This window comes from Streptomyces sp. NPDC001985, from assembly GCF_040296845.1.
GTDB lineage: Bacteria > Actinomycetota > Actinomycetes > Streptomycetales > Streptomycetaceae > Streptomyces.
Genome location: NZ_JBEOYB010000023.1, coordinates 57,672 through 102,725 on the forward strand (window position 1 = coordinate 57,672; position 45,054 = coordinate 102,725).

Annotated in this window: 35 protein-coding genes and 1 pseudogene (1 of these 36 cut by a window edge); 12 read left to right on the forward strand and 24 right to left on the reverse strand. The window is 74.9% G+C overall.

Going from position 1 to position 45,054, the window contains the following annotated elements:
* The 3 genes in view from ABT122_RS13015 to ABT122_RS13025 are tightly spaced (at most 54 nt apart) and all read left to right on the forward strand, a layout consistent with a single transcriptional unit that may run on beyond the window.
* Positions 1-2,309, forward strand: partial view of a TOMM precursor leader peptide-binding protein gene (locus ABT122_RS13015; protein WP_351549772.1) — the 3' portion only. 67 nt of this gene lie to the left of the window's left edge; the window shows 2,309 of its 2,376 coding nt (coding positions 68-2,376); its start codon lies off the left edge, out of view; it ends in the stop codon at positions 2,307-2,309.
* A 54-nt stretch (positions 2,310-2,363) separates the two neighbouring features.
* Entirely contained in the window at positions 2,364-4,043 is a 1,680-nt protein-coding gene (locus ABT122_RS13020) for a SagB/ThcOx family dehydrogenase (protein ID WP_351549774.1), read from the forward strand.
* 30 nt (positions 4,044-4,073) lie between these two features.
* The gene (locus ABT122_RS13025; protein WP_351549777.1) at positions 4,074-5,330 is read left to right on the forward strand and encodes a sensor histidine kinase; all 1,257 of its coding nucleotides are present in this window, start codon (positions 4,074-4,076) and stop codon (positions 5,328-5,330) included.
* Positions 5,331-5,380: 50 nt separating this feature from the next.
* On the opposite strand, the gene ABT122_RS13030 is transcribed toward ABT122_RS13025, so the two are convergent.
* From ABT122_RS13030 to ABT122_RS13055, 6 genes are all read right to left on the reverse strand, one after another.
* Positions 5,381-5,989, reverse strand: a complete 609-nt coding sequence (locus ABT122_RS13030; RefSeq protein ID WP_351549779.1) for a response regulator transcription factor — start codon at positions 5,987-5,989, stop codon at positions 5,381-5,383.
* Between the two features lie 103 nt (positions 5,990-6,092).
* Complete coding sequence (locus ABT122_RS13035) at positions 6,093-7,145, reverse strand: ScbA/BarX family gamma-butyrolactone biosynthesis protein (RefSeq protein ID WP_351549782.1); 1,053 nt, start codon at positions 7,143-7,145, stop codon at positions 6,093-6,095.
* 30 nt (positions 7,146-7,175) lie between these two features.
* Positions 7,176-8,834: an FAD-dependent monooxygenase gene (locus ABT122_RS13040; protein WP_351549785.1), complete on the reverse strand. Its 1,659-nt coding sequence runs from the start codon at positions 8,832-8,834 to the stop codon at positions 7,176-7,178.
* Entirely contained in the window at positions 8,831-9,496 is a 666-nt protein-coding gene (locus ABT122_RS13045; RefSeq protein ID WP_351549788.1) for an HAD family hydrolase, read from the reverse strand. The genes ABT122_RS13040 and ABT122_RS13045 overlap by 4 nt, the downstream gene beginning before the upstream one ends.
* A 298-nt stretch (positions 9,497-9,794) precedes the next feature.
* A complete protein-coding gene (locus tag ABT122_RS13050; RefSeq protein ID WP_351549790.1) occupies positions 9,795-12,125 on the reverse strand; it encodes an MMPL family transporter in 2,331 nt (776 codons plus the stop codon).
* Positions 12,126-12,260: 135 nt separating this feature from the next.
* Entirely contained in the window at positions 12,261-13,313 is a 1,053-nt protein-coding gene (locus ABT122_RS13055) for an SMP-30/gluconolactonase/LRE family protein (RefSeq protein WP_351549791.1), read from the reverse strand.
* 413 nt (positions 13,314-13,726) lie between these two features.
* Here ABT122_RS13055 and ABT122_RS13060 point away from each other — a divergent pair, with 413 nt between their 5' ends.
* Both ABT122_RS13060 and ABT122_RS13065 read left to right on the forward strand, forming a co-directional pair.
* The gene (locus ABT122_RS13060; protein ID WP_351549794.1) at positions 13,727-14,773 is read left to right on the forward strand and encodes an AfsA-related hotdog domain-containing protein; all 1,047 of its coding nucleotides are present in this window, start codon (positions 13,727-13,729) and stop codon (positions 14,771-14,773) included.
* Positions 14,774-14,890: 117 nt separating this feature from the next.
* A complete protein-coding gene (locus tag ABT122_RS13065) occupies positions 14,891-17,578 on the forward strand; it encodes an AfsR/SARP family transcriptional regulator (RefSeq protein WP_351549797.1) in 2,688 nt (895 codons plus the stop codon).
* Between the two features lie 21 nt (positions 17,579-17,599).
* Here the strand turns inward: ABT122_RS13065 and ABT122_RS13070 are convergent, their stop codons facing one another.
* On the reverse strand, positions 17,600-20,404 hold the full coding sequence (locus tag ABT122_RS13070; protein WP_351549800.1) for an AfsR/SARP family transcriptional regulator: 2,805 nt from the start codon (positions 20,402-20,404) through the stop codon (positions 17,600-17,602).
* Between the two features lie 141 nt (positions 20,405-20,545).
* Between ABT122_RS13070 and ABT122_RS13075 the strand changes: the two genes are divergently transcribed.
* Positions 20,546-20,851 (forward strand): alpha-amylase inhibitor, encoded by a 306-nt coding sequence (locus ABT122_RS13075; RefSeq protein ID WP_351549803.1) that lies wholly within the window; start codon positions 20,546-20,548, stop codon positions 20,849-20,851.
* A gap of 216 nt (positions 20,852-21,067) precedes the next feature.
* On the opposite strand, the gene ABT122_RS13080 is transcribed toward ABT122_RS13075, so the two are convergent.
* The 14 genes from ABT122_RS13080 to ABT122_RS13145 all read right to left on the reverse strand — a co-directional run bounded on the left by ABT122_RS13080 (position 21,068) and on the right by ABT122_RS13145 (position 38,099).
* On the reverse strand, positions 21,068-21,274 hold the full coding sequence (locus tag ABT122_RS13080) for a hypothetical protein (protein ID WP_351549806.1): 207 nt from the start codon (positions 21,272-21,274) through the stop codon (positions 21,068-21,070).
* A gap of 48 nt (positions 21,275-21,322) precedes the next feature.
* Positions 21,323-22,402 (reverse strand): alpha/beta fold hydrolase, encoded by a 1,080-nt coding sequence (locus ABT122_RS13085; RefSeq protein WP_351549809.1) that lies wholly within the window; start codon positions 22,400-22,402, stop codon positions 21,323-21,325.
* Between the two features lie 248 nt (positions 22,403-22,650).
* Positions 22,651-23,523, reverse strand: coding sequence for a 4'-phosphopantetheinyl transferase superfamily protein (locus ABT122_RS13090; RefSeq protein WP_351549812.1), 873 nt, complete (start codon positions 23,521-23,523; stop codon positions 22,651-22,653).
* The gene (locus ABT122_RS13095; RefSeq protein ID WP_351549815.1) at positions 23,504-24,370 is read right to left on the reverse strand and encodes a 2-oxo acid dehydrogenase subunit E2; all 867 of its coding nucleotides are present in this window, start codon (positions 24,368-24,370) and stop codon (positions 23,504-23,506) included. Before ABT122_RS13095 ends, ABT122_RS13090 begins: the two co-directional genes overlap by 20 nt.
* A complete protein-coding gene (locus tag ABT122_RS13100; protein ID WP_351549817.1) occupies positions 24,367-24,594 on the reverse strand; it encodes an acyl carrier protein in 228 nt (75 codons plus the stop codon). Before ABT122_RS13100 ends, ABT122_RS13095 begins: the two co-directional genes overlap by 4 nt.
* Positions 24,595-24,733: 139 nt before the next feature.
* Positions 24,734-25,771 (reverse strand): 3-oxoacyl-ACP synthase III family protein, encoded by a 1,038-nt coding sequence (locus tag ABT122_RS13105; RefSeq protein ID WP_351549820.1) that lies wholly within the window; start codon positions 25,769-25,771, stop codon positions 24,734-24,736.
* 67 nt (positions 25,772-25,838) lie between these two features.
* Positions 25,839-28,898 (reverse strand): type I polyketide synthase, encoded by a 3,060-nt coding sequence (locus ABT122_RS13110; protein WP_351549823.1) that lies wholly within the window; start codon positions 28,896-28,898, stop codon positions 25,839-25,841.
* Positions 28,895-29,215 carry an acyl carrier protein gene (locus tag ABT122_RS13115; RefSeq protein ID WP_351549826.1) on the reverse strand — a complete coding sequence of 107 codons (321 nt, stop codon included), beginning with the start codon at positions 29,213-29,215 and terminating at the stop codon, positions 28,895-28,897. The genes ABT122_RS13110 and ABT122_RS13115 overlap by 4 nt, the downstream gene beginning before the upstream one ends.
* A 36-nt stretch (positions 29,216-29,251) precedes the next feature.
* Positions 29,252-31,042 (reverse strand): acyl-CoA dehydrogenase family protein, encoded by a 1,791-nt coding sequence (locus ABT122_RS13120; protein WP_351549829.1) that lies wholly within the window; start codon positions 31,040-31,042, stop codon positions 29,252-29,254.
* Positions 31,032-32,987: an acyl-CoA dehydrogenase family protein gene (locus ABT122_RS13125; RefSeq protein WP_351549832.1), complete on the reverse strand. Its 1,956-nt coding sequence runs from the start codon at positions 32,985-32,987 to the stop codon at positions 31,032-31,034. The genes ABT122_RS13120 and ABT122_RS13125 overlap by 11 nt, the downstream gene beginning before the upstream one ends.
* 3 nt (positions 32,988-32,990) lie before the next feature.
* Positions 32,991-34,943 carry a fatty acyl-AMP ligase gene (locus tag ABT122_RS13130; RefSeq protein WP_351549835.1) on the reverse strand — a complete coding sequence of 651 codons (1,953 nt, stop codon included), beginning with the start codon at positions 34,941-34,943 and terminating at the stop codon, positions 32,991-32,993.
* A gap of 205 nt (positions 34,944-35,148) precedes the next feature.
* A complete protein-coding gene (locus ABT122_RS13135; RefSeq protein ID WP_351549838.1) occupies positions 35,149-35,502 on the reverse strand; it encodes a DUF6059 family protein in 354 nt (117 codons plus the stop codon).
* A 22-nt stretch (positions 35,503-35,524) separates the two neighbouring features.
* Positions 35,525-37,477, reverse strand: a complete 1,953-nt coding sequence (locus ABT122_RS13140) for an HAD-IIIC family phosphatase (protein WP_351549841.1) — start codon at positions 37,475-37,477, stop codon at positions 35,525-35,527.
* A gap of 112 nt (positions 37,478-37,589) precedes the next feature.
* Positions 37,590-38,099 carry a MarR family winged helix-turn-helix transcriptional regulator gene (locus ABT122_RS13145; RefSeq protein WP_351549844.1) on the reverse strand — a complete coding sequence of 170 codons (510 nt, stop codon included), beginning with the start codon at positions 38,097-38,099 and terminating at the stop codon, positions 37,590-37,592.
* Between the two features lie 150 nt (positions 38,100-38,249).
* Between ABT122_RS13145 and ABT122_RS13150 the strand changes: the two genes are divergently transcribed.
* Complete coding sequence (locus tag ABT122_RS13150; RefSeq protein ID WP_351549847.1) at positions 38,250-40,070, forward strand: ABC transporter ATP-binding protein; 1,821 nt, start codon at positions 38,250-38,252, stop codon at positions 40,068-40,070.
* 31 nt (positions 40,071-40,101) lie between these two features.
* Here ABT122_RS13150 and ABT122_RS13155 read toward each other — a convergent pair whose 3' ends face one another.
* Complete coding sequence (locus tag ABT122_RS13155) at positions 40,102-41,172, reverse strand: NAD(P)-binding domain-containing protein (protein ID WP_351549850.1); 1,071 nt, start codon at positions 41,170-41,172, stop codon at positions 40,102-40,104.
* A 200-nt stretch (positions 41,173-41,372) separates the two neighbouring features.
* On the opposite strand from ABT122_RS13155, the gene ABT122_RS13160 reads away from it, so the two are divergent.
* Positions 41,373-41,795, forward strand: a complete 423-nt coding sequence (locus tag ABT122_RS13160; RefSeq protein WP_351549853.1) for a YjbQ family protein — start codon at positions 41,373-41,375, stop codon at positions 41,793-41,795.
* 525 nt (positions 41,796-42,320) lie between these two features.
* Here the strand turns inward: ABT122_RS13160 and ABT122_RS13165 are convergent.
* Positions 42,321-43,232 (reverse strand): NAD(P)-dependent oxidoreductase, encoded by a 912-nt coding sequence (locus tag ABT122_RS13165; RefSeq protein ID WP_351549856.1) that lies wholly within the window; start codon positions 43,230-43,232, stop codon positions 42,321-42,323.
* Positions 43,233-43,280: 48 nt separating this feature from the next.
* Here ABT122_RS13165 and ABT122_RS13170 point away from each other — a divergent pair, with 48 nt between their 5' ends.
* Positions 43,281-43,631, forward strand: coding sequence for a winged helix-turn-helix transcriptional regulator (locus tag ABT122_RS13170; protein WP_351549859.1), 351 nt, complete (start codon positions 43,281-43,283; stop codon positions 43,629-43,631).
* A 342-nt stretch (positions 43,632-43,973) separates the two neighbouring features.
* Positions 43,974-44,198: a hypothetical protein gene (locus ABT122_RS13175; RefSeq protein ID WP_351549871.1), complete on the forward strand. Its 225-nt coding sequence runs from the start codon at positions 43,974-43,976 to the stop codon at positions 44,196-44,198.
* Here the strand turns inward: ABT122_RS13175 and ABT122_RS13180 are convergent.
* Positions 44,087-44,398: pseudogene (locus ABT122_RS13180) on the reverse strand (DUF4158 domain-containing protein); the annotation flags it as partial. The gene ABT122_RS13175 and the pseudogene ABT122_RS13180 sit on opposite strands and share 112 nt — an antisense overlap.
* Between ABT122_RS13180 and ABT122_RS13185 the strand changes: the two are divergent.
* Positions 44,379-44,612: a serine hydrolase gene (locus tag ABT122_RS13185; protein ID WP_351549868.1), complete on the forward strand. Its 234-nt coding sequence runs from the start codon at positions 44,379-44,381 to the stop codon at positions 44,610-44,612. The pseudogene ABT122_RS13180 and the gene ABT122_RS13185 overlap by 20 nt on opposite strands.
* Entirely contained in the window at positions 44,576-44,770 is a 195-nt protein-coding gene (locus ABT122_RS13190; protein WP_351549862.1) for a serine hydrolase, read from the forward strand. The genes ABT122_RS13185 and ABT122_RS13190 overlap by 37 nt, the downstream gene beginning before the upstream one ends.
* The last annotated feature ends 284 nt before the right edge of the window (positions 44,771-45,054 follow it).

A 45,054-nucleotide genomic window follows, 5' to 3' on the forward strand; every position in this document is an offset into this window, starting at 1 on the left:
TCCGCAGCCATCTGCGAGCCGAGGTCGTCGCCGGTGACGCCGCCTATCTGCTCTCCGACCGGGGAGTCACCGCGCTCCAGGGCGACCGGATAGAGGCCCTCGTACCCCTGCTCGACGGCACCCGCGACCTGGCGTCCGTCCTGCGGGAGGCGGCCCGCACCATCCCCGCCGAACAGGCCGGGCGGCTCATCGGACGGCTCGCCCAGGCCGGGCTCGTGGGGTACGCGGCAACCGGCCAGGACACGGCGGCCGACGCGGTGCGGGGCCCCGCGCGCGCCTACTGGGAACTGGCCGGGCTCGACGGCACCGACACCCTCCAGCGGCTCGCCGCCGCCCGCGTCCAGGTGCTGACGGCCGGCTCCGCCGCCCCCGACCGCGTACTGGAGGCCTGCGCCGCCGCCGGCCTCGCGGCGACCGCCCGGACCACCGGCAGGGCCGCCGGAGCGGCGGGCTCCGCGCATCTGTCCATCGTCGTCTGCGACGACTACCTCAACCCCGACCTGCGCGAACTCGACGCCCTGCACCAGGTCACCGGCCGCCCCTGGCTGCTGGCGCGACCCGGCGGCTCCACCACCTGGATCGGCCCCGTCTTCACCCCCGCGTCCGGCGCCTGCTGGTCCTGCCTGGCCCACCGGCTGCGCGGCCACCGGCTCACCGAGGCCCCCGTCCGGCGCGCGCTCGGACTGACGGGGCCGGTGCCCCGCCCCGCCGCCCGCGTCCCCGCCTCCAGCAGCGCCGCCGCCGAACTGACCGTCCTGGAGGCCGCGAAGTGGCTGGCGGGCTACCGCTACCCGGGCCAGTCCCGCGTACTCACCCTGGAGACCCTCTCCCTGACCGCCCGCCACCACGAACTGCGCCGCCGCCCCCAGTGCCCCGACTGCGGCGACCCCGGCCTGGTCGCCGAACGGACCCGGCGCCCGGTGGTCCTCGTCTCCCGGCCGAAGGCGCCCCACTCCGGCGGCGGCCACCGCTCCCGCACCGTGCAGGAGGTCCACGACCGCTACCGCCACCTGGTCGGCCCGGTCACCGGGGTCGTCGACGCCATCCGCCGCGACCCCCGGGCCCCCGCCGCCCTCCACTGCTGGCTCGCCGGCCGCAACCCCGCCGTCGGCGGCAACGACCTCGCCCAGTTGCGCGCCGGGCTCCGCCAGGTCAGCGGAGGCAAGGGCACCACCCCGCTGGAGGCCGAGACGAGCGCCCTGTGCGAAGCCCTGGAGCGGTACAGCGGCACCCTCCAGGGCGACGAACCACGGGTACGGGACAGTCTGCGCGGCCTCGGCGACACGGCCCTCTCCCCGGACGCCTGCCAGCTCTTCGCCCCCCGGCAGTTCCGCGAGCGCGACCGGTGGAACGCGCTGCACAGCTCCTGCCAGTACGTGCCCGAGCCCTTCGACGACCGCGCCCCGGTGGACTGGACCCCCGTCTGGTCGCTCACCGAACAGCGCGGCCGGCTGCTGCCCACCGGAATGCTGTACTTCGCCGGGCCGCCGGACGAGACGGTCCCACCGGTCGCCGGGCGCCGCTCCCTGCGCGCCGACTCCAACGGCAACGCCGCCGGCAGCAGTCTGGAGGACGCGATCCTCCAGGGCTTCTTCGAACTGGTCGAGCGGGACGCGGTGGCCCTGTGGTGGTACAACCGCACCCGCCAGCCCGCCGCACGGCTCGACGGCGCGGGCGGCGGCTTCGGCGACGGCTGGACCGAGGAGCTGATCGGTGTCTACCGGGACCTGCACCGCGAGGTGTGGGCCCTGGACCTCACCTCCGACCTCGGGGTCCCGGTCTTCGCCGCGCTCTCCCGGCGCACCGACAAACCCTCCGAGGACATCATGTTCGGCTTCGGCGCCCACTTCGACCCCGTCGTCGCGATGCGCCGGGCCCTCACCGAGATGAACCAGCTCCTGCCCGCCGTCGTCGACGCCCGCGCCGACGGCACCGGCTACGGCTCAGGAGCCCCCGAACCGCTCGGCTGGTGGTGGGGCGCGACCGTGCGGAACCAGCCCTATCTGCTGCCCGATCCCACCCTGCGGGCCGCCGGACCCGCGGACTTCGGCTACCGGTACCGCGCCGATCTGCGCGAGGACACCGAGGCGGCCGTCGCGCTGCTGCGCGAGCGCGGCATGGAACTGCTCGTCCTCGACCAGACCAGGCCCGATCTGGACATCCCGGTGGTGAAGGTGGTCGTCCCCGGTCTGCGCCACTTCTGGGCCCGCTACGGACCCGGGCGGCTCTTCGACGTACCGGTGCGCCTGGGCCGGCTGGCCGCGCCCACCCCGTACGACGCTCTCAACCCCATCCCCCTGTTCGTCTGAGTCCCCGTGGGCCGCCACCCACGGGTACTTCCCGTGTCCCGTTCAGGAGTTCCCATGCCAGTGGAGAGGTCGTACGACGCCCTTCCGACCGTACGCCGCGGACGGCGCAGCCTCTCGCTGTGGGCGCTCAGAGAAGACGTACTGGTGGAGACGGGCTGCGCGAGCGGCTCCGTCGTGCTCTCCGGACGGTGGGGAGAGGTACGGCTGCGCCACGCGCGGCCGTCGGTCCGCGAGGCGCTGCGCCGGATGAGCCTCGGGCCCATCTCGCTGGCGAATGTCGTCGCGGACACCGTCCCCCCGTCCGGTGAGGACGGCCCGGAGACGCCGGGGCGGCCCATCGCGGGCTCGCTCGCCGAGATCCTGATGGTCCTTCAGCGGCTCCAGCACCTGGTGGTGCGGTCACTGAGCCTGGACAGCCCCGACCATCTGCTGCTCTCCGTGGTCCCGATCTCCCCGTCGGCGCGCTTCGGCCCCCTGGCGGTCGGGGCGAGCCATCCGATCCGCCTCTCCCAGTTCGCGTTTCTGCGCAGTGAGGGCCAGGGGTTCGTGCTGGAGTCGCCGAACTCGCTGCACCGGGTGGTGGTGCACCGGCCGGAGGCGGCCTGGGTGATCGGCATGCTCGGCCGGCCGGTCACCGGCTCCGAGGTGGCCGCCGCCGTGCCGCTGCCCGTCGACGCCACCATGGAGATCATCGCCCATCTGCTGGCCACCGGCATGGCGGTGCCCGCCGAACCGTCCGCACCCCCCGATGCGGGCGCCGGGTCCGCCGGGTCCGAACGGGCCGGCGGTGGCGGGCCCGGCGATCCCGCCCCGGTCGTCCCGGGCTTCGCCGAGGACCGCGATCCCGCCCTGGCCTCGTGGTCCGCGGTCGATCTGCTCTTCCACACCCGCTCCACCCTGGGCCGCCACGATGCCGACTTCGGCGCCACCTATCCGCTCGCGGACCGGATGGCGCCGGCGCCGGCCGTCAAACCCCTGCCGGAGGGTCCGCGCATCCCGCTCGCGCGGCCCTCGCTGTCGGACGTGGCCGCCGGGGACCCCCCGCTGACGACCGTGGTCGAGGAGCGCCGCAGTGTCCGCGCCTACGGCTCCGGCCGGCTCGACGCGGCGGCGCTGGGCGAGTTCCTCTACCGGGCGCTGCGGGTCCGCTCGACGCACGAGTACCCGCGCGGCAGCCAGGAGGGCCCCTTCACCGACCGGCCCTATCCCAGCGGTGGCCGCGCCTGCGAGCTGGAGTTCTACCTCGCGGTCCGGGACTGCGCGGGGGTGCCGCCGGGCATGCACTACTACGCCCCGCTGGAGCACTGCCTGGTCCAGGTCGGCACCCCGGACCGGGGATCGGGCATGTCCGAACTGTTCGACGAGGCCCGGATCACCGCCGGGCTGACGGACCCCCCGGCCGTGGTCATCACCATCACCTCGCGCATCCACCGGCTCACCTGGAAGTACAGCGGGCTGGCGTACGCGCTGACGCTCAAGCACGTCGGCGCGGTGACCCAGAACCTCTATCTGATCGGCACCGCGATGGGACTCGCGCCCTGCGCGCTGGGCAGCGGGGACATCGAACTGGCCGCCCGTGCCACCGGCCAGGACTGGCGGATCGAGCCGAGCGTCGGCGGCTTTGTCCTCGGTACACTCCCGGATGGAGAGGAACGTTCCGTCTCTCCGGCTCATGAACTTCAGAGGTCTCATCCACATTCGGGCACCGGGGCTCACCGTCTCTCCCTAGACTGATCTCCCTTGGTGCCGCCGGCGGGGGATTCCATGAAGGAAGGCACGACGCACTCGGGCAGATTCCGGATTCTCCGCATACGGGAGGCCGAACACGGAACCGGCGGCAGGCCCGCGCTGTCGGCCGCGCTGCGCACCCTGGGGACGGACGCGCCCCCGCCCCAGCTCGCCATGACCATCCTGCTGCTGGTCGAGTGCGGGTTTCTCGTCGTGGGCTTTCTCAACATCGTGGAGGCGCACCCGCAGACGCTGACCCTCATCGCGTCCGCGCTCGGCTTCGCCGCCATCTTCCTTCTTCAATTGGTCCACTCCACCTATCGGTTACGGGGTCTGCGCGCCCGCTGGGGCCGGTGGACCCTCGCCCTCCAGGCGCTGCTGACCTATCTGCCCCTCTTCGCCCTCGGGTTCGGCTGGGGCGGGATGGCGGGCTTCCTCGGCGCCTCCGTGCTGCTGGTGCTCCGGCCCCCGGTGGCCTGGCCGCTCTTCGCCCTGGTGGGCCTGGTGGGGTGGATGACCGGACCGCTGCTCGGCTCGTCGGGGTTCGTCGGGGCGGCGTACTTCGGTGTGGCCACCATCCTCACCGGGCTGACCGTCTTCGGGCTCACCCGCCTCGCCGAGCTGGTGGTCGAGGTCCAGGAGGCCCAGCACGCCCTGGCCCGGCTCGCCGTGAGCCAGGAGCGGCTGCGGTTCGCCCGGGATCTGCACGATCTGCTGGGCTACAGCCTCTCGGCGATCACTCTCAAGAGCGAGCTGGCCCGCCGGCTGGTGCACTGCGAGGCGGACCGCGCGCTGGAGGAGCTGGAGAACATTCTGGAGATATCCCGGCAGGCGCTCTCCGACGTCCGCACGGTCGCCCGGGGTTACCGCGACATGTCGCTGGCCACCGAGGCGGTCTCGGCCCAGGCGGTGCTGGAGGCCGGGGGCATCCAGGCCACCGTGGAGATCCGGGGGAAGCTGCCCGAGGGGGAGACGAACACCATCATGGCCACCGTGCTCCGGGAGGCGGTCACCAATCTGCTGCGGCACAGCAAGGCGGAGCACTGCCGGATCGAGAGCTGGACCACCAGGGCCGGGGAGCTGGTGCTGGTCATCGCCAACGACGGGGTGGACACCGGCCGGGAGCGGGCGGCCGGACCCGAGGGGCCGGCCGAGCCCCGGACACAGGACGGCAGCGGGCTCCAGAACCTGCGGTTCCGGCTCGCGGCGGTCGGCGGCCGGCTCAGCTCCGGAATCGACGGGCAGGGGTGGTTCGTGCTGACGGCACAGGCCCCGCTGCGGCTGGCCGGCTGACCGGCTGGTCGGTCAGTGCCGGGACGGTGTGCGGGCCGGCGGTTCCGGCGTCACATCAGCCAGCCGCTCTCCCGCGCCACCCGGATCGCGTCCACCCGGTTGCGGGCGTTGAGCTTGGTGACGATCGTCGTCAGATAGTTGCGCACGGTGCCCACCGAGAGGAACAGCCGTACCGCGATCTCCGCCGCTTCCGCCCCGTCGGCCGCCATCCGGAGCACCTCGACCTCGCGCGGGGTCAGGGGGTTCTCGCCGTTGTCGAAGGCGGCCAGGGCCAGTTGGGGATCGATCACCCGGTTGCCGGCCGACACCTCCCGCACCGCGTGGGCCAGCCGGGCCGGCGGCGCCTCCTTGAGCAGGAAGCCGCCGACCCGGGCGGCGAGTGCCTTGCGGAGTGTCCCGGGCCGGCCGAGGCTGGTGAGGATGAGCGTCCGGCACCAGGGGGCCTGTTCGGCGAGGAGCGCCGCGGCGCTCAGTCCGTCCAGGCCGGGCAGATCGACATCGATGATCGCGATATCGGGCCGGAACTCCAGGACCGTGCTGACGATGGTGTCGCCCCGCTCGACCTCCGCGACCACCCGTAAGTCGTCCTCCAGGGCCAGCAGTGCCACAAGCGCCCCGCGAACCATGTGCATGTCCTCGGCGAGCAGGATGCGAATCAATGCGGTCCCCCGTCGGGCTCGGTCGATCGGCCGACACCTTTTGGGCGGAAATGCTACTGGATGGAACGTTTGTTCGGGGATTCTGTGAAGGTTCTTCTCACGCTCAACTCCATTGTGCCACCTCCAGCCTGAGCGCCGTGGTCGTCCTTCCCTCCTGGAGCGCCTCGACCGCGACCGGAACGGTGAAGGTGCGCAGGCGCTCGTCCCAGCGGAACCCCTCCACCGTCGCCCGGAGCCGGGTGATCCGGTCCAGCTCCGTGTAGTCGGAGAAGCTGGTGGTGATGGAGGCCACCGCCAGGGTGCGCGGGTCCAGGCCCTGGAGCCGGGAGACCGACGCGACGGCCAACTGACGGGCCGCCTCCATCTGGAGATGCCCCGGCACATGGTCCAGCGGATGGTCGAACACATGCGGATGGGTGGTGTCCACCACCAACTGCGCCGAAAAGCGGCCCGATTCGGTCTCCGCCACCGGATCGGTGATGAAGACATTCCGGGTGTCCCGCCGCCCCACGGCGGACGGTTCGGCCGCCGTGAACCGGGGCAGCAGGAACCCCGGGTGGTCGGGCACCTGCCGCCGGCCGCGCAGCACCCGGTAGGCGGCCCTGGAGAGGATCAGCAGCCCGCCCTCGCCGATGAGCGCGGGCCGTCCGTCGACCACGATCTCCCCGGTGAAGCCGAACCCCTGGAGCCGCCCCGCCCTGTTCCGCTTCGGCCGGGCGTCCAGCGCGATCGTCAGATCGGCCGGCCTCGGCCCGATCCGCAGGGCCTCGAACCCGGTGGTGTGCAGATGGAGGTCCCGGAAGATGAAGGCCGAACCCAGCGGCACCTCCAGATGGCGGTGGGCGGCCAGCACCCCGGCCTGCCGCACCACTTCGACCAGCAGGGTGAAGTCGTAGAGCGGCGAGTCCTCGCCGATCAGATGGCCCCGGGGAAGCTGCGCGGCGACGGCGAACCGGTCCTCTCCGGTCCGGACCGAGTCGGTGACGAAGACCTCCGCCACCGAGGTCCGGTGGACCAGGGCCCGCGGCACGGTCGCCTCATAGCTCAGCGCGGCCTTCCCGCTCTGTTCCCCCGGCCGCTCCTTCGGGGGCGCCGTGGTGGCCGGGACCTTCCGGGGTGCCGGTGCCGGCGTCGGCACGGGCGGGGATACGGACATGGTGAGGGTTCCCTTCGAGACAGGAGAGGGTCAGGGACGGACGGCCGGCGCGGGCGACAGCAGCGCCGGCCCCGAGGGCAGCCGGCCGAGCAGCGTGTCCAGACCGTCCGGGCCGCACCGGGCCCCGACGACACCGTCGGGACGGATGTACGCGAACCAGGGGCCGTCGCCGCCGCCCAGCGCCCCGCTCCGGTCGCGGACGATGTCGTATCCGGCGTCGAAGGCCGTCCCGGGCTCGGTGACCGAGCCCGCGGGCTGTGCCCACACCACCCGTACGGCGTCGTCCGCCCCGCGTCCGCGCAGCTCCGAGCAGATCCGCGCGGCCCGCTCGCCGGCCGCCGCGCCGCCGAAGGCGAGCAGGGTGTGCCGCCCCTCGGAGAGCCGCGCGTGGAGCGAGAGCGCGGTCCCGCCGTGCACCGGCATCAGCGCGGCATCGGGCGCCCGGCGCCCCGCCCGCAGCGCGCGCGGCGCCGCCCCCGCGCCCTCGGTGTCGCCCACGGCCGGGCTCCCGGAGTGGTCCAGATCCAGCTGGGCGAGGAGCGGCAGCACCCTGGACTCCAGCAGACCGCCGGCGGAGAGCGCCCGCACGGCGGTGTCCCGCAGCAGCCGGGCCAGGGGGTTGCGCAGCAGCCACAGCCGGGTCTGCCGGTCCCCGCCGCGGACCGCGCGCACCGAGGGCGGGCGGCGCTCCGCCTCATAGCTGTCGAGCAGCGCCGGATCGGCGCCGCGCACCGCGGCGGCGAGCTTCCAGCCGAGGTCGTACCCGTCCTGGACACCGGTGTTGAGTCCCTGGCCGCCCGCCGTGGTGTGCGTGTGCGCCGCGTCGCCCGCCAGCAGCACGGGACCCGAGCGGAACCTCGGGGCGACCCTGGCGTGCACCCGGAAGCGGCTGGACCACCCGATGCCGTGCAGCCGCAGCCCGCCGGGACCGCGCTCGTCGAGCAGCCGCTGGAGGAGTCCGGCCGGCGGCGGGCCGGTCCGCCCGTCCGGCTCGGTGTCGAAGAAGACCCGGTGGCCGCCCGGCCGCGGCACGATCACCAGCACCCCGCCGGGCGCGATGTGGTGCTCCACCTCCGCCCCGGGCGCGGCGCCCAGAAGGACGCCGTCCGCGATCAGAAACGTACGGCCGAAGGTGTGGCCCGCGAAGGGGATGCCGACCCGGTCGCGCAGCAGGCTGCGGGCGCCGTCCGCGGCGACGAGCCAGGGCACCGTCACGCTCTCCGTGCCGGCCGCCGACCGCAGCACCACGACCGCCCGCGCGCCGGGGTCCCGGGAACCGCCCCGGGGAACCGTCACCGAGACGGCCTCGGTCTCCCACTCCACGGCGCCGCCCAGCTCCTCCAGCCGTTGGCGCAGCGCCCGTTCGGTGACGGGCTGCGGCACGCTCAGCGGCCCCGGGAAGGCGGTGCCCGTCAGCCCGCCGAAGCGGACCGCGCCGATCCGGCGGCCCTTCGACCAGTACGAGGCACCGTCCAGCGGCAGCGCGTCCGCCGCGATCCGCCCGGCCGCCCCGACCCGCTCCAGGCACTCCAGCGCCCCGCTCCAGAGCACCAGCCCCCTGGGCGCGCCGCCGGGCCCCGGGCGGCGGTCCACCACCCGGCAGGGCACCCCGAGGCCCCACAGGGCACAGGCGGCGGTCAGCCCGGTGGGTCCGGCGCCGACGACGAGCACGGGCGCGGGCACGGTCATCGCCCCCCACCCCCCACCGGTGCGGCGCGACGCCCCAACTCGGCCGTGATCGCGCCGATGGCGGCCCCGGTACCGGTGAACAGGACCGCGCGCATACCCGCCCGCGCCGCCGCCGCGCAGTTCTCCCCGGTGTCGTCGACGAACAGACACCGGGCCGCTTCCACCCCGAGCCGCTCCAGCAGGATGCCGTAGATCGCCGGGTCCGGCTTGCGCACACCCTCGCGGTGCGAGTCCACCACCACGTCGAACAACTCGTCCACCGGCAGCCCGGCCCGCCACAGCGGCTCCCACTCACGGACGTTGTTGGTGAGCAGCGCCAGCCGGTACCCGTCGCGGCGCAGCCCGCGCAGAAACGCCAGGAACGGCTCGTTGGCGGCGCGCCCCCGGAACCACAGCTCGCCGAAGCCCGCCCCGCCGTCCAGGACCCGGCCCGCGCCCTCCGGCAGTTCGGCCAGGACCCGGCCGGTCATCTCCCGCTCACCGATCGCGCCGGTCTCCAGCGCGGCCATGGGGCTCTCCCCGTACCGCGCGGTCGCCGCCGCGAACGCCCGGGCGAGGTCGTCGACCCCGATCCCGGCCAGCTCGGCGAAGGCCGCGAAGGTCTCGGCGAGCGGGTTGGTCAGCACCCCTCCGTAGTCGACGACGACCGTGTCGACGGTCATGGTGTCTCCTTCCCGTCCCGGGGCCGCTCGTGTGGGCGCCGCGCGCGGCGCCGTCTGCTGCATGGCTGTCAACGGACCTCTCCCCCTCGGTCGGGCTCGCGCCGGCCTGCTCCGGCGTCCGCCGTGACGCGCTGCCACGGACGCTAGGGACGCCCCCTTGCGCACCGCCAAAGCACCAGGCCGGACCCGGTGCGCGGAGGGCGGGGAACGGCGGCGGCGCGGGCGGTGAGCGGGGGCGGCGAAGGGTGCGGGCGGGCCGCGCCGGCCCGCCCGCACCCTTTCCTCCGCGCCCCGGCGCTCAGCCGGTGCCCGTCCCCGCCGTCACCCGCGCCCGGCCCCCGGCTCCGTCCGGGTCCGGGCACGGGGCCGCGTCCGGGCCGGCGGGTTCCGGCACGGGCCGCGCCGGGCCGCCCTCCCCGACGCCGAACCGGGCGTGCAGCCGGCGCAGCGGCCCCGGCGCCCACCACGTCGCCCGGCCGGTCAGCGACAGCACCGCGGGCACCAGCAGCGTGCGGATCACCATGGCGTCCATGAGGATGGCCAGCGCCACCCCGAGGCCCAGCATCTTGGTGTTGGTGATCCGGGAGCTGCCGATGGCGACCATCACGACCGCGAGGACGAGCGCGGCGGCGGTGATCACCCCGCCCGTCCCGCGGATTCCCGCGACCACGGCGGCCCGGTGATCACCCAGCCGCTCCCGCTCCTCCTTGATCCGGGAGAGCAGGAACACCCCGTAGTCCATGGAGAGACCGAAGGCCAGGCAGAACATCAGCACCGGCAGCGCGGTCTCGATGCTCCCCGTCGGGGTGAAGCCCAGCGGCCCGGAGAGATTCCCGTCCTGGAAGACCCACACCACCGCGCCCAGCATCGCCGTCAGGCTGAGCGTGTTGAGCAGCACGGCCTGCACCGGCATCAGCACACTGCCGGTGAGCAGGAAGACCAGCACCAGCGTGGCGAGCACCATCACGCCGATCGCCCAGGGCAGCCCCCGCCCGATGGCGGACTGACTGTCGATCAGCGCCGCCGCCGTCCCCGAGACATGGGCGGGGAAACCCGCCCCGACTCCCCGCACCTCCCGCACCAGCTCCTTGCCCTCCTCCGACACGGCCTCCACACCGGGCACCACGGTGAGATACGAGATCTCGCCGGAGGTCCGGGTCTCCCGCACCGGTCCGGCCGGCGCGCCGCCGGCCCAGCGGCCCGCCGGGCCGTCCACCCGCACCACTCCCGGCAGCTCGGACAGCCGGCGGGCGTACGCACTCAGCTCGGCCGCGCCGGCCCGCTCGGCGACCACCTCGATCACCCCGGTGGGGCTGCCGTCGAAGTCCTCCCCGATCCGCTCCTGGACCACCCGGGACTGAGCCGAAGGCGGGAGCTGCCGGTAGTCGGCGGTCCCGAAGTCGACGCCGAGGAACGGCGCCCCGAGCAGCAGCAGCACGGCCAGGGTGCCGGTCGCCACCAGCGGGGCGCGGCGCATCACCCAGCGCGCCGCCGCGGCCCACCCGGCGCCCGGCTCCTCCGGCGCGCGCGAGCGGCGCCGGACCAGCCTCCTGATGTCCAGGGAGTCGATCCGCCGTCCCAGCACGGCGAGCAGCGCGGGCAGCACCACCAGCGCGGCGACCGCGGCGAGCACCACCACACTGATCCCGGCGTAGGCCAGCGAGCGCAGGAAGTAGAGCGGGAAGACCAGCATCGCGGCGAGCGAGACGGCGACCGTCGCCGCCGAGAACAGCACGGTCCGCCCGGCCGTGCCCAGCGTGACCGCGAGGGCGTCGGCCGTGTCCCGGCCGCCGGAGCGCTCCTCCCGGTAGCGGCGCACGATCAGCAGCGCGTAGTCGATGGCCAGCCCCAGGCCGAGCGCCGTCGTCAGATTGCTCGCGAACACCGACACATCGGTGAACGAGGTGATGACCCGCAGCACCGCGTTGGTGCCGAGGATCGCGATGATCCCGATGGCCACCGGCAGCAGCGCGGCGACGGCGCTCCCGAACACCACCATCAGAATGATCAGGGTGATCGGCAGCGCGATCAGCTCGGCCCGCAGCAGATCCTCGCCGATGAAGGCCTGCTGCTCCCGCTGGACGGCGACACTCCCGCCGATTTCGATGTCGAGCCGGCCCTGCGCGCCGCCGAAGCGCGGGGCGATCCGTTCTCCGAGAGCGCGCTCGGCGGCCAGTTCGCCGCCGTTGATCCTGGCCACGATCAGCGCCCGGCGCCCGTCGTCGGAGCGCAGCGCCGGGGCGCCGCTGTCCCAGTAGGAGGTGACACCGCCGACCTCGGGCAGAGCGGCCAGCCGGGCCGCCAGCTCCCGGCCGTCCCGTGCCGCGGCGGGGTCGTCGACACCGGCTCCGGTAGCACCGGAATCGGCCAGCAGCACGAGGTTGGGGCGGGCGCCGGGGAACTCCCGCTCCAGGACGCCGGCCGCGAACGAGGACTCGGACGCGGGGTCCACCACCCCGCCACTGCCCCCGCTGCGCAGCCGGTCGGCGACTCCGCCGCCGAGGACCACCGCCCCGGCCAGCAGGATCAGCGTGAGCCAGAGCAACAGCCGGGGCCGGCCGGAGGCCAGCCGGGCGAGGGCGGCGAAGAGCCCGCGGGACGCGGGTGCGGTACGGGGCGGATGTGGCATGGAGGGACTCCCGGGAGAGGTCGGCGGGCGGAGGCCGGGGCCGTGCGCGCCGTGTTCCGCGACACGGCCGCCGGCGGGGACGGACGGATCGGGTGCCGGCGGCCCGGACCGGCCGCGGCACCCCGGGCGGGGCCGTCAGCGACGGCGCAGATGGAAGCGGCCCGGGGTGGGGGAGGGGACACCGGTGAGGATCTCCCGGAGCCCGCCGCTGACGACGTAGTCGCCGTACGGGGTGACGGCCACCGTCGTGGGGTCGGCGATCGGCCAGGTGTCGTCCCGCACGGTCCGCGCGGTGCGCCAGCGGTCGCGGGAGCGCAGTACCGCCACCGCGTCCCGGCCGGGGCGGCCGCCCGTCAGCGACAGGTCGTTGGCGACGACCACCAGGGAGCCGTCGGGGCGCAGCGCGAGACCGTCGATGGAGACCGGCGCACGGTCCAGCCGCACCTCCCGGACCACCGGGTGCGCCGAACGGGGCCGGTCGACCCGGAACAGCCTGCCGCCGGTGTACCGGCCCACCAGCAGAAAGCCGTCGGGGTGGTGGACGATGCCGTTCGGTCCCGTCTCGGGGGTGGCGAACCGCTCGTCCCGGATGACCCGGAGCACCTCCCCGGTCCGGCTCACCCGGGTGACCGTGTCGGCCTCGGTGTCGGTGACGTAGACATCGCCGTGCCGCCGGTCGACGGCGACATCGTTGGTCCGGGGCTCGGCCGTGCCCACCGAGACCGGGGTCAGCGACCGCACGGCCCCGGTGGCGAGGTCGAAGACACCGACGCCGTTCACCGGGGGCAGGGAGCGGTCGACGAGGCCCAGCGCGCGGAAGAAGTAGTCCGAGTACGCGGCCACGATCCTGCCGCGCACCGCGTCGACCCGGAGTCCGAGCACGGAGACCTGGGCGAAGGGGGTCACCAGCGGGCTGACCGAACCGTCCGCCCGCACCACCGACACCGTCCCCCGGGCGCTCGACCCGACCAGGAACGCCCGCCGGCCCCCGTCCCAGGCCACTCCTTCCGGATACAGCCCCGGTGCGGCGACGGAGAGCGTGCGCGGCCATGGGCGGCGGCCGGTGCCGTCACCGCCGCCGGGGTGCGCGAGGGCGGGCAACGGGGCGGCGGCGAGGGCGCCGCCGGTGGCACCGGCCGCCGCGATGCGCAGCAGGGTACGGCGCGATGCCTCGACTGACGGTTCCACTGGCTGCTCCTTCGAGCGCGACGGAGGTACGGGACGGGTACGGGACGGACAGGCGACGCGACGGGTCGCGGCACGGGTCACGGGGCGGGCGCGTGGTCCGCGGGACCGGGTGCGCCACGGCGCGGGATACGGGCCGCCGGGAGCGCCGCCCGGCCGTGCACCAGCGTCGCCGGGGCCCCTGGAGTGGGGCTGGACCACCGCTGAACCGGTGGGGGCGGGGCTCCCGCCACGAGCCCGCGCCCCCGCCCCGGTCCAGGCCGAGTCCAGAGCGAATGCAGTGACCGGGGGAAGCGTGGTGGCAGGGACGGAGGAGTTCCCGCCACCGCCACCGGTCCGTTCCGGCCCTGGCGCGGAGTCCCTCCGGCCGCGCCAAGGCCGCGCACCGCACCCCCACCCACCACGAAGGAGCCGGCATGGACATCGCCATCGATGCCTCCGCCACCGCGCCCGTCCCCTCGCCCACCGCGCCCCCGGCCGCCCCCGCGCCCCCGGCCGGCCGCACCGCCGGCCCGCACACCACGGCACCGCTCCACCTGCTCCACAGACCCGTCACGCCGGAGGGGTTCCTGCTGGACGCCACGGCGCCGGTCGAGCAGCACTTCGCGCTCTCCGCCGAACTGCCCGACCGGCACCCGCTGTTCAACGACGGCCCGGGCACCTTCCACGACCTGCTCTTCGCCGCCGAGACGCTCCGCCAGGCCACCCACTTCGTCGCCCACCAGTACTTCCGGGTCCCCGCCGAACGCCCCGCGGTCTTCGTCTCCAGCGGTGTCGACATCCGGGAACTCGCCCCCTGGCGCCGCACCGGCCGGCCGGCCCATATGAGCCTGGACATCACCCTGACCCCGGTCGATGTGGTCCAGGGGATACCCCGGGGCCTGGACTGCCGGGGCGGGGTGGCGATCGACGGGGTGACCTGCGGCAGCGGAACGGCGCGGCTGCTGTTCCTGATGCCCCGGGTCTACCGGGCGCACCGCGAACGGGGCCGCCGGGAGAGCCTGCACGGCACCGCGCCCGCGCCCCGACCGCTCGGACGGGTGCCGGTGGGGCCCGAGCCGGTGGGGCGCGGCGACGCCCGCAATGTCCTGGTGGGACCGCCGCTGCGGGCCGTGGACGGCGAGTTCGTCCTCCCCGTGGCGCCGGCCCCCGGCCACGAGGTCTTCGACGCGGGACCCGAGGGGCACATCCCCGGACCGGTGTTCCTGGAGGCGTCCCGGCAGGCCGCGCTCGTGGTCGCCGCCGAACTCCACGGATTCCGGCCCGCCCACGCCGTACTGACCCACTGGTGGGCGTCGTTCCGCGGCTTCGGCGAGGCCGGTCTCCCGCTGACCTGCACGGTCAACTCCCGCTCCCCGCTGCGCGACGGCGCGGACCGCCCGATGGTCCGCACCCGCCTCACCTTCAGCCAGGGCAGCCGGGTGCTGTGCACGGCATCCGCCACCCTGCTCCAGGACTGCTGACCCCCGCCCCGGCCGCCCGCCCCCGCCCCGGCCGCCCGCCCCCGGCCGGGCCCGCCGACGGGAGCACCGCCCCCGCCGTCCCCCGCACCACCCCTCGTGACCGAGAGGAGCCCTTCCATGCGATTCCGGGTACTGGGGCCGGTGAGCCTCTCTCCGCGCACCCCCTCCGCCGCCAAACCGCGCGCCCTGCTCGCCACCCTGCTGGTGCGCGCCGGTGAGGTGGTCCCGGCGCACAGCCTGATCGACGAGCTGTGGGGCACCGAGCCGCCGCGCACCGCCACCACCACCCTCCAGGTGTACGTCTCCCAGCTGCGGAAGGTGCTCGCCGAGGCCGGCCCGGGGGAGAGCGGCGGATCGCTGCTCACCCGCGCACCGGGCTATCTGCTCCAGGTCCCCGACCCGGAGGCCCAGTTCGATCTGCCCCTCTTCGAGCGGCTGCGGGCCGAGGGCCGCACGGCCTGCCGGGAACGCGACTACGAGCGGGCGTCCGGGCTGCTGCGCGAGGCGCTCGGGCTGTGGGCGGGGCCCGCGCTGGCCGGGATACCGCACGGGGTCCGGCTGGAGTCCACCGCGATCCGGCTGGACGAGCTGCGGATGGAGGTCCTGGAGCAGCGCATCCTCGCCGATCTGCGGCTGGGCCGCCACCAGGAGCTGGCCGGGGAGCTGATGGCCCTCGCCAACGAGCACCCCCTGCGGGAGAATCTCCACGGCCACCTCATGGTCGCGCTGTACCGCACCGGCCGGGGCTCCGACGCCCTGCGGGTGTACGGCAGACTGCGGCACTCCCTCGTCGACGAGCTGGGCGTCGAACCCGGCCCGCCGCTGGCGCGCCTCCAGGAGCGCGTACTGCGCCGCGATCCCGCCCTGGACTGGCGCCGGGCCCGGCCCGCGCAGGGTGCGGCTGACACGGCCACCACCCCCCGTACCCCCGTCCCGCCGCCCGTCCTGCCCGCGCCCGCCCCCGGGTTCACCGGCCGGGACGAGGAACTGGCGCACGCGGAGCGCGCCCTGCGCGGCGGCGCCGGAAGACCCCCGGTACGGGTGCTCGGCATCTCCGGCCGCGCCGGGGTCGGCAAGACCGCGCTGGCGCTGTGGCTCGCCCACCGCACCGCCGACCGCTTCCCCGACGGACAGGTGCTGATCGCCCTGCGAGGCCCCGACGGCCGCCCGCTGAGCCCCGCCCAGGTGAGCGCGGCGCTGCTGCGCCGGCTCACCGGCGACGACCCCGGTGCCCCGCTCGCCCTCCAAGGACGGCCGGAGCCCGCCGAACAGCTCCGGCGGGCACTGCACGGCCGCCGGATGCTCCTCGTCCTGGACGACATCGCCGCCGAGGAGCAGATCCGCCCGCTCCTGCCGCCCGCTGACGGCAGCGCCGTGGTGCTCACCGGGCGCCGCACCGCCGCCGCGCTGGACGGCGCCGAGCATCTCGTCCTGGAGGCGGTGCGCCCGGACGACGCCGCCGAACTGCTGCGCGCCGCCGGCGGCGCGCGCATGGCCGAGGACCCGGCGGCGACCGCGGAGATCGCCCGGCTCTGCGGCTGTCTGCCGCTCGCGCTGCGGGTCGCCGCCGCCACCCTGACCGCGCGCCCGCACACCACGGCCGCCGCGCTCGCCGAGCGTCTCGGTGACGAACGCACCCGGCTGAGCCTGCTGCGGGAGGGGGACCTCGATCTGCGCGCGACCCTGCTGACCGGATATCAGGAGGCCGGGCCCGCGCAGCGGCGGGCGTTCCGGCTGCTGACCCTCGCCCCGGCCCCCGACTTCGCCGGCTGGAGCGCCGCCGCCCTGCTGGACACCACGCGACGGGAGGCGCGCGAGCTGGCGGAGGAACTCGTCCGCGCCCGGCTCCTGGAGGCCCGGCCGGGGGCGGCGGGGGAGCCGCGCTACGGCTTCCACTCCCTGCTGCGGGTGCTGGGCACGGAACTGCGGGACGCGGACGGCACGGCGGCGGCCGGGGCCGCCGCCCAGCGGCTCTGCCGCGCCTACCGGGACCGCGCCCGGCTCGCGGACGCCCGGCTCGCCCCCGGCCGGGACTGGCGGGCCCCGCCCGCCGCGGACGGCGCGCCGGAACCCGGCGGCGCCGGACCGCTCCGGTGGTTCCGGGACGAGGCCGCGGGGCTGGTCGGCGCCGTCCGCCGGGCCCACGCCGCCGGGGCCTGGCCCCTGGTGTGGGAGCTGGCGGACAGCGCCGCCGGGTACTTCCACTCCTGCGCAGCCTGGGAGGAGTGGGAGGAGACCCACCGGCTGGCGCTGGACGCCGCGCTCCGGGCCGGGGACACGGCGGCCGAGGCGGTGGTGCGGTACTCACTGGGCACCCTCGCCTGGCAGCGCCGCGAGGCGCACCGCGCGCTGGCCCACTACACCGCGGCCCGGCACCGCTTCGACCGGGTGCGCGACCGGATCGGCTCGGCCCGCTGCCGGATCGGCGTCGCGGACATCCTCCTCGGCCAGGACCGGCTGGACGCCGCCGGCCGCCGCTACGGCCGCGCCCTGGACCTCTGCGCCGCAGGCCGCGACCCGTGGGGCGCCGTCGCCGCGCTCAACGGCCTGGCGCTGGTGAACCTCCGCCGGGGCCGTGCCGGGGCCGCGGCGGCGCAGTGGGACCAGTGCCGCCGCGCGGCCGAACGGCTGGGCGACCGCCGCTGGGTGGAGTACCTCCGGCGCACGACGGCCCGCTTCGCCGCTCCGGACCACGGCGGCCTGTCCCTCGCCGGCCCCGGCCCGGGCGCCCGCGCGGTCGAGGTCCGCCCCGGCATGTGGCTCATCGGCGCCTCCACCGCGCGGTCACCCGCGCACGGGCCCTGACACGAGCGGGACGTCCGGGGGTCATCCGCCCCGGCGGCCCTCCCGGAGCCCGGCCAGGCGCTCCCGTACGGCGTCGGCCTCCGGGTCCCACAGCGCGTCGAACATCGCGGCGGCCCGCTCCCAGACCTCCTCGGCCTCCGCCGGACGATCCGTCACCATCAGGGTGTCGCCCAGCCTGACCAGGGTCTCGGCCTCGTGATAGCGGTCGGCCGAGGACCGGAACAGACCGATGGCCTCCTGATAGCTGGCCACCGCCCGGTCGTAGCGGGCCAGGTGGTGGTGGGCGAATCCCAGGCTGTCCAGGGTGGCGGCCTGCCCATTGCGGTCGCCCGCCTGCCGCTGCCGCTCCAGCGCCCGGGTGCAGTGGTCGATGGCGGCCGGGTAGTCGCCCTCGGCGGCGTGGAGCCAGCCCATCGCGTTGAGGGTGCGGGCCTCGCCGTCCCGGTTGCCGCAGAGCCCGTACAGACGCAGCGCCTCGCGCCCGTGCTCCAGCGCCTCCGCCAGCCGGCCGCCCATGTAGCACAGCTCGACGTAGTTGTGCAGCGTCTGGGCCTGGCCGTTCCTGTCGCCCAGCCGCTCGTACACTCCCAGGGCCCGGCGCAGCAGCCGCTCGGCGGTGTCGAGGGCGCCGAGCCGGGCGTCGGCCCGGGCGAGCAGCCGGCAGGCCATGGCCTCGCCCACCTCCTCACCGGACCGCTCGGCGGCGGCCAGCGCGGTCTCCTGGGCCGTGCGCTGGTCCTGCCACAGACCGAGGGGCGCCAGATACGCGGTGAGCGCCCAGGCCAGCTGCCAGCTGTACGTCTCGAAACCGCACGCCGCGGCCTGGGCCACCGCCCGCAGCAGCACCTGGCGCTCGCCGGCGAACCACGCGAGGGCGGCCTCGGCGTCCCGGGCGCGGTCCCCGCTGTTCGACGGCAGCGCGGGCACGGGCACGACGGCCGGCCACTGCGGCTGCACGAGCACGGCGGCGGCGTGCGCGCGGTGCAGACAGTGGTCGTAGAACCGCTCCCGGGCCCGGCGCACACCGGAGGGCGGCTCGACACTCCCGACCAGCGCGGCGGCGTACGTCCGCAGCAGATCGTGGAACAGGTAGCGGCTGGGGAGGTGTTCGGTCAGCAGATGCAGCCGGGTCAGCTCCCGCAGCAGGGGCCTCACCGAGTGCACCGGGGCACCGGCGAGCGCGGCGGCGGCGTCGAGCGTCAGGTCGGGCCCCGGGTGCAGTCCGAGCAGCCGGAACAGCCGGGCCGCCTCCTCGGAGAGGGCCAGATACGACCAGGACAGCACCCGCCGCGCGTCGCCGTCCTCCAGGACGTCCAGCAGCGCTCCGGCGGGGCGGAGTTCGGCGGCGAAGGAACGCAGGGGGAACGTCGGGTGGTCCGCCACCCGGGCGGCGACGACCGCGAGGGCGAGGGGCAGCCGCCCGGTCAGAGCCACGATATCGGCGGCGGCGTCCGGCTCGGCCTCCACCCGGGGGCCGCCCAGCCGGCGGGCCAGCATCCGGGCCGACTCCCGCGCGCTCAGCACATCGAGGATCAGCGTCCGGGCCCCCTCGGACGTCACCAGCCCCTGGAGCCGGTTCCGGCTGGTGACGACCACCACGCTGCTCCCGGCGCCGGGGAGCAGCGGCCGGACGTGGGCGGAGTCCCGGGCGTTGTCGAGCACCACCAGCATCCGGCGGGAGGCCAGGAGGCTGCGGAAGAGGCCGGCCCGGGCCTGCGTACCGGACGGTATCCGGGCCTGCGGCACCCCCAGCGCCTGAACGAACCCCTGGAGGGCGTCGGACGCGGACACCGCCCCGCTCTCGTCGTAACCCCGCAGATCCACGTGGAGCTGCCCGTCGGGGAACCGGTCGGCGACCCGGTGGGCCCAGTGCAGCGCGAGGGTCGTCTTGCCGACGCCGGCCATCCCGGAGACGGCTGTGATCACGACGCCCGGTGCGGCGCCGTCCGGTGCCGCGCCGTCCGTGCGGTGGAGGGCGGAGTCGAGCGCGGCGACGGCCTCCTCCCGTCCGACGAAATCGGGCGTGATGAGGGGGAGTTGCCGGGGCCGGGGCGGCGGTGGCGGTGACGCGCCGCCGGCCGCGGCCGATCGCTGCCGGAGGATGTCCTCGTGCAGCCGCGCCAGTTCCGGGCCGGGTTCCAGACCGGTCTCCCGGACCAGCGCGTCGCGCACCGTGCGGTACGCCTCCAGGGCTCCCCCCACATCGCCCACCCGGTGCAGGCCGAGCATCAGATGGCCCCAGGCCCGCTGCCGTAGCGGATGGGACGCCACCAGTCTCCGCATCCGCAGCACCGCCTGGGAGAGGTCGCCCTCCGCGAGCAGCGCCCGCGCGTACTCCTCCTCGGCATGGCACCGGCGCTCCTCCAGACCGGCCGCCCAGGGCTCCAGGACCTCCGGCAGCGCGAGCCCTTCGAGGACCCGGCCGCGCCACACGGCGAGCGCCCGGGACAACTCCTCGCAGGCCAGGGCGTGATCATCGGCCGCCAGGGCGCGGCGGCCCCGGCAGGCGGCCTCGTCGAAGCGCTCCACGTCGGTCCCGCCGGGCGGGACGCGGAGCAGATAGCCGCCCCGGGTGTGGGGCATGGCGCCCCGGGAGCCGTCGCCGTCCAGGGCGCCGCGCAGCCCCCGCGCGTAGGTCCGCAGATTGGCGGCGGCGGACGCCGGCGGGTCCTCGCCCCACAGGGCGGCCACCAGCACACCGGCCGGAACCGTCTGCGAGGGGCGGCTGAGCAGCGTGGCCAGCAGCAGCCGCTGCTTGACGGAGCCCAGGGCGACGCGCTCGCCGTCGCGAGTGACCTCCAGGGGGCCGAGGAGAGCGAAGCGCACCGTTCACCAACCATGTCGCGAGAGCGGGGCCCAGGACCTGAGCCGTCCGATGCCGGGTTGTGCACACATCGTGCGCACATTGTGCGCAGGTCAGCCTAACCTTCGGGCTGTTGTGAACAACCTCTTGGCAAGGAGTACATGATGCGCAAGTCCCGGAAGGCCGCACAGGCCGCGGTGACCGCGGTGGCTCTCGTCGGTTCCCTGGCGCTCTCGGCGGCGCCCGCCGCGGCGGCGACGACGGCCCCGTCCTGCGTCGGACGCATGGTCACGGAGACCACCAACGGCTTCGACGTCCTGCTCACCAACAGGTGCTCCGGCACCCGTTCGGTGAAGGTCGTCGTGTCCCTGGCCTCCGACAGCCGCTGTTACACGCTGGCGCGCGGGGCGAGCGAGCTGTACATCTACACCGGGGTTCTCGGGAACTACGACCGCACGGTGAACTGCTGACGGAACGCCGGCTCGTCGGCCGCGGGGGTGTCTGACGATGTCGAACGGGCCGTCCCGCGCTCCGGTCGTCGTCCCGGGGAGCGCGCGCGATGGATCTCGGGGCGGGGTGTGGCACACGCCGCGTCCCGCCCCGGGAGCGTTCCCGGCCGGGCCCGCACGGCCGGGTGAGCGCCGCACCGCCGGGGAGCGGCGCGCGGTGTCCCGTGAGCGCGCCGTCTACGCCGCCAGCGCGCCGGGTGCCTCGCCCGCCCCGGCCTCCGGAGGGGATTCCCCCGTGAGAAGCAGGGGCCCGTCCGCCTCCCCGGCCGCTGCTCCGGCGTCGATGCCGAGCGAGGCGAGGGAGCGCCACGGCAGCACCGTGCCGTGTGCCGCGGAGCGCGAGGGGGTTCGGTCAAGAGTGGTCGGGGAGGTCGGGGAGGACATGGCAACCGCCTCTCGGAGGGTCCGTACGGGAAGGGATGTGCGGGCGCGCTACGGCCGCCGGCCGCCGGGGGTCCCGTGCCCGGCGAATGGTTCGGCGCACCGGCCGGGGCCGTCCGCGAACCGCGCCCTCAGCAGCGAGCCGAGCAGCCACGCCCGGGTCGCGCGCACATGCGCGGGCGACCCGTGCACATCGTCGAACTCCTTGAACCGCACCCGGGGCAGCAGGGAGCCGAGCAGCGCCCGCTCCCCGGGCGGGATGATCTCGTCGCGGGCGCTGACCACGTAGTCCACCGGGACCCGCACCGCGCCCAGCGTCCCGGGGTCCAGCGCGAACCCGGCCAGCAGCTCCCGCAGTTCGTCCCTCCCCGGGGCGCCGGTGAGCCTGCGCAGGGCGTCGACGGTGATCCCCGGAACCCGGGGCCACCACAGCGGATCGGTGAAGAAGCCGGCCACCGGCGCGCCGACGGTGTGGACGCTCCGGATGCGCGGCTCGTCCGCCGCCGCCCGCAGCGCCAGATGCCCGCCGAAGCTGAGCCCGAGCACCGAGGTCCGCCGCACCCGCGCCCGGCCCGCGAGCCGGTCCAGCAGGAAGGGCAGCAGCCGCCAGGAGTCCGCCCGGTAGCGGAGGGTGTTCTCGCCGACCCCCGGCAGCTCGGTGGCGACCGCCGCGTATCCGATCCGGGCGAGCTTCGGCAGCAGCGGCGCCCACTGCTCCTTGACGCTGACGATCCCGCCCAGGACCACCACCAGCGGCCGGGGCCTGCGGGCGTCGAGCCCGGCGGCCCAGCAGGCGACCGTACCGCCGGGGTGGCCCAGGAGCAGCCGCTCGATGCCGCGCCGGCGGCGCCAGTCGTCGAAGGTCCGCACACAGTTGAGCCCGGCCCTGTCGCGGACCTCGTCCCCGTGGTGGGGGAAGCGGGCGATGGCGTAGTGGCGGCAGGCGTCCAGCGGCCGGCCGGCCCGGGCCAGCCGGTCCGCCTCGGCGGTCCAGACCCGGGCCCAGGAGGCGGGGTGGCCCGGCTCGTCGTTGGCGATCCGGGGCAGTATCCGCGCCACCCGCCGTTCGGGGATGCCCTGCCCGCGGGCGTGCAGCAGGGCGAATTCCCGCAGCTCGTCCAGGTGTTCCATGGCCGTCCCTCCGTTGTCCGGGGCGCGGGTGCGGGGATGCCGGGGCCCGCGCGGTGCGGGCGGGCGCCCCGGCCGGGGCCGGGGGGGTCGGCCCCGGCGGAGCACCCGCCCGCGACCGAGGGTGCGCGCCACCGCTTAAGCCCCGCTTGTCGTCCGGCGCCTGCGCTCCGCGCGCGCTCCCTCCTCCGCCTCGCGATCCACGGCACCGGACCCCGCTCACCGACCCGGCCCGATCCGGAGGAAACTCCCTAGCGGAGCCGGTGCGCCGCTCGCGGGGTGTCCTGCCGGAGCCCGGCCGCCGCCTCCGCCTCCCCCTCCGGCCCGCTGTCGTCCCCGAGCGCCTCGGTCAGCGCGTCGACGACCCGGGGGTCGAGCATCGTCCGCGCGTCCGTGTCCCGCACCGCGCCGAAACCGGAATCGCTCACGGCGACACTCACCGCGTAGCCCCCGGCCACCGAGAAGGTCCCGAACTCCCACTCGACACCGGTGCCCGGCGCCCCGTCGGGCGCCAGCACCCGCGCCGGCCCGCCGTCGGGCCCGAACCCGAAATCGGTGAAGCGGAGCCGCAGCCCCTGTCCGATGGCCTTGCTGTACGCCTCCTTCAGCGTCCACAGCCGCACCAGCGCGGGGCCCCGCCGCTCCGGCGGCAGCCGCGCCAGCCCGGTGAGTTCATGGGGCGTGCACACATGGCGGTGCAGCCCGCGGGTGTGCAGCGGACGGTCCTCCCGCTCCGCGTCGACCCCGATCAGCCCCCGGGTGGTCAGACCGATCAGCAGCAGATCCTCGGTGTGGCTGAGGCTGATGTCCACCGCGTCGCAGCCCCGCAGATACGGCCGGCCGGTGGGGCCGTACCCCAGCTCGATGACCTGCGGCGGCACCCGCAGCGCCACGGCCGCCGCGAACTTGAGCAGCACCCGGGACGCCGCGAACCGCATCCGGACGTCCGGATGCCCCATCTCCAGATAGCGCTCCCAGTCCCGGCCCAGCAGGGCGCGCAGCCGAGGCCCGCCCGCCTGGTCGGGCCGCCAGTCGCCGAGCCGGGCGTGCAGCACCGCGACCGCGTGCTCCTCCAGATCGGCCCGGACCCGGTCCCACGCCCCGTCACGCCCGGAGATCGTCACCGGCTCCGCGAACGAGGGTCCGGGCTCTGTCCTCCTCGGCGCCGCCATGGAACCCCTCCAGGGTGTGCTTGAGATCGCCGAGTACATCCGCCGCGGCCGCTCCGTCGATGACCCGGTGGTCGAAGGTGAGCCCCAGCCGCATCACCGGGGCGACCGCGAGCCGCCCCTCCCTGACGACGGCACGGTCGACGACCCGCCCGGCGCACAGGGTGACCGCCGTGCCGCCGCTGGAGTGGAATCCGTCGACCGGCCGGTGGCCGAGCGAGCTGACCGCCACCGTCCCCAGCACGGCGGGCCGCCGCGCCGGGTCGCGCACCGCCGCCGCGAAGGCGAGCCGCCCGAGCGGCACGGGCAGCCGGCTCAGCAGACGTACCCCGCGGAACTCCGGCAGCAGCGCGGCACCGGGGTCCCGGTAGCGGTCGATCCGCTCCTGGATCGCGTCCAGACCGGCGGACTCCAGGCCGGGGAGCAGCGCGGAGAGCACGGTCCGCTCCCCGTCGAAGGACCGGTCCAGGGCGAGTTTGGCGGTCACCCCGGGGAACCGGACCGTGCGCGGCCCGCGCAGCCAGGGGAACCCGCCCGGAGCCAGGGCCGCGTTCGCCTCCGGCCGGCGGCGCAGCACCCGCCCGGTGGCCCACAGCAGATACGCCACCACCGCGTACCGCCGTCCCTCCGCGCGGGCGGCGGCCCGGTGGGCCGCGATCCGGGTCATGTCGATCTCCGTGTCGAGGTGCACGGGGCGCTGCCGGGCCGCGTGTTCCAGGAAGCAGAGCGTGTGCCGCCGGCGCCGCTCGGACCGGCTCCGTACGGCCGGCCGCGCCGCGCGGTCCGCCCGGGAGCCGGTCATGAGCCGGCCGTGAGCCGGTAGATCTCCTGGAGGCTGCGGGCCTCCAGGAGCCGGCCGATCGGCAGGGACCGGCCGGTGGTCTGCTCCAGGACCGTGACCAGCTTCAGCAGGTACAGCGAGTCCCACTCGGGCAGTTGGTCGAGGTCGGAGGAGACCTCGTGCTGCTCCAGGGGCATGCCCAGCTCGTCCCTGACGAGGCGGACGAAGTCGTCGATCGAGTGCATGGGTACGGCCCTCCCGGGCGTGCGGTGGGTGGTGGCCGGGTCGGGGAAGCGGGCCGCCGGCCCGGCACGGCGCGCGCCGCCGTGCGCGGGACGGGCCCGGGTCCTGGCCCCGGACGGTGGTGGCCTCCGGCTCCCGCCGTCAGACCTTCTCGAGCGCGAAACCGGATTTGATCCACTTGCTGGACTCCACGGCGATCGCCAGCGCCCGCTGACCGGTCCCCATCAGGCCGAGCAGCCGCTCCAACTGGAGGAAGGGCAGGGCGTTGCCGTTGTTGCCGGTCTCCGCGACACAGGACACCTCGACGGCGCCGGGCAGCCCGAGCCGCTCGGTGATGCGCCGGGTCATATGCCCGGAGAGCTGCGGGGGCAGCAGATAGTCCACCTCGTCCGGGGACCAGCCGAGATCCTCCAGCAGCTCCCAGAGAATCTCCTCGGCGATCAGCGGGACGTACTCCTCGATGGCCTTGTAGTCCTCCCGCACCACCTGGCGGTCCTCGTGCCGGTCGGCGAGACCGAACCAGTCGATCACCTGGCCCGGCTCCCGGCCCAGACCGGTGAAGCGGTTGAGCACCCGGCGCAGCGCGAGCCGCCGCCCGAGCGGCTCGGCGGTGAGCACGGCGGCCCCCGCCCCGTCGCCGAAGAGCACATAGTTGACGAGGTCGCTGGGGGCGGCCCCGGAGAGATCCCGGCGCAGGGCGAGGTGTTTGCTGCACACATCGCCGCCGATGACCAGACCGGCCCGGTGGCCGCCGCCGGTGATCAGGGTCCGTCCCAGCTCCAGCGCCTGGACGGCACCGGCGCAGCCGGACTGGAGCTGATACGTGGGGAGCTGGTCCAGTCCGAGCAGATCGGCGACCTGGTTGACGGTCGCGGGCATCAGATGGTCGGGCGTCGCGGTGCCCATCACCACGAACCCGATCTCCTCCGGGGGGACCCGGGACGCGGCGACGGCGCGTTCGGCGGCCCGGGCGCACAGATCCGCCAGGGACCAGCGGACCTCGCCGGTGTCCAGGTCGCGGGCGAAGTGCCGGGTCCGGGTGCCGATGAAGACATCGATCCACTCCTCGTTGACGCCCAGTACCTTCGCCAGCTTCGCGTTGTCCACGGGGTCTCCGGGCAGTGCGGTCCCCACGGCGGCGAGATGGGCCGCTCCCCGGGGGTTCGGCTCTGGCTGCATGGTGCGGTCCTTTCCTCTGTTTCCCTTCTCCCCTCCCGGCGGGAGAGGCGCGCGGGACGGCCCGCTCTCAGGCGACGGCGGGGCCCGCCCGGTCCCGCAGAAAGCCGATCAGATCGCCGACCGAGGAGAGCCGCGGCAGCAGATCCTGCACGCTCAGCTCCGCGAGGCCGGGCAGCCGCTCCTGGACGCGGTCCTTGAGCTCCATCACCATCACGGAGTCGAACCCCAGGTCCTCGTAGAGGAGCGAGTGCGGCGAGACCTCGCCGGGGGCGTAGCCGCCGACCCCGGCGACCGCCGCGATCACCTCCCGGGCCACGGCGTCCCCGGGCCGTGCGCCCCGGGCCGGCGGCAGCACGGCGGTACGGCCTCCGCCGGACCCGGTGGTCTCCGCGCCGGGCCCGGACCGCTCCGCCGCGAGCGGCCCGGCGGGCGGCACCCCCACGCCCACCGCCGCCGCCCGGATCGGGGCGCGGGTCCAGAACCGGTGCGCGTCGGAGAAGGCGTACGGCGCCAGCCGCTGCGGCACCCGCTCCTCCTCCGGGTACACCGCGTCCCACCGGAGGTCGAGCCCGCCGCGGTACAGCTCCGCCACGGCGCCCGCCAGCTCCCGGCCGTCGGCCTCCGCGCCCGGCACCAGGGCGACGGTGTGCGGCCCGGCCCCGGCCGCCGCGACCGGCTCGCGCAGCATCCGGGTCAGCACCGGCCGGGGGCCGACCTCCACCAGATGGGAGGGTCCGGCCGCCAGCAGCGCCGCCGCCGCGTCGCCGAAGAGCACCGGGGCGCGGATGTGCTCCGTCCAGTACGCCGCGTCCATCGGCTCGGCCTCCAGCAGCCGCCCGCGCAGCGTCGAGTACACCGGCAGTTTCGGCACCCCGCTCCCGGTGTCCGACTCCCGGGCGATGCCGGCGAACCGCTCCAGCACCGGTGCCATCAGCGGCGAGTGGAAGGCGTGCGAGACATCCAGCCGGCGGCAGCGCACCCCGCGCCGGCCGAGGATCTCCTCGATCCGGCCGAGCGCCCCGAGATCGCCGGAGAGTACCGTCGCCCGGGGGCCGTTGACCGCGCCCACGCCGACCAGCGGCTCCGCCGCGACCAGCTCCGCCAGCTCGGCCGCCCCCGCCCGCACCGCCACCATGCCGCCGCCCGCGGGCAGCTCCTCCATCAGCGCGCCGCGCGCCGCCACCAGCCGGGCCGCCCGCTCCAGCGGGAGGACATCGGCGAGCACCGCCGCCGCGTACTCGCCGACACTGTGGCCGAGCAGCAGCGCGGGCCGCACCCCCAGCTCCGCCAGGCTCGCCGACAGCGCGTAGCCGACGGCGAACAGCGCGGGCTGCGCCCAGCCGGTGCGGTGCACCCCGGGCCCGCCGGAGAGCAGCAGCTCCCGCACCGAGCCCCCGGTGTACGGGGCGAGCGCCGCGTCCGCCTCGTCCAGGAACCGCCGGTACAGCGGGGAGCGCCGGTAGAGCCGGGCCGTCATCGCCGGGTACTGCGAGCCCTGCCCGGTGAACAACAGCGCCACCAGGGGCCTTCCGCCGGGACGCCCGGCGGGCCGGGCCCCGGGGTCGCCGTCGGCCGCCGCCTCCCGGAGGGCCGCCGCCAGCTCGCCGCTGTCCCCGGCGGGCACCGCGAACCGGTAGCGGTGGCCCGTCTTGACCCGGTTGCTGCTCCAGCACAGCGGGCCCACCGGCACCCTGCGGCGGCGTACGGCGTCGGCCTGGGCCAGCAGATTGCGGCGCAGCGCGGCCGGCGAGGGGGCGCTCACCGTGAACACCGCGCTCCCCACTCCCGTACGCCCGCTCCCCGGCTCCGCGTCAGCGCCGCCCGGCCCCGCGCCGCCCGCCGGGGGACGGGCCGCGTACGGGGGCGCGGTCTCCAGGACGGCATGGGCGTTGGTGCCGCCCATGCCGAAACTGCTCAGCCCGCCGACCGAGGTGCCGGGACGCAGCCGCAGCGGGGTCTTCAGCAGCCGCAGCCCCTGTCCCGCCAGCTTGAGCGCCGGGTTCTCCCGGGCCGCGTACCGGCTCGCCGGGACCGTCCGGTGGTGCAGCGAGAGCGCCACCTTGATCAGCCCGGCGATGCCCGCCGCGCCCTCGGTGTGGCCGATGCTGCCCTTCACCGAACCGAAGGCCATTGGCGGCCCGGTCCGGCCGGAGTGCAGCCGGCCCAGCGCCCTCACCTCGATCATGTCGCCCAGCGCGGTCCCGGTGCCGTGCGCCTCCGTGAAGACCACATCGGCCGGCTCGACCCCGGCCCGCCGGTAGGCGGCGGCCAGCACCTCCTGCTGGGACCAGCGGTTGGGCGCGGTGATGCCGTTGCTCCGCCCGTCCTGGTTGACGGCGGTGCCCCGGATCACCGCGTACACCGGCTGGCCGTCCGCGAGGGCGTCCTCCAGCCGCCGCAGCACCACGGCGCCGACGCCCTCGCCCCGGCCGATCCCGTCGGCGTCGGCGCTGAAGGGCTTGCAGCGGCCGTCGGGCGCGGACAGCCCGGCCTGGGTGTAGAAGATCCCCAGCGCCGGGGTCAGCGCCACGTTCACCCCGGCGGCGATGGCCGTGTCGCACTCGCCCGACAGCAGTGAGTTGCAGGCCAGATGGACCGCGACCAGCGAGGACGAGCACGCGGTGTCCACCGCCAGACTCGGCCCCTTGAGGTCGAGATGGTACGAGATCCGGTTGGCGGTCATGCAGTAGCCGTTGCCGGAGCCGACCTGGGCGGTGACCCGGGCGTAGTCGGTGAGGTGCAGCTGCGCCCACTCGTTGCCCATGATCCCGACGAAGACCCCGGTGCCGCTGCCCGCCAGCCGGTGCGGGGCCACCCCCGAGTCCTCCACCGCCCGCCAGGCGCACTGGAGCAGCAGCCGCTGCTGCGGGTCCATCGCCGCGGCCTCGCGCGGGGAGACGGTGAAGAACTCGTTGTCGAAGGCGTCCGGGTCGCTGATGAAGCCGCCCTCGGTGGTGTTGGAGTGCCCCTCGGCTCCGGCGGGCGAGTGGAACTCCCCGGCGTCCCAGCGCTGCGCGGGCACCCTCCCCACGCCCTCGCCGGAGCGCATCAGCATCTCCCAGTACGCGCCGGGGTCCGGCGCGCCCGGGAAACGGCAATCGAGCCCGACGATGGCGACGGGCCTCATCGGGCACCGCCTCCCGCGGCCCGCAGCTCCTCCACCAGATGGGCGGCCAGGGCGTCCACGGTGGGATGGTCCCAGGCGACGGTGGGCTCCAGGACGAGATCGAAGTCCTCCTCGATGTCGCCGCACAGGCTCAGCGCCGCGACCGAGTCGAGACCGTACTCGGCGAGCGGGACGGTGAAGACGATCTCGGACGGCGACCGCTTGAGATACAGCGCGATCCGGTCGGCCAGCCAGCCGCCCAGCACCTCGACGCTGTGCTCGGCGGGGGACGCGGGGGACGCGGGGTGCGCGGGACGGTGGGTCGCGGGAACGGGCATGGGTGCTCCTCGGTGAAGGCGTGCCGGACCCGGCGGTCAGCCGGCCGGCGGGGTGTCGTGGAGGTCGTAGCTGCGGCATTCACGGAAGCGCCGGAGCACTTCCTCGTGGATACGGCCCGCGCAGCCGGCCGGCAGCTCCGGCGGGCGCTCCCCGAGCCGCCGGGCGAGCCGGTGCAGGGCCGCCGCCGCCCACGCGGGGTCGGCCAGGAAGGGGTCGGCGCCGTCCTCCCGCGCGGCCCGCCACACGCCCAGCACCGAGGCCGCCGCGAGGAGGACCGCGTACCGGTCGGCGAGGGCGAAACTGGCGGGGCTGGCGAGTGCGGTGCGGTCCCGGGGGGAGAGGCCGAGACTCTCCTCCCGGAGCCGGCGGAGCTGGTCCAGCATCCGCATGACCAGCGTCTGCACCGCCAGTTCGGTGGGGGAGCCGCTGGGCAGCGAGTCGGCGGCGGCCACCAGCGAGGCGCTCAGACTGTCCCGGCCGCTCGCCAGGGCCAGCCGGTCGAAGGGCAGCGCGGGCAGCTCGTCCCGGGGGCGGAACAGCGAGCGCGGCGCCTCGTCCCCGGCGAACCAGGCGCGCCGCGCCAGCCGGGAGAGCTGCGGAATGATGGTCGTCTGACAGGCCGCCGAACCCGCGTGACCCAGGCTGAGCACCGGCAGGTCCCGGACATGCTTCTGGAAGAGACCGAACGCGCCCTCCCGGACGTAGAACCGCGCCCCGAGGACGATCGACAGGTCGTACATGGTGTCGGTGAGCATCCTCGGCACCAGGTACTTCACCGCCGCCGCGTACACACTGGTCTCGTCCGGCAGCAGATGCACCGCACGGGAGCCGACCAGCGCCATGCTGTCGCAGATCAGCAGGGACAGAAAGGCTCCGCCGAGGGTGGCGGAGGCGTGCGGGATCTCCATCACCGTCCGCCGGTGCAGCCGCCGTCCGACGGCGAACCGCACCACCGTGCGCAGACTGGTGTCCAGCGCCCCGATCGCCATCCCGGGGATGGCGCTGCGGGTGATCTGGAAGGAGCGCAGGGCCAGCTCGACGCCCTGGCCCTCCTCTCCGACGAGGGTCCCGGCCGGCACCGGGCAGTCGCGCAGGTCCAGCCCGGTGAGGCGGCAGCCGCGCACGCCCACGGCGCGGTAGCGCGGCAGCACGCGGAAGCGCTCCGGGTCGAGCTGCCCGCGCTCGACGAGGAGCACCGAGTGGCCCCGGCTGCCCGGCCGGTCATGGGTCCGGCTGAAGAGGGAGAAGGCGTCCGCCGTGTCGGCGTTGTTGATGACCTCCTTCCGCCCGCTCAGCCGGTAGCCGCCGCCGGGGACCGGGGCGGCCCGGAACTCATTGCGCACGAAGTCGTTGCCGTGCGGCAGTTCGTGGTAGGCGACGGAGACCTTCGAGCCGCCGAGCAGCAGCCGCGCCAGCCGCCGGCGCTGCTCGTCGCTGCCCGCCGTCCACACGTTGACGGCGGCCATGAACGAGGTGATGCCGTAGCCGAGGCCCAGGGCCACATCGCGCCGGAAGACCTGGCGCATCACCCGCACCAGCACGTCGAGCCGGTCCAGCCGCCCGCCGAGGGCGGTGGGCACGAACTCGGCGTTGAGGACCAGCTCGTCCAGGAGCCGCTCCCCGGCCGAGGGCAGCTCCCCGGCCTCGTCGGCGGCGAGCACCCGGGCCGCGGACAGCGGGCCTGCCGGGTCGTCCGGGTCGCCGAAACGGGTCTCCAGAGCGGCGATACGGGCCCGGACGGCGCGCTCCGGCCCACCGGGCGGCGCGGGCGCGGTGGCCGTGGCCGCGGGGCCCCGCGGCCCCGGGACGGCGGGATCACTCAGCATGACGTCCCCTCGAAGATCCGGGCGCGCGCTCCGGCGCCCCGCTGTCGGTGCGTTCGGTGTCGGAGTCCGCGCGTACCGGGTCCGGGGTTACCGGGTCCGGGCGTACGGTGCCGGTGTGCGCGGTGTGCGCGGTGCGCGCGGTGCGCGGGCGGTCCGGGGGTACGGACGGCTGGGGCGCGGGCGGTCCCGGCCGGGCCCGGGGGCCGGCCGTCGCGAGCCGCAGCGGCAGCAGCGAGAACAGCTCGCCCGACGCCCGTGCGGCCCGCAGTTGCTCCAGCAGCCGGGGGTACGCCGCCGGATCGGCGCCGCCCGGCTCGCCCAGCCGCACCAGCAGCCGGTCGAGCACGGGCCACAGCCACACCCCGTCCCGCCACAGCCCTCCGGTGCGCCCCGCGCTCCCCGCCCGGTGGTTCCGCGCCCACAGGCCGAGACAGGCGGCCCCGGCCAGGCACAGCGCGTACCGCCCGGCGGTCTCGAACGCCGCGGGCGGCACATCCGGGACCACCGCGCGGAAGGCGTCCATCTCCTCGTGCACCCCGTCGGTGACGGCGAGCAGCCGCTCCGCCGACGCCAGCGCGCCCTTCAGTTCCGGCCGTGCCTCCGACTCGGCCCGCAGCGCCGCCACCGAGTCCGGCAGCGAGCCCACGATGCCGCTGCCCCGCCGCGCGACCAGACAGAGCCGCCCCGGGTCCAGCGGCGGCAGCGGCACCGACAGATCGAAGGCCGCGACCGCCCCGGCCGTGTCACCGGTCCGCCGCCGCCACACCCGGGACAGCGAACGGAACTGGTTCACCAGGGAGTTCAGATTCACCAGCGTGTTCCCGTCGAACATGCCGACGATGCGATGGTCCCGGTCGACCTTCTGGAACATCCCGCGCGCGTGGACGTCCTTGAGGAACGCCCGCGCCCCCAGCAGCCGGGTCAGCTCCGCGATCACGGCCTCGGTGCCGGTCGGCACCAGATACTTGGTCACGGCGGCGGTCACACTCAGCTCGCCGGTCGCGGTGTGCGCGGAGCGGGCCGCCACCGTCGCCAGCGCCTCCCCGGCCAGCACGTCCGCGGCGGCGCAGGCCAGCACATGGCGCGCCTGCGGCAGATCGATGAGCCGCCGCCCGTACAGCTCGCGCCGCTCCGCGAAGTCCAGGGCGATGTCCAGCGCGTGATCGGCCGCGCCCAGCGACAGCGACGCGCACAGCGTGCGGGTGAGCTGGAGCGCCTTGAGCACGGTCTCGACGCCGCCGCCCGCCGTGCCGACCACCGCGTCGCCCGCGACCGGCGCGCCGTCGAAGACGATGCCGCTGATGTCGGCGCCCCGGATGCCATGGGTACGGATCTTCTCCGCACAGCGGTAGTCGGCGCCGGGCGCGAGCGTCCGCTTGTCGACCAGCAGGACGGTGAAGCCGCGCGGACCGCCCTCCGGTGCCGTACGGGTGAGCACGGAGAGCAGATCGCCCCGGGTGGCGTTGTTGATCAGCCACTTCTCACCGGTCAGCCGCCAGCCGCCGGAGCCGTCCGGTTCGCCGGTCACCTCCCCGGCGAGCAGATCGCTGCCGTGGGCGCGCTCGGTGAGGGCGAGCGAGACCGGGACTCCCGCGCGGATGTCCGCCGCGAGCCGCCGGGCCTGCCCCGCGCTGCCCGACACCCAGACGCACACCGCGCCCAGATAGGTCTTCCCGTGCCCGATGGCGACCGTCAGATCGCGGCGGGCGACCACCCGCATCACCTGCATCACGGTCTCGTAGTCGGTGAGCCTGCCGCCGTGCTCGACGGGCACATAGAAGTCCTGGAGCCCCCAGGACTCCAGCGCCCGGCAGATGTCGGACGGGAACTCCTCGTTCTCGTCCAGCTCCAGGGCGCGGGCGTGGGAGAAGATCTCGTCGGGGTCGCGCGGGTCGCCGAGCCGCAGCTCCAGCTCCTGCGCGAGCAGACTGGGCGGATGCTCCACGGCTCAGCCCACCGCCGTGAGGGCCGGGCCGGGTCCCTGCGGGCCCTGATCACCCTGCGTGCCTCCGGTGCCCTGCGCATGTGCCGGGTCCTGCGTGCCTCCGGTGCCCTGCGCATGTGCCGGGTCCTGCGCGCCTCCGGGGCCTTGTGCACCCCCCGGGTCCCGCGCATCTCCTGCGCCCCGCGCACCCCCCGGGCCCGGTGACGCGCCCTCCGCCGCGCAGTCGCGCAGCGCCGGGTCCACCACCGCGTACAGCGAGGCCACCCCGCCCTGGAGGAACAGCTTCCGCATCAGCGTCCGCTGAATCTTCCCGCTGGTGGTGCGGCGCACGGTCCCGGGCCGGACCAGCAGCACCGCACCCGCCGGGACGGCGAACTCCCGCCCGATGAGCTGCTGCACGGCCGCCGCGACGGACCGAGGGTCCGCCGCCGCCGCGGCGGCCCGGATCTCCTGGACGACCACCAGACGCTCCCGGCCCCCGGCCTCCACCCCGAACGCCGCCCCGGCGCCGAGCGCCGGGTCCAGCGTGCGGACGGCGCTCTCCACGTCGTACGGATAGACATTGCGGCCGTTGATCAGGATCATCTCCTTGAGCCGGCCGGTCACGAACAGCTCCGCGCCGTCCAGCACCCCCAGATCACCGGTGCGCAGCCACGACCCCAGCTCCTCCCGGCCCGCGATCCGGGCGCCGAACACCTCCGTGTTGACCTCGGGCCGCTCCCAGTACCCGGCCGCCACACTGGCCCCGCGCACCCAGATCTCACCGACCCGGCCGCCGGGCCGCTCGACCCGGCTCTCCGGGTCGACCACCCGCACCTCGAAGTCCTCGGCCCGGGCCACCCCGCTGCTCACCAGGGCCCGCCGGGGCGCGCCCGGATACGGCCCCTCCAGCGTTCCGCGCTCCAGCCCGGCCGCGTCGGCCTCGCGCACCACCGCGCTCCGGTGCCGGGGGGTGCCCGTCACCAGCAGGGTGGTCTCGGCCATCCCGTAGCAGGGGAACATGGCCTCGGGGCGGAAGCCGTACGGCGCGAAGCGATCGGCGAACGCCCGCACGGTCTCCGCGCGCACCGGCTCCGCCCCGTTGCAGGCCGTCCGCCACGACGACAGGTCGACACCCTCCATCTGCGCGTCGGTGATCCGCCGGACACACAGGTCGTACGCGAAGTTGGGCCCGCCCCCGCTGGTGATGCCGTAGTCGCCGACCATCCGGAGCCAGCGGGCCGGTTTCCGCAGAAAGGACGCCGGGGACATGAGCACGCTCGTGGCGCCCAGCCAGAGCGGCTGGAGGACATGCCCGATCAGTCCCATGTCGTGGTAGAAGGGCAGCCAGCCGCCGACCACCGAATCGGGAGTGGTGCCGGTGGCGCGGGAGATGGCGGCCTCGTTGGCGAGCAGATTGCCGTGCGAGACCATCACCCCCTTGGGCGCGCTGGTGGAGCCCGAGGTGTACTGGAGGAAGGCCAGGTTCCCGGGGCCGAGCCGGGGGTCCTTCCAGGCACCCGGGTCCCCGACCGCGTCCGCGTCCGTCGCCAGGCACGCCACCTCGGAGAAGTCCTCGTCCGCGAGCCAGGAGACCACGGCCGGCGCGTACTCGGCGAGGGTCAGCACCGCCCCCACCCGGGCGTCCCGGACGATCCCGGAGACCCGCTGGAAGTGCCGTCCCTGTTCGGAGGGGAGCGGCGCGGGCACGGCGACCGCCCCGGCGTAGAGGCAGCCGAGGAAGGCACCGATGAAGGCGAGACCCGACGGATACAGCAGCAGGACCTGGCGTCCGCGCAGATCGCGCTCCTGGAGCCAGGAGGCTATGCCCTTGGCGGTCCGGTCGAGTTCCGCGTACGGCAGCCGCCGGGCCCGCGTGCCCCGCGCCCCCTCGGAGAGGAACACGAACGCGTCCGCTTCGCCCCGCTCCTCCGACCGCGCCAGCACCAGCTCCGTGAATGAACCGAATTCCGCCACCGTCTTCCCCTCGCCTTGAAGCGATGTGTTCCGTCGATCGTCGGGGCGGCCTCTAAAGCCGGTCTTGCGCTGGGCGTGAGCGCGCGCGGGCGGGCCGGTGGCGGCGGGCAGCGGGGAGGGGAGGGCATGGCGGAGCCCGGTGCGTCGCCTGGCCGGGACACACCGGGCGGTGGCGCGCGGCGGGGGAGCGGGGACGGGACGGGACTCAGGCGCCGGGGCCGGGGTCCTCCAACTGGGCCCAGAGCGCCCGCTCGCCGGGGGTGGGCGGCACCTGGGGGATCAGTCGCTCGGGGTGGGCGGGCGGTGGGCCCCCGCCGTTCTGCCCGTGCTGCCCGTCCTGACTGTTCTGGCTCTCCTGGCGCTCCTGCCGGGCCTGCCCGTCCCGCCGGGCCCGCCCGTCCCGCTCGGGGGCGAGCCAGCCCCGCGACGCGTCCCTGAAGGGCTCGGCCGGGAGCACACCGAACATGGCCGCCAGCGAGGCGAAGCCGCGCAACTGCGCCTTCCCGAGCCGCCGCAGCGCCCGCCGCACGGACGACCACCCACCCGACGCCGCTGCCACGCCCTCCCCACCTTTCCGCCGCTCAGTGGGGCCGCCCGGTGAACCCGGCCGACAGACGCACGTGTTCCGGCGCGGTGGGCAGACTCCCCTCCGTCAGATCATGGCGGAAGAGGACGGAGCCGTCTGCCGCTTCCGAGGTCTCCCGGAAGCCCATGGCCGGATAGAGGCCCCGCACCCGGTGGTTCTTCGCGGTGGGCCGGTAGCGCGCGTGCACCGCGCCGGCGCCCGTGTCCCGGGCCTGCCGCAACACGGCCGCCAGGCAGGACTCCTCAATGCCCCGGGCGAACACCCGGCAGCTGAGCAGCATGTTGTCGATCATCCAGTCGCCGTCGTCGGCGATGCTCACCAGCACCGCGCCGACCAGGCCGTTCTCCCCGAACCGGTCCCGGGAGCGGATGGCGAGCACCAGATGGCGGCCGGAGTCCCGGCGGGCCCGCACATCGGCCTGCCGCAGGCGCTCGGTGGTCAGATTGAACTGATTGGTGCGCAGGGTCACCTGCGAGACCCGGGCGATCTCGTGCTCCCGCACCGGTGACAGCGAGACCTCGACACCCAGTCCGGCGAGATACTCCGCCAGGGAGCCCGCGCTCTCCTGGAGGTCCTGCCGGGCCGCGTCGGTACGGTACCGCTCGGCGCGGGCGCGGTCCTCCGCCGTCAGTTCGGGCACGTCGAACCAGCCATCGGCGAGCAGTCTCTCGATGTGCAGCGCCGGCTCCCCGTCGAGGCGGATCACGGCGACTCCCGGCAGGCTCCCGGCCACCAGCCCGCATTCGAACGGCGAATCGTCGGCGAAGACCAGACTGTCCACGCCGAGGTTGAGACACCGGGCGATGTCCAGCAGATTGCCGTCCTTGGGCTCCCAGTTGGCGTTGATCCGTACGAAGTCCCGCTCGCGCAGCGCCATGTCGGGGTGGTCGCGCAGCACCTGGAGCACCGGTTCGCGGTCGTTCTTGCTGCTCACGGCGAGCAGGACGCCCTGGGCACCGAGCTGGGCGACCGCCCGCTGGAAGCCGCCGAAGGCCTCACCCCGGTAGGTGGTGGAGGCGGCGATGCCCTCGGGGCCGTCGTCGCCCAGGACGCCGTCCCAGAGGGTGTTGTCGAGATCGACGACCAGCACCTTCCTGGTCCGTCCGCGCAGTGCCCGGGCGAGGTGCCCGATCTCGCGCGCGTAGCAGGCGAGCAGCTCCTCGCCGAGGTGGACCCTCGCATAGGCGGCGAGCCTCGGCTCGGTGACCGGGCCGCAGGAGGCCACCAGCGGATCGAGGTCCACGACATGGACCCGGTCGTGGGCGCCGGCGAGCCGCAGCAGCCCGGCGTTGAACTCCCGCCAGAGAACACCGAGCCGGGCCCGCGACCGGGCGTCGACCAGCCGGCGGGTGTGGGCGCGCGGCAGCGGCAGGGTGTTGAGCACCAGGGTGCCGGTGGCATGGGCGAGATAGCGCTCCACGAGTGAGCCGATCAGGGCCAGTTTGGCGGTGGCGACCCGCTCCGCGTCCTCCACCAGCCAGGGGTGCGGCAGTTCGTCGAGGACTGCCTGGGCGTCCAGGACGCACAGGGCGATGTCGGCGCGGGCGCCGTACAGCTCGCTCCCGGTGTCCTGGAGGTCGCGGAGCCAGGAGCCGAAGTCGCCGGAGCGCAGATCGAGCAGGAAGCCGTGGCGGGCGAATTCGGCGGTGAGGGGGGAGGTGAGGCCACTGAGGGTGGAGTGGCCGGTGACGGCGACGGTGACGGTCCCGGTGACCTTCGCGACCTCGGGCGGGACATCGGCGGGGTCCAGCCGGGCCAGCAGTGAACCGGCCCGCACGAGGTCGGGGGAGGGCGCTCCCGCCGGGTCCCCGGCCGCCGCGAGTTCGGCGAGCAGAGCGGGCACCTGGAGGAATTCCCGGGCGAGCCGCCCTTCGTGGTGCAGGGCGCGCAGCCGGTCCAGGGGCCCGGTCCGCCCGCCCGCGGTGGTGTCCGACGCGACCGTGGCCATGGTGTCTCCGTTCGCTTGACGGGGGACGACGGGGCCGAGTCTGGCGGGCGGCCCTTAAGACGCCCTTGCGGGAGGAGAGCCCGGTGGGAGGACGGCCTCGCGGGCGGGGCCCTCAGCACACCTCCGGGTACGGCGACACCGGCGCCCCGCCCCGGAGCGGGCGGTCCAGCGACGCCGGCCCGTCCAGCGCCGGCCCGTCCACGAGCGCGGAGAGCAGCCCGCCGAGGGCGCTGCGCTGCTCGGCGGTGAGGGGCGCCAGGATGTCCTCGGCCGCGGCCCGGCGCGCCTCGCGCAGGGCGCGGAGGGTGCTCCGGCCGGTGTCGGTCAGCTCGATCCTCGTCACCCTGCGGTTGTCGGGGTCCGGCGCGCGGCGCACACAGCCGCTCGCCTCCAGCCCGTCCACCAGTGTGGTCACGGCGCGCGGCACGACCTCCAGACGCGCGGCGATATCGGCCATGCGGGGGGCCGACTCGTAGTGCGTGAGCGTGCGCAGCAGCCGGGACTGGGCGGGGGTGATCGCGATATCGGCCGACTCCAGCTGCCGCTTCTGGCTGCGGTGGAGGCGGCGGCTCAGCCGCAGCAGCTGCTCGGCGAGCAGACCTTCGGGGTCGGGGGTGGTCATATCGGAACAATATCAGGACGTCGTTCATTGTGTATATAGGTAACAGTGAGCTATGCTCTCAAGATCTGACCCCATCCGATCCCATCCGGCCCTCATTCGACCCCCTCACTGGATTCGCATCCGATCCCGCCCGTATCCGCGAAGGAGCCCATGCGCACCGAATCGATCCCGTGGACACCCCCCGCCGCCCCCGCCGGCGGACCGGAGCAGCCGCCCGCCCAGGTGCGGCGGATTCTCCGGCTCTTCCGTCCCTACCGCGGCCGTCTCGCCCTCGTGGGGCTGCTCGTCGGCGCGGCCTCCCTGGTCTCCGTCGCCTCGCCGTTCCTGCTGCGCGAGATCCTCGACACCGCGATCCCCCAGGGCCGCACCGGACTGCTCACCCTGCTCGCCTTCGGCATGATCCTCACCGCGGTGCTGAACGGCGTCTTCGGAGTGCTCCAGACGCTGATCTCCACCACCGTCGGCCAGCGCGTCATGCACGATCTGCGCACCGCGGTCTACGCACAGCTCCAGCGCATGCCGCTCGCCTTCTTCACCAGGACCCGCACCGGGGAGGTCCAGTCCCGCATCGCCAACGACATCGGCGGCATGCAGGCGACCGTGACCTCCACCGCCACCTCCCTCGTCTCCAACCTCACGGCCGTGATCGCCACCGTCGTCGCGATGCTCGCCCTGGACTGGCGGCTCACCCTCGTCTCGCTCCTGCTGCTCCCGCTCTTCGTGTGGATCAGCCGCCGGGTGGGCAATGAGCGCAAGCGGATAACGACCCAGCGCCAGAAGCAGATGGCGGCGATGGCCGCGACCGTCACCGAGTCGCTCTCGGTCAGCGGCATCCTCCTCGGCCGCACCATGGGCCGGTCCGATTCGCTGACCAGGTCCTTCGCCGGGGAGTCCGAGCGGCTGGTCGATCTGGAGGTGCGCTCCAGCATGGCCGGGCGGTGGCGGATGTCCGTCATCGGCATCGTGATGGCCGCGATGCCCGCCCTCATCTACTGGGTGGCGGGAACCGCCCTCCAGAGCGGTGGCCCCTCGATCTCCCTCGGCACCCTGGTCGCCTTCGTCTCGCTCCAGCAGGGCCTCTTCCGCCCCGCCGTGAGCCTGCTCTCCACCGGCGTGGACATGCAGACCTCCCTCGCGCTCTTCCAGCGGATCTTCGAGTACCTCGACCTCACCGTGGACATCACCGAGCCCGAACATCCCGTCCGGCCGGCGAGAATCGGCGGCGAGGTCCGCTTCGAGAACGTCGGCTTCGCCTACGACCGGGCGCAGGAGACCCCCACCCTCACCGGCGTGGAGGTGACCGTGCCCGAGGGCGGCAGTCTCGCCGTCGTCGGTGCCACCGGCTCCGGAAAGTCCACCCTCAGCTATCTGGTGCCCCGGCTGTACGACGTCACCGAGGGCCGGGTCACGCTGGACGGCGTCGATGTACGGGACCTGGACTTCGCCACCCTGGCCAGGGCCGTGGGCGTCGTCTCGCAGGAGACCTACCTCTTCCACGCCTCCGTCGCCGACAATCTGCGCTTCGCCAAGCCGGACGCCACCGACGCGGAGATGGAGAAGGCGGCCCGTGCCGCGCAGATCCACGACCACATCGCCGCCCTCCCCGACGGGTACGAGACCCTCGTCGGCGAGCGGGGATACCGCTTCTCCGGAGGGGAGAAGCAGCGGCTGGCCATCGCCCGCACGATTCTGCGCGACCCGCCCGTGCTCATCCTGGACGAGGCGACCAGCGCCCTGGACACCCACACCGAACACGCCGTCCAGCAGGCCATCGACGCGCTCTCGGCCGGCCGGACCACCATCACGATCGCCCACCGGCTCTCCACCGTGCGGGACGCGGACGAGATCATCGTCCTGGACGGGGGCCGTATCGCCGAGCGCGGCACCCATCAGGAGCTGCTCGGCATCGGCGGACGGTACGCGGAGCTGGTGCGCGGCGACACCCGGACGACGGAACCGGCCGTGCCGTGACCTGTGCCCCCGGTGGGTGCCCTCCGGCTCCCTACCGCTGGAGCGCGGGCTCCCGCTCCAGCAGCCGGGTGATCTCCCGCACGGCGGCCCGCCCGGCCCGGTTGGCCCCGATGGTCGAGGCCGAGGGCCCGTACCCCACCAGATGGACGCGCTCGTCCCGTGCGGCACGGGTGCCGTCCATCCGGATGCCGCCGCCCGGCTCGCGCAGTCGCAGCGGCCGGAGGTGGTCGATCGCCGGCCGGAAGCCGGTCGCCCAGAGGATCACATCGGCCTCCACCGTCCGGCCGTCGTCCCAGTCCGCCCCCGTGGGGGTGATCCGGTCGAACATCGGCAGCCGGTCCAGCACACCCGACGCGCGGGCCCGCCTGACGGCGTCATTGAGCGGCAGCCCGGTCACCGAGACCACACTCTCCGGCGGCAGCCCCCGCCGCACCCGCTCCTCGACCCGGGCGACCGCCTCGCGGCCCGCGCTCTCGCCGAAGTCCCCCGACACGAAGACCGGCGGCCGCCCGGTCACCCAGAACGTTCGCTCCGCGTGCGGCGCGATCTCCATCAGATGCTGGGTCCCCGAGGCCCCGCCGCCCACCACGATCACCCGCCGCCCGGCGAACTCCTCGGGCCCCCGGTATCCGGCCGTGTGCAACTGGCGCCCCCGGAAGGTCTCCTGTCCCGCGTAGCGCGGCCAGAAGGGCCGGTCCCAGGTGCCGGTGGCGTTGATCAGCGCACGCGCCGACCACTCCCCGTCCGAGGTCTCCACGAGCAGCCGCCCGCCCCCGCCCTCCCGCACCGACGTGACATCGACCGGCCGGCGCACCCGCAGCCCGAAGCGCTCCTCATAGGCGGTGAAGTACTCGCCGATCACCTCGGACGAGGGCCGTGCGCCATCGGCCCCGGTCAGCTCCATGCCGGGCAGGGCGTGCATCCCGTGCACCCGGTCGTAGGTCAGCGAGGGCCACCGGTACTGCCAGGCGCCGCCCGGGCGGGGAGCGTGGTCCAGCGTCACGAAGTCCTCGTCCGGTACGAGCCCCACCCGCCGCAGATGGTGGGCGGCGGAGAGACCCGCCTGCCCGGCCCCGATGACGGCCACATCGACTTCGCGCACCCCAGAATCGTTCACGTTTCTACTAACTAGCCGGAAGCCATGGATCTTCCCGCACCCCGCACCCGGCATCCCGCACCCGGCACCCCGCACCCGCCATCCCGCACCCGGCACCCCGCCCACCGTCCCGCCCGGCCCACCGTCCCGAACCCGCCGGACTGCCCTGCGCCCCGCCCCGGCCCGGCCCGGGAGAGAATGCCCCCATGCCCGGACCCTTCACCACCAAGCTGCTCGACCTCACCACCGGCTCCCAGGAGACGGTGACCGATCTGACCCCGGCCTGCGAGCGGTTCCTCCGCTCGGCTGCGGCCGGCCGCGACGGCCTGCTCCATGTCTTCGTCCCCCACGCCACGGCGGGAATCGCCGTCATCGAGACGGGCGCGGGCAGCGACGACGACCTTCTCGCCGCCCTCCGCACCCTCCTCCCGGCCGACGACCGCTGGCACCACCGCCACGGCACCCCCGGCCACGGCCGCGACCACGTCCTCCCGGCGCTCGTCCCCCCGCACGCGACCCTCCCCGTGATCGCCGGGAGACTGTCGCTGGGGACCTGGCAGTCGGTGTGCCTGGTCGACACCAATGTCGACAATGCCAACCGTCAGGTGCGGCTGAGCTTCCTCGGCTGAGCAAGATCATCCTGGGGCCGGCCGTCCAATCTCCGTACTCTGCGTGTTCGCAACGGAGAGAGTGCGCGCGGTACGGACCAGAACGTGATCGAACGAGGAGTCGTGGTCACTGAGGCTCGCCGCTTGAGCGAGGCGGCCCCCACCGGACCGTGGTGTGCTGTTCACCCGTCGCTCGTGCGGATTCGGGCGCCGTGAGCGTTCTTCTCGTAGACCCGGCAAGTGTTCTTGTCGATCTTCCGGGCCCCTCGTCCGCCCCGCCCGCGCGGGGGTCGTCCGCTCGGTGGTCGGGTCGGGTCGGGGCTGTGCGGGGAGCGGTCTGCGGCCGGGCCGTTCGGGTCGGCGGGCGGATGACGCTCGGTGGTGGGTCGGGGTGGGCCGGAGCCGGGGATCGGCGGGGTCCCGGCCCCCGGAACCCCAACGGGCCGCCCGGTTGGGGGCCGCCGGACCCGGGTCGGAGCCCCGGGCGGTGGGTCCCGGGTGGCCCCGGCCCGGCCACCGCACCCCGGCCACCCCGCCGGGAGGGCCTCAGCGGCGGCCCAGCACCTCGGTGATCCGCAGGAACCCATCGGTGCTGTGGCCCAGCCCGATGGCGCGGCGGGCCAGCCCCTCGGCCGCCCGCAGCACCCCCGCGTCGATGCCATGGGCCTCGGAGGCGTGGATGATGTGCGCCATGGACGACGCGGACGAGGTGATCGGGTTGCCGTCGCCGGGGTAGCTCCCGTTGTCGATCTCCTCCGCCGACTGCTCGATGAGCGCCGGGAGGATCGCGCTGATGCCCTGGGCGAACGGCGCCAGCTCCCGCGCGCTGACGCCCTCCGCCTTCGCCACCGCCAGGGCGTGCGCGTACCCCGCCATCGAGGTCCAGAAGATGTCGAGCAGCGCGATGTCATACGCCGCCGCCCGGCCGATGTCCTCGCCCAGATGGGTGTGGGAGCCGTCCAGCGTGTCCAGCACCGGCCGGTGGGCGCGGTGGAGATGCTCGGGTCCGCTGTAGAGGAAGACCCCCGCCGGTGTGCCGATGGTGGTGGTCGGCGTCATGATCGCGCCGTCCAGATAGCCGATGCCGTGCCGGGCGGCCCACTCGGCGGTCTCCCGGGCCCGTTCCGGAATGTCGGCGGAGAGGTTCGCCACCGTCCGTCCCTTGAGCGCCGCGACGACCGGTTCGCGGCGCAGAATCGCGTCCGATGCGTTGTAGTCGACCACGCAGACCACGGTCAGCGCGCTCGCGGCGACCGCCTCCTCGGCCGAACCGGCGGCGATCGCGCCCTGTTCGACCAGCGCGCCCTCCCGTCCCGGCGTCCGGTTCCATATGGTGGTACGTACCCCGGCGGCCAGGAACGCGGCGGCCAGGGCCCGTCCCATCGGACCCAGCCCGAGAACGGTGACGGTGGGGGCGGGCTGGTCGTCGTGCGCGGAGAGCTCGGTGCGCGAAGACATGGTGCAACTCCTCTGGGAATACTTGTAAACAGTGATAAAGGGGATGGAATGGTGCGCAGTCGTGCCCAGGATTCGGATGTCTGTGGAGTGACCGCCGCGGTCGCCGTCATCGACGGAAAGTGGAAGACGGCGCTGCTCTGGGTGCTGGAGTCCGGCCCGCACCGCCCCGGCGAGATACTGCGACGGCTGCCGGGCCTCAGTGAGAAGGTGCTGACTCAGGCGCTCCGCGAGATGGAGGCCGATGAGCTGGTGCACCGGGAGGTGCACGATGTGCTGCCGCCGAAGACGGTGTACTCCCTGACCGCGTTCGGCCGGGACCTCTCCGAGGCGCTGGCCCCTCTCTCCGACTGGGGCCACCGTCGGCTGGAGAAGCTCACCGGGGCCCGCTCCGTCTCCTGAACCACCGCTCGCCTCCCCGTACGTCCCGTTCCCCTGGTTTCGGCGACCCCTTCCGGCCGCCGGTCACCAGATTCCCCCGCGCCCCCGGCGGCCGACAAGTACCCACAAAAAAGTGGGTACGGCGGGGACGGGAACGAAGGTGTGCCGGCTGGTGGCGGTGCGCGGGCCTGCCGGTCGGGTCGTGGTTCAGACGGCACGGGTGAAGTCCTGTTCTGCGGGGCCGCGGAGGGTCCCAGGCGGGCGGAGCGGCGCGGTGAACCGCCTGAGGCGGTCGCGGTGCCGGGCCGGCTCGGAGGGCACCCGGGTCTCTTGGCGCGGAGTGCGGCCGGCTCGGCTCGGACCGTGCGTGTGGCCGGCGTCGTGCTTGGCTGCGGCGATCCGCAGAGCCGCCCGCAGACCAGCCGTTCCAGCCCGGTCACCCCGGGCAGCACCACCTTCCGGTCGACCAGCCGTTTGGTGGCCAGGTCGAACAGCAGGGTCGGGCGCTCGGAGCCGATCCACGCCCGCTGGTACAGCCAGCGGGCGAGCGCGAACCACTGGCCGGGGCCGAACTTCGCGTACCCGTAAGCGCTGCGGATCTGCTCCTGGTGGTCCCAGCGGGCCTCTCTCCTGCCGCACCCGGCGAACGAGATGGGGTCCAGGCCGAGCTGTTCGGCGATGCGGTCGATCACGACCTGGGGTACGTCTTCCGGGTTGTCGGGGAAGGTCCCCAGGCAACGGACGGTCCCGGGCTGAACCGCGAGGCCGATCCTCGGCAAGCAGTTCACGGCCGCCGCCGCTCTTGTCCTCGCCGGAGACGGGGTCCTGTCCCTGTCGGACCCGGTGGCCCAGCGGCTGCCGGGTGGCCCGGCAGCCTGGGCCGGTATCACTGCGCACCATCTGCTGACGCATACCTCCGGACTGCCCCACGGGGATGCTGCAACCGGTCCGAGTCGGGACCGCGCGTGCCGCTGTCCCGCGCGGACACCGCAGCCCGCGTGATGCGCCTGCTCCCGCTCACCGCCCCGGGCCGGCGCCGGCACTACAGCAGCCCCGGCTACGTCCTGGCCGCCCTGCTGATCGAGCACGTCACCGGGCACCCGTACCAGGACATTCTGCGTGACCGGGTCCTCGACCCACCGAACCTCCGCGACGGCTGACCCCGACAGCCGCCGGATGCCGTCACTGCCGAGCCGAGGGGCCGTCCACAGCCGGTACGGGGACCGCCCCGGCGGGCCTGCTCTGTGCGCACCGGGCGGTGCCGGGCTCAGGGTTCTTGCGCTGCCGGAAGTGCGGGACGCGCGGGTGTGAAGCCGACGGGCAGCGCACCGGGAGAGCAGTGGTGAGCTGAGCGGCGGCGGGAGCGGGCGGTACAGGCGGCGGTGGCGCGTGCGGCGGTGACCGGGCGGTGCTCTTCGCCGGTGGAGCCCGGTCAGCCGGTGCA

Coding starts and splice junctions, on each gene's coding strand:
- ABT122_RS13065 (WP_351549797.1), top strand. CDS start 14,891: ATGCGATTCCGGGTACTGGGGCCGGTGAGCCTCTCTCCGCGCACCCCC.
- ABT122_RS13145 (WP_351549844.1), bottom strand. CDS start 38,099: ATGACCACCCCCGACCCCGAAGGTCTGCTCGCCGAGCAGCTGCTGCGG.
- ABT122_RS13025 (WP_351549777.1), top strand. CDS start 4,074: ATGAAGGAAGGCACGACGCACTCGGGCAGATTCCGGATTCTCCGCATA.
- ABT122_RS13140 (WP_351549841.1), bottom strand. CDS start 37,477: ATGGCCACGGTCGCGTCGGACACCACCGCGGGCGGGCGGACCGGGCCC.
- ABT122_RS13040 (WP_351549785.1), bottom strand. CDS start 8,834: ATGACCGTGCCCGCGCCCGTGCTCGTCGTCGGCGCCGGACCCACCGGG.
- ABT122_RS13085 (WP_351549809.1), bottom strand. CDS start 22,402: ATGGAACACCTGGACGAGCTGCGGGAATTCGCCCTGCTGCACGCCCGC.
- ABT122_RS13150 (WP_351549847.1), top strand. CDS start 38,250: ATGCGCACCGAATCGATCCCGTGGACACCCCCCGCCGCCCCCGCCGGC.
- ABT122_RS13045 (WP_351549788.1), bottom strand. CDS start 9,496: ATGACCGTCGACACGGTCGTCGTCGACTACGGAGGGGTGCTGACCAAC.
- ABT122_RS13170 (WP_351549859.1), top strand. CDS start 43,281: ATGGTGCGCAGTCGTGCCCAGGATTCGGATGTCTGTGGAGTGACCGCC.
- ABT122_RS13050 (WP_351549790.1), bottom strand. CDS start 12,125: ATGCCACATCCGCCCCGTACCGCACCCGCGTCCCGCGGGCTCTTCGCC.
- ABT122_RS13060 (WP_351549794.1), top strand. CDS start 13,727: ATGGACATCGCCATCGATGCCTCCGCCACCGCGCCCGTCCCCTCGCCC.
- ABT122_RS13020 (WP_351549774.1), top strand. CDS start 2,364: ATGCCAGTGGAGAGGTCGTACGACGCCCTTCCGACCGTACGCCGCGGA.
- ABT122_RS13035 (WP_351549782.1), bottom strand. CDS start 7,145: ATGTCCGTATCCCCGCCCGTGCCGACGCCGGCACCGGCACCCCGGAAG.
- ABT122_RS13075 (WP_351549803.1), top strand. CDS start 20,546: ATGCGCAAGTCCCGGAAGGCCGCACAGGCCGCGGTGACCGCGGTGGCT.
- ABT122_RS13110 (WP_351549823.1), bottom strand. CDS start 28,898: ATGAGGCCCGTCGCCATCGTCGGGCTCGATTGCCGTTTCCCGGGCGCG.
- ABT122_RS13100 (WP_351549817.1), bottom strand. CDS start 24,594: ATGCACTCGATCGACGACTTCGTCCGCCTCGTCAGGGACGAGCTGGGC.
- ABT122_RS13165 (WP_351549856.1), bottom strand. CDS start 43,232: ATGTCTTCGCGCACCGAGCTCTCCGCGCACGACGACCAGCCCGCCCCC.
- ABT122_RS13160 (WP_351549853.1), top strand. CDS start 41,373: ATGCCCGGACCCTTCACCACCAAGCTGCTCGACCTCACCACCGGCTCC.
- ABT122_RS13115 (WP_351549826.1), bottom strand. CDS start 29,215: ATGCCCGTTCCCGCGACCCACCGTCCCGCGCACCCCGCGTCCCCCGCG.
- ABT122_RS13120 (WP_351549829.1), bottom strand. CDS start 31,042: ATGCTGAGTGATCCCGCCGTCCCGGGGCCGCGGGGCCCCGCGGCCACG.
- ABT122_RS13095 (WP_351549815.1), bottom strand. CDS start 24,370: ATGACCGGCTCCCGGGCGGACCGCGCGGCGCGGCCGGCCGTACGGAGC.
- ABT122_RS13080 (WP_351549806.1), bottom strand. CDS start 21,274: ATGTCCTCCCCGACCTCCCCGACCACTCTTGACCGAACCCCCTCGCGC.
- ABT122_RS13105 (WP_351549820.1), bottom strand. CDS start 25,771: ATGCAGCCAGAGCCGAACCCCCGGGGAGCGGCCCATCTCGCCGCCGTG.